The organism is Pseudomonas sp. FSL W5-0299 (assembly GCF_005930655.1).
GTDB lineage: Bacteria > Pseudomonadota > Gammaproteobacteria > Pseudomonadales > Pseudomonadaceae > Aquipseudomonas > Aquipseudomonas mandelii.
The window spans coordinates 1-57,205 of sequence record NZ_RXHX01000030.1 but is presented as its reverse complement, the minus strand read 5'-3'; the positions used below and the strand labels follow the sequence as shown (position 1 = coordinate 57,205).

Below are 57,205 nucleotides of genomic sequence, written 5' to 3'. Positions count from 1 at the left end.
AGATTGCCTACATGCATGCGAGCCATCTCGGCACGGCGGACTTTCAAAAAGACTTCCGCGCAGCTTACGACGGCACCTTGATGGTGTCGGGCGGGTTCACCCTTGAAACCGCGCAGCAGGCCATCGAAGAAGGATTAAGCGACCTGGTGGTGTTTGGCCGGCCGTTTATAGCCAACCCCGATCTGGTCAATCGCTTGCGCCATGGCTGGCCACTGGCCGAAGCGGGAAGGGAGGCTTACTACGGCGGGGGAGCGCATGGCTACATCGATTATCCCGCGTACTCGTCGCCAGTCGCAGAAAGTGCCTAGCGGACCCGTCGTGCAGCGCCGGGGCAGGTTGTTCGGCGGCGGTCATGGTCGGGTCCGTTCGAGGGGGCCGGTCAGGTTATCGGGGTACTGATGAAGGCCTCAAGCTTTTCCGCCTGCGCGGTGAATTCGGCGATGCGCGGGAAGCGTGAGGCGTCGACTTGGTCCGGTGTCACCAGGTTGGTGAAGCTCCAGGCGACGGCGAGGGTGATGCCGTCTTGTTCGATCAAGGCACCGTTTGCCAGAGGCTGTTTTTCCAGCTCGCGTTCAAGCGCTGAATAGGCTGCGGCGAGTTGCCCTTCGACGCGCTCAACCCAAGGCTGGTATTGAATTTCGGCGGGGCGCAGGTTGCGTTCGTAGTAAAGCTGCACGGACTTTTCGCACGCCGCCAACCCGAGCCCGATCAGGCGCCATGCGCGCAGTCGTTGCGTGAGGTCGCCGGGCATCAGGCTTTTGCCAGGGCCGGCGAGGGCTTCGAGGTAGTCAATGATCAGGGTCGAGTCGATCAACACTTCGCCGTCGTCCAGCACCAGGGTCGGCGCCTTGACCACGGGGTTGATCTGCTGGAAGTGCTCGAAGTGGCGGAACACCGAAACCGACTCGTGCTCCAGGTCGACGCCCAGGTGTCTGGCGGAAATGGCCACGCGCCGCACGTAGGGCGAATCCAGCATGCCGATCAGTTTCATTGAGCCGCTCCTTCAGGTGTCCATGTCGGGATGGACTACCTTAGTTGAAGTTCGGCGACCTGCAAACGGCCTTGGTTAATCTTCGAAACCGACTTGCTCGTGTATCTCGTCGACCTTCAATTCCAGTCGATAGGCCACGGCGATGAACAGCGCCTGACACAGGCACAACGTCGCGCTCAACGAGCGGAAGGCGAACGAGCTGCCTTCGTTGACCAGCAGCACGGTGTTGGCGCGCTTGGCCAGGGGCGAGAGGTTGCTGTCGGTGATGATCAGGGTTTTCGCCTGGTTGTGCTGGGCGATGCGCAGGCAGTGCTGGGTTTCCTTGCCGTAGGGCGTGAAGCTGATGGCGATGACCAGGTCATTGGCGCGCACGCTGCGCATCTGCTCGCGATAACTGCCGCCGAGGCCGGAGACCAGATGGATGCGCTTGTTGGTGTGTTGCAGGTTGTAGACCAGGTAATCCGCGACGGCGAACGAGCGGCGCACGCCGACCACGTAGATGTTGTCGGCGTTGACCACCAGGTCCACGGCTTTGTCGAAGGCCTGGTCATCGAGTTCCAGCCCCAGCCGTTCGATGCCGGACAGGGTCGCGTCGATGCACTCGCGGGCGAGGTCGCCGCCGCTGGCTTTCTGCGATTTGTTGGCGATCATGCTGCGAATGCGCTGCTGGTAGTTCTGAACCGGCGTGGTTTTGTGCGTGTACGCCTCGCGGAACAGGGCCTGCATTTCGCTGAAACCGCTGAACCCGAAACGCTGGGAGAACCGCACGATGGCCGACGGGTGGACTTCGCACTCGCGGGCGATGTCGCTGATGCGGTCAACCATGATCCGGTCGCTTTGCTGGCTCATGTAGCTGGCGATGCGTTTGAGCTGGCGCGGCAGGCTTTCGTATTCGTTGGTGATCAGCTGCAACAGACGCTCGGCATTGATCGGGGGGCTGGCGAGATCGCTGTCGGGCGTGCTCTCGGTCGTAGCCGGCTGATCGGTGCGGGACATAGGGAATCCTTCTGGCTTGTTCTTATAGGGCTGACTGGTGTGTCGGCCCCTGACAATAGGTTGGCTGTGCGCAGTCTACAGGGTAGGCCGGAATAAAATCTTGAGCTTGCGGCCGGCGTGCGGTTTGCTGAAACGATGCACTGTGTCTGGAATGCTTTTGTAAAAGTTTATTGGAAAAAATATTCCACGTAAAAATTATTTGGAATAATTATTGATTGTTCGGTCCCGGTCGTTTTAGTCTGCATCCCACCAAGAGCGTTCGGCGCCTCCATCGCCCCGAACGCAGGCTGATAAAAATAACAGGAGCCAGCATGGGCCAGACTCGTTTTGCCAGTGGGCGTCAATTGGATCTGATTTGCCTGGGGCGCCTTGGCGTCGACCTCTATGCGCAGCAAGTCGGGGCGCGGCTGGAAGATGTTTCAAGCTTCGCCAAATACCTTGGGGGATCGTCCGCCAACATCGCGTTCGGCACCGCTCGACTGGGCCTGAAATCGGCGATGTTGAGCCGGGTAGGGGACGACCACATGGGGCGGTTCCTCCTGGAATCCCTGGCGCGTGAAGGCTGTGACGTCAGCGGCGTCAAGGTCGATCCGGAACGCTTGACCGCCATGGTCCTGCTCGGTCTCAAGGACCGCGAAACCTTTCCTTTAGTCTTCTACCGCGAAAACTGCGCCGACATGGCGCTGCGGGCCGAGGACATCAGCGAAGCCTTTATTGCCTCCAGCAAAGCCTTGCTGATCACCGGCACCCATTTCTCCACCGACGGCGTCTATAAAGCGAGCATCCAGGCGCTGGATTACGCCGAGAAGCACAACGTCAAACGGGTGCTCGATATCGATTATCGCCCGGTGCTGTGGGGGCTGGCGGGCAAGGCGGACGGGGAAACCCGGTTTGTTGCCGATCAGAACGTCAGCCAGCATGTGCAGAAAATCCTGCCGCGTTTTGACCTGATTGTCGGCACTGAAGAAGAGTTTTTGATTGCGGGCGGTTCCGAGGATTTGCTCACCGCGTTGCGCAATGTTCGGCGTTTGAGCGACGCAACGCTGGTGGTCAAGCTCGGGCCGCAGGGTTGCACGGTGATTCACGGGGTGATTCCGGTGCGGCTTGAAGACGGGGCGATTTACCCCGGCGTCCGGGTGGAAGTGCTCAACGTGTTGGGGGCCGGCGATGCATTCATGTCGGGTTTCCTCAGCGGTTGGCTGGAAGACGCCAGCGATGAGCGCTGCTGCCAGTTGGCCAATGCTTGCGGCGGGCTGGTGGTGTCGCGCCATGCCTGCGCCCCGGCGATGCCGACCCGTGCCGAACTCGATTACCTGTTCAACAGCCCGGTGCCGATTACCCGGCCGGATCAGGACGAAGTGCTGCAGCGTCTGCATCAGGTCAGCGTGCCGCGCAAACAGTGGAGGCAGTTGTTCATTTTTGCCTTTGATCACCGTGGACAACTGGTGGAACTGGCGCACAAGGGCGGTCGCGACCTCAACGCCATCTGCGAACTCAAGCAACTCTTTATCAAAGCCGTGGAACGGGTCGAAGCGGATTTGCGCGAGCAAGGGATCGAAGCGGATGTCGGCTTGTTGGCCGATCAGCGTTTCGGCCAGGACTCGCTGAACGCCGCCACCGGTCGTGGCTGGTGGGTGGCGCGGCCAGTGGAAGTGCAGGGCTCACGGCCGTTGGCCTTCGAACATGGCCGCTCGATCGGCAGCAACCTGATTGCCTGGCCGCAAGAGCAGATCATCAAGTGCCTGGTGCAATTTCATCCTGATGATGAGCCGTTGCTGCGCCTGGAACAGGAAGCGCAGATCAAGGGGTTGTATCAGGCGTCCCAGGTCAGCGGTCATGAACTGCTGCTGGAAATCATCCCGCCCAAGGATCATCCGTCGACCCATCCGGACGTGCTGTATCGCGCGCTGAAACGCCTCTACAACCTGGGGATTTACCCGGCGTGGTGGAAGATCGAAGCGCAGAGTGCCGAGGAGTGGAAGCAGCTTGATGAGTTGATTCAGGAGCGAGATCCGTATTGCCGGGGCGTGGTGTTGCTGGGGCTGAATGCGCCGGCGGCGGCACTGGCCGAAGGGTTTCAGCAAGCGAGCCAGAGCCAGACCTGTCGCGGGTTCGCGGTGGGGAGGACGATCTTCCAGGAACCGAGCCGCGCGTGGCTGGCCGGTGAAATCGATGATGAGGCGCTGATTGCTCAGGTGCAGGGCACCTTCGTCGAACTCATCGACGCCTGGCGCACGGCCCGCGCCTGACGCGACACCGCGTTATCGTTCTTCGCGGGCAAGCCTCGCTCCTACGGGAAGCCGCGTTGATCTGTAGGAGCGAGGCTTGCCCGCGAAGTCGGCCTCAGACTCAACGGAAATTTAGAAAACAACAAAAAGGTGCAGCCATGCCCGCTATCCGAATTGGCATCAACCCGATCTCCTGGAGCAACGACGACTTGCCGTCCCTCGGTGGCGAGACGCCGTTGAGCACCGCGTTGAGCGAAGGCAAGGAGATCGGTTACGAAGGTTTTGAACTCAACGGCAAATTCCCCAAGGATGCCAAAGGCGTCGGTGACGTGCTGCGGCCTTACGATCTGGCGCTGGTGTCCGGTTGGTATTCCAGCCGTCTGGCGCGCCGTTCCGTGGCCGAAGAAATCGACGCCATTGGCAGTCACGTCGAGTTGCTGGCGAAAAACGGCGCCAAGGTGCTGGTTTACGGTGAAGTGGCTGACTCGATTCAGGGTCAGCGCATCCCCTTGGTTGAACGCCCGCGTTTCCACACCGAACAGGCCTGGCAGGAATACGCCGACAAGCTCACCGAACTGGCGCGTTTCACCCTGTCCCAAGGCGTGCGCCTGGCCTATCACCACCACATGGGCGCTTACGTCGAATCCCCGGCCGACATCGACAAATTGATGGCGTTGACCGGCAGCGAAGTCGGTCTGCTGTTTGATTCGGGCCATTGCTACATGGGTGGCGGCGAGCCGTTGCACGTCTTGCGCAAACACATCGAACGCATCTGCCACGTGCATTTCAAGGACGTGCGCAAGCCGGTGGTGCAACTGGCGCGCAACAACCTGTGGAGCTTCCCGGACTGCATCATCAACGGCACCTTCACCGTGCCCGGCGATGGCGACATCGACTTCGCCGCGCTGCTCGATGTGTTGCTGGCCAACGATTACCACGGCTGGCTGGTGGTCGAGGCTGAGCAAGACCCGGCCGTGGCGCCGAGTTACGTCTACGCGAAAAAAGGCTACGACACCTTGCGTGCGTTGCTCGACGAGAGGATTGCGCTATGAGCCTGCTGGTCAAAAGCAATGCCCGTGGCCGGACCATGGTCGAGTTGGGCAAAGGTGAGCTGGAATACGTCGGCTTCGCTGCCTACCGCCTAAGCCTGGGTGAAACCTTGCCGGTGGCGGCGGGCGATAAAGAGCTGTGCCTGGTGCTGCTCAGCGGCCGGGTCAGCATCAACGGTGAAGCGCCGGGGCAGGGCGCCTTCGACTGGGACAACCTCGGCGATCGCCAGTCGGTGTTCGAAGACAAATCGCCGTTCGCCGCTTATTTGCCGCCGGGCAGTCAGGCGCAAGTGGTCGCGTTGAGCGATGTGCAGATCGCCGTCTGCGCCGCACCGGGCTCCGCCGAAAAGGGCCTCGGTCCACGGCTGATCAAACCCGACACCATGAAACGCAGCGTGCGCGGCAAGGGCGCCAACACCCGTTACGTCTGCGACATCCTGCCGGACACCGAGCCCGCCCATTCGCTGCTGGTGGTGGAAGTGCGCACGCCGTCGGGACACTCGTCGAGCTACCCGCCGCACAAGCACGACACCGACGATTTGCCGCACCAGAGCTTTCTCGAAGAAACCTATTACCACCAGATCAACCCGCCCCAGGGTTTCGTGTTCCAGCGCGTCTACACCGACGACCGCAGCATCGATCAAGCCATGGCCGTGGAAAACAGCGATCTCGTGGTCGTGCCCAAGGGTTATCACCCGGTCAGCGTGCCCTACGGCTACGAGTCGTATTACCTGAACGTGATGGCCGGCCCGAAACGGGTCTGGCAGTTCCACAACGATCCGCAGCACAGTTGGCTGCTTGATCTCTGATCTAAAAAGCCTGAATTCCACTATTCGAACGGAGAACAAGAACAATGAGCGACGCCCCGGTCATCGGCCATTACCTCGACGGTCACGTGCAAGACAGCGGTAGCGAGCGGTTCAGCAATGTCTTCAACCCGGCGACCGGCGAGGTGCAAGCGCGTGTCGGGCTGGCCAGTTCGAAGACCGTGGACGATGCCGTTGCCTCGGCCCTGAAAGCATTCCCGGCCTGGTCCGAGCAATCGTCCTTGCGCCGTTCGCGGGTGATGTTCAAGTTCAAGGAGTTGCTCGACCGTCATCACGACGAACTGGCCGAAATCATCAGCCGCGAACACGGCAAGGTGTTCTCCGACGCCAAGGGCGAAGTCACCCGTGGCATCGAGATCGTCGAATACGCCTGTGGCGCGCCGAGCCTGCTGAAAACCGAATTCAGTGACAACATCGGCGGCGGCATCGACAACTGGAACCTGCGCCAGCCGCTGGGCGTGTGCGCCGGTGTCACGCCGTTCAACTTCCCGGTGATGGTGCCACTGTGGATGATCCCACTGGCGCTGGTTACCGGTAACTGCTTCATTCTCAAACCCTCCGAACGCGACCCATCCGCCAGTTTGCTGATGGCTCGTTTGCTGACCGAAGCCGGTTTGCCGGACGGCGTGTTCAACGTGGTTCAGGGCGACAAGACAGCGGTCGATGCGCTGCTGCAACACCCGGACATCGAGGCGATTTCCTTTGTCGGCTCGACGCCGATTGCCGAGTACATCCACCAGCAAGCCACCTCGCGCGGCAAGCGGGTGCAGGCGCTGGGCGGGGCGAAGAATCACATGATCGTCATGCCCGACGCGGATCTGGATCAGGCCGCAGACGCCTTGATCGGCGCGGCTTACGGCTCGGCTGGTGAGCGCTGCATGGCGATCTCGATTGCCGTGGCGGTGGGCGATGTTGCAGACCAACTGATTGCCAAACTGCTGCCGCGCATCGATCAACTCAAGGTCGGCAACGGCATGCAGGGCGACAGTGACATGGGGCCGTTGGTGACGGCCGAACACAAGGCCAAGGTCGAAGGCTTTATCGACCAGGGCGTGGCGCAGGGCGCGCAGCTGATTGTCGATGGTCGTGGGTTCAAGGTGCCGGGGGCGGAGAACGGCTTCTTCGTCGGCGCGACGTTGTTCGATCACGTCACTACCGAGATGAGCATTTATCAGCAGGAAATCTTCGGGCCGGTCTTGGGCATCGTCCGCGTCCCGGATTTCGCCAGTGCCGTGGCGTTGATCAACGCCCACGAATTCGGCAACGGCGTGTCATGTTTCACCAGCGACGGCGGCATCGCCCGAGCGTTTGCACGCACTATCAAGGTCGGCATGGTCGGCATCAACGTGCCGATTCCGGTGCCCATGGCCTGGCACTCCTTTGGCGGCTGGAAACGCTCGCTGTTCGGCGACCATCACGCCTATGGCGAAGAAGGCATCCGTTTCTACAGCCGCTACAAAAGCGTGATGCAACGCTGGCCGGACAGCATCGCCAAGGGCCCTGAATTCAGCATGCCGACAGCCAAGTGATTCACCTGTGCGGAGAATAACAATAATGAGCAAACCCCTGCGTTTCGCCCTGAACCGTATGGTCGCCCCACGTTTGTCCCTGCCCGCGTTCATCGACCTGGCGGTGGCCCTCAAGGCTGACGCCATCGAGATTCGCAATGACCTCAAGGGTGTCGAGATAGAAGACGGCACCGCGCCCGAGCGCGTCCGTGAGTTGTGCGCGGCCCAAGGCATCAGCGTGCTGTCGATCAACGCGCTGTACCCGTTTGATGTGTGGAATGACGAGCGCCGGACGCTGGCCTTGAAACTGGCGGCTTATGCTCGTGATTGCGGCGCGCAGGGGGTGGTCATGTGCCCGCTGAATGATCGCGCGGATACTCGTAGCGAAGCCGAGCGCGCTTCAGGGTTGCGCACCGCCTTGAGTGAACTGGCGCCGATCCTGCGCGATCACGGCATTCTCGGTTTCATCGAGCCGTTGGGTTTCGAAGAATGCTCGCTGCGGCTTAAACGCACGGCGGTGGAAGCGATCAAGGTTGTCGGTGGGCTGGATGTGTTCCGGCTCGTCCACGACACCTTTCACCATCACCTGGCGTGTGAGCAGGAGTTTTTCCCCGAGCTGACAGGGCTGGTGCATATCTCCGGCGTCGAGGATGCCGAGGCACCGCTGGCGACGATCCGCGACGGCCATCGCGTGCTGGTGGGCGAGGGCGACATTCTTGGCAATGCCGCACAGATCGACACCTTGCTCAGCGGCGGTTACAGCGACTACCTGTCATTCGAGCCGTTTGCCGACAGCGTCCATGGCCTGGCCAACATCGAGCAGGCCATTGGAGCAAGCATGAATCACCTGAACAAATCCCAGGCCTGACACCGTATTCGAATTGATGGAGATCAACTGTGGGAGCGAGCCTGCTCGCGATGACGGCGGCACATGCAAAATTAATGTCGCCTGAAACACCGCCATCGCGAGCAGGCTCGCTCCCACAGTGATCGCATTTCACAGCACACACCGGATTCAGCTTCAAAGGAAGGTGCCGCATGACCACAACAAGACTGACCATGGCCCAGGCCCTGGTGAAATTCCTCGATAACCAGTACATCGAGGTCGACGGGGTCCAGAGCAAATTCGTCGCCGGGATCTTTACCATTTTCGGCCACGGCAACGTGTTGGGCCTGGGGCAAGCCCTGGAGCAGGGCAGCGGCGACCTGATCGTCCATCAAGGCCGCAACGAACAAGGCATGGCCCACGCCGCCATCGGTTTCGCCAAGCAACACCTGCGGCGCAAAATCTACGCCTGTACCTCATCCGTCGGCCCAGGCGCTGCGAACATGCTGACCGCCGCCGCGACGGCCACCGCCAACCGCATTCCCTTGCTGCTGTTGCCCGGCGACGTCTACGCCTGCCGCCAGCCAGACCCGGTGTTGCAGCAAATCGAACAGTTCCACGACCTGAGCATCAGCACCAACGACGCATTCAAGGCCGTGAGCAAATACTGGGACCGCATCAACCGCCCCGAGCAGTTGATGACCGCGGCGATCCACGCCATGCGGGTGCTCACCGACCCTGCCGAAACCGGCGCGGTGACCCTGGCCTTGCCGCAAGACGTGCAAGGCGAGGCCTACGACTATCCCGATTACTTCCTGCAAAAACGCGTGCACCGCATCGAACGTCGTCCGGCCACCGATGCGATGCTGGGTGATGCGCTGGCGCTGTTCAAAGGCAAGCGCAAACCGCTGATCATTTGCGGTGGCGGGGTCAAATACTCCGGGGCCAACGCGGCGTTACAGGCGTTTGCCGAGCGCTTCGACATTCCCTTCGCCGAAACCCAGGCCGGCAAGAGCGCGGTGGTGTCCAGCCATCCGCTGAACGTCGGCGGGATTGGCGAAACCGGGTGCCTGGCGGCGAACCTGTTGGCAAAAGACGCCGATCTGATCATCGGTATCGGCACCCGCTACAGCGATTTCACCACCGCGTCGAAATCCCTGTTCCAGCATCCGGACGTGCAGTTTCTCAACCTCAACATCAGCCCGTGCGATGCCCTGAAACTGGATGGCGTGCAACTGCTGGCGGATGCGAAAACCGGTTTGCTGGCGCTGGCCGAAGCGCTGGGCGATTACCGTTCCAGCTGGGGCGATCAACCGCGTCAGGCCAAGGCTCAGTTGGATGAGGAGGTCGATCGTCTCTATCAGATCGAGTACCAGACTCAAGACTTCTCCCCGGAGATCAACGACCACATGGACCCGGCGGTCCTGCGCGAATTCATCGAGCTGACCGGCTCGTGCCTGACCCAGAGCCGCGTGCTCGGCGTGCTCAACGAAACCCTCGCTGATGACGCCGTGATCGTCGCCGCCGCCGGCAGTCTGCCCGGTGACTTGCAGCGCAGCTGGCGCAGCAAGGGCGTGAACACCTATCACGTCGAATACGGTTATTCGTGCATGGGTTACGAGGTCAACGCCGCACTGGGCGTGAAACTCGCCGAGCCGGAGCGCGAGGTCTATGCGCTGGTCGGCGACGGCTCCTACATGATGCTGCACTCGGAGCTGGCGACCTCGATCCAGGAGCGCCGCAAGATCAACGTGGTGCTGCTCGACAACATGACCTTCGGCTGCATCAACAACTTGCAGATGGGCAACGGCATGGACAGCTTCGGCACCGAGTTCCGTTTCCGCAACCCGGACACCGGCAAGCTCGATGGCGGTTTTGTGCCGGTGGATTTCGCCATGAGCGCTGCGGCCTATGGCTGCAAGACTTACAAAGTGAACACCGCTGACGAGCTGAAAGCCGCGCTGGCGGATGCGCGTTTGCAGACCGTGTCGACGCTGATCGACATCAAGGTCCTGCCCAAGACCATGATTCATGGCTACCTGTCGTGGTGGCGGGTCGGTGTGGCGCAAGTCTCCACCAGCGCCCGCACCAACGCGGTGGCCAAGACCCTCAATGAACGACTGGCCAAGGCCCGTCAGTACTGATTGCCCTGAATCGAATAATAAGGAGTCCTTACATGTCATTAAAGTTAGGCGTCATCGGCACCGGGGCCATCGGCCAGGACCACATCCGTCGTTGCAGCCAGACCTTGCTCAACAGCCAAGTGGTCGCCGTCACCGACATCAATTTGCAGCAAGCGGCCAAAGTCGTGTCGGACCTGAATCTGACCGCCGAGGTCTACCCCGACGGCCTGGCACTGATCAACGCGCCAGAAGTCGAAGCGATCCTCGTCACCTCCTGGGGCCCGAGCCACGAAGCGTTTGTGCTGGCGGCGATTGCGGCGGGTAAACCGGTGTTCTGCGAGAAGCCCCTGGCCGTCACCGCCGAAGGCTGTCGCAACATCGTCGAGGCCGAAGTGGCCCACGGCAAGCGCCTGGTGCAGGTCGGTTTCATGCGGCCGTATGACGAAGGCTATCGTGCACTCAAAGCGGTGATCGACAGCGGTCAGATCGGTGAACCGTTGATGCTCCATTGCGCGCACCGCAACCCGACCGTGGGCGAGAACTACAAGACCGACATGGCCATCACCGATACGCTGATTCACGAACTCGACGTGCTGCGCTGGTTGCTCGATGACGATTACGTGTCCGTGCAAGTGGTGTTCCCACGCAAGAGCAGCAAGGCCCTCGCGCATTTGAAAGACCCGCAAATCGTCCTGCTGGAGACTGCCAAGGGCACACGCATCGACGTCGAAGTGTTCGTGAACTGCCAGTACGGCTACGACATCCAGTGCGAAGTAGTGGGGGAGACCGGCATCGCCAAACTGCCGGAGCCTTCGCAGGTTCAACTGCGCAGTGGCGCGAAGTTGTCGAACGCGATTTTGATGGACTGGAAGGATCGCTTCATTGCGGCGTATGACGTGGAGTTGCAGGCCTTCATTGATGGCGTGCGAGCGGGGCAGGTCGGAGGCCCGTCAGCATGGGATGGCTTCGCTGCCGCCGTCGCTGCCGACGCCTGCATCGAAGCACAAAACAGCGGAGCGATCATCAAAGTCACACTCCCTGACCGCCCCCGTTTCTACGGTTGAGCACCGTCCCCTGTGGGAGCGAGCCTGCTCGCGATAGCGCCAGCACATTCAACATTAATGTCGGCTGACACTCCGCTATCGCGAGCAGGCTCGCTCCCACAGGGGGCGTGTATATCCGGCAGCTATTTATAAGGAGAACATTTTCATGCGCATCGGACTTGTCGGTTACGGTCACGGCGGCCGGTTTTTCCATGCTCCGCTGATCAGCAGCCTGCCGGCGGCGACGTTCGTGGGCGTGGTCACCCGTTCCCCGGAACGCCGACAATTGCTGGCGGCCGAACACCCCGGCGTACCGGCCTTCGACAGCATCGGCCAATTGGTCGAAGCCGGGATCGATGTGCTGGTGGTGTCGACGCCGCTCAAGGGGCGCCCGGCGCTGGTGCTCGACGGCATCGAACACGGCGTGGCGGTGGTTAGCGACAAGCCGTTTGCCGCCGATGCGCAGCAAGCGCAAACCCTGATCACCATGGCCGAGCGCCAGGGCGTGCGGCTCAGCGTCTACCAGAACCGTCGCTGGGACTCGGACTTCCTCACCGTGCGCAAACTCATCGAGTCCGGCGCTCTGGGCCGTGTCACCCGTTTCGAGTCGCGGATCGAGCGTTACTCGCCGCAATCGGTGAACAACGGCAGTGGCGGCGGCTTCCTGCGCGATTTGGGCAGCCACCTGGTGGATCAGGCGTTGCTGCTGTTCGGCCCGGTGACCCGGGTGTACGCCGAGCTGGATTACCTGGAAAAAGACCAGGCCTTCGACAACGGCTTCTTTGTGTCCCTGACCCACGCCAACGGAGTGATCTCGCACCTGGGCGGCAGTTGCCTGCAAAACACCCCCGGCCCGCGTTTTCGCGTGACCGGCACTCAAGGTTGTTACAGCGTCGATGGCCTGGACGGGCAGGAAGCTTCAGCGCTCGCCGGGCTATCGCCGAAATCCGAGGGTGAGCGCTGGGGCGGGGAAGAGCATCGCCGCTGGGGCTGGTTTGAACAGGGCGAAGTGCGTGAGCGGGTGCCGTCGGAACGCGGATGCTGGAATCAGTTCTATTTGCAGCTACAAACCGCGTTACAGAGCGGTGGCCCACTGCCTGTCGAAGCCCGTGATGCACTGGCGACCACCCGCGTTCTAGACGCTGCGCGCTTGAGTTTCGAACGGCGTCAGGTCGTGGAATTGAGCCCGTTTGAGAGCCATGGAACAAAATCAGAATAAAATTCTAAAATGAGTTGATATAGAAATAATATTCCAATAAAGTCATTTCCAGCGAACTGCCTCTCGCTCGTTTTCACAGCTTTTCCCGCTTGCCTGCTTACTGAAAATCGTCACGCCTCATCCATAAAACCAACAAGAATGTGGAGAAAGACTTTTCATGAAGACCAAGATCCGTTTTGCCTCACTGGCCTTGTCCCTGATGTTCGCCAGTGGCGCTGCACTCGCCGACATGAAGATCGGCGTCAGCATGTCCCAGTTCGATGACACCTGGCTGACCTACCTGCGCGAATCCATGGACAAGAAAGCCAAGTCCTACCCCGACGGCGTGCAGCTGCAATTCGAAGATGCGCGCAGCGACGTGGTCAAGCAGTTGAGCCAGGTCGAAAGCTTCATCAGCCAGAAAGTCGATGCCATCGTGGTCAACCCGGTGGACACCGCCGCCACCAAAAAAATCACCGAAGCCGCCGTCAAGGCCGGCATCCCGCTGGTCTACGTCAACCGTCGTCCCGATGACCTGAAACTGCCCAAAGGCGTGGTCACTGTGGCCTCCAACGACCTGGAAGCCGGTGAAATGCAGATGCAATACCTGGCCGACAAAATGGGCGGCAAGGGCGACATCGTGATTTTGCTGGGCGACCTCGCGAACAACTCCACCACCAACCGCACCAAGGGCGTGAAAGAGGTGCTGGCCAAATACCCGAACATCAAGATCGAGCAAGAACAGACCGGCACCTGGCTGCGGGATAAAGGCATGACCCTGGTCAACGACTGGCTGACCCAGGGCCGCAAGTTCGATGCAGTGGTGGCCAACAACGACGAAATGGCCATTGGTGCCGCGATGGCCCTGCAACAGGCCGGCGTCGACAAGGGCAGTGTGCTGATCGCGGGTGTCGACGGTACGCCGGACGGCTTGAACGCAATCAAGAAAGGCAGTCTGGCGGTCTCGGTGTTCCAGGATGCGAAAGGTCAGGCCGACGGCTCCATCGACACGGCAGTGAAAATGGCCAAAAACGAGCCGGTTGAACAGGCCGTGTGGGTGCCATACCGTTTGATCACGCCGCAAAACGTCGACACGTTCAAATAGCCCGTCCGCCCCATAACAACAATAAGCACGCAAGGTTGCCACCGCGACCTTGCTGATGGAGTACCTGATCATGTTCGCTTCAGCGACTGCTTCGAGCACCCCGTTGGTGGGTATCCAGCCAACCGCAACACCTGTCGATGAGCCGTACCTGCTGGAGATCATCAACGTCAGCAAGGGTTTTCCCGGTGTGGTGGCGTTGTCGGATGTGCAACTGCGTGTGCGCCCCGGCTCCGTCCTGGCGCTGATGGGCGAGAACGGTGCGGGCAAATCCACCCTGATGAAAATCATCGCCGGCATCTACCAGCCGGACGCCGGCGAGTTGCGCCTTCACGGCCAGCCGGTGGTGTTCGATACGCCGCTGGCCGCGCTGCAGGCCGGGATCGCAATGATCCACCAGGAACTCAACCTGATGCCGCACATGAGCATCGCCGAGAACATCTGGATCGGCCGCGAGCAGCTCAACAGCCTGCACATGATCGACCACCGCGAAATGCACCGCTGCACTGCGAAACTGCTCGAACGCCTGCGGATCAACCTCGACCCGGAGGAGCAGGTCGGCAACCTGAGCATCGCCGAGCGGCAGATGGTCGAGATCGCCAAAGCGGTGTCCTACGACTCCGACATCCTGATCATGGACGAACCGACCTCGGCCATTACCGACAAGGAAGTCGCGCACCTGTTCTCGATCATTGCCGACCTCAAGAGCCAGGGCAAAGGCATCATCTACATCACCCACAAAATGAACGAAGTGTTCGAGATCGCCGATGAAGTAGCGGTGTTCCGCGACGGCGCCTACATCGGCTTGCAACGGGCTGACAGCATGGACGGCGACAGTCTGATTTCGATGATGGTCGGCCGCGAGCTGAGCCAGTTGTTCCCGGTGCGCGAGAAACCGATTGGCGATCTGCTGCTGTCGGTGCGCGACCTCAAGCTCGACGGCATTTTCAAAGGGGTGTCCTTCGACCTGCATGCGGGCGAGATCCTCGGCATCGCCGGGCTGATGGGCTCAGGCCGCACCAACGTTGCCGAAGCGATTTTTGGCATCACTCCGAGCGACGGTGGCGAGATTCGCCTCGACGGCCAGGTGGTGCGCATCAGCGATCCACACATGGCGATCGAGAAGGGCTTCGCCTTGCTGACCGAGGATCGCAAGCTCAGCGGCCTGTTCCCGTGCCTGTCGGTGCTGGAGAACATGGAAATGGCGGTGCTGCCGCATTACGCCGGCCACGGGTTCATCCAGCAGAAAGCCCTGCGGGTCTTGTGCGAAGACATGTGCAAGAAGCTGCGGGTGAAAACCCCGTCGCTTGAGCAGTGCATCGACACCTTGTCCGGCGGCAACCAACAGAAAGCCTTGCTGGCGCGCTGGCTGATGACCAATCCACGCATCCTGATCCTCGACGAACCGACTCGTGGCATCGATGTCGGCGCCAAGGCCGAGATCTACCGGCTGATCTCCTACCTCGCCAGCGAAGGCATGGCGGTGATCATGATTTCCTCGGAGCTGCCGGAAGTGCTCGGCATGAGCGACCGGGTGATGGTCATGCACGAGGGCGACCTGATGGGCACCCTTGACCGCAGCGAAGCGACCCAGGAACGAGTCATGCAACTGGCCTCGGGCATGTCCGTACGCCATTGAGTCAAGGGCAAACAGAGTCCAAGGGTGAGCAGAGTCCAGGGGTGAGCAGAGTCCAGGGATGAGCAGAGTCCAGGGGTGAGCAGAGTCCAGGGGTGAACCGGGATTCTGTGGCGAGGGAGCTTGCTCCCGCTGGGCTGCGAAGCGGCCCCAATGTCTCGAACATACCGTAGAACTGGCGAGCGCTGCGCACTCGAGCGGGAGCAAGCTCCCTCGCCACAGGTATGTAGTCGATGCCGGAATTCATTAGAAGGGTGAATGGTTATGAACGCGATACTGGAAAACAAGCCAGCAACGGCACCGGTCAAGAGTCGTCGGCGCTTTCCGACCGAGTTGAGTATCTTCCTGGTGCTGATTGGCATCGGCCTGGTCTTCGAAGTCTTTGGCTGGATCGTGCGCGACCAGAGCTTCCTGATGAACTCCCAGCGCCTGGTGCTGATGATCCTGCAAGTGTCGATCATCGGCCTGCTGGCGATTGGCGTGACCCAGGTGATCATCACCACCGGGATCGACCTGTCCTCCGGTTCGGTGCTGGCGCTGTCAGCGATGATCGCTGCGAGTCTGGCCCAGACCTCGGATTTCGCCCGGGCGGTGTTTCCGTCGCTGACCGACTTGCCCGTATGGATTCCAGTGATCGCCGGGCTCGGCGTCGGGCTGCTGGCGGGCGCGATAAACGGCAGCATCATTGCCATCACCGGGATTCCGCCGTTCATTGCCACCCTCGGCATGATGGTCTCGGCGCGTGGCCTGGCGCGTTATTACACCGAAGGCCAGCCGGTGAGCATGCTCTCGGATTCCTACACGGCCATCGGTCATGGCGCCATGCCGGTGATCATTTTCCTGGTGGTGGCGGTGATCTTTCACATCGCCCTGCGCTACACCAAGTACGGCAAGTACACCTACGCCATCGGCGGCAACATGCAGGCGGCGCGCACTTCGGGGATCAACGTCAAGCGTCATCTGGTGATCGTCTACAGTATCGCCGGGTTGCTGGCGGGCCTGGCGGGCGTGGTGGCTTCGGCGCGTGCCGCGACCGGGCAGGCGGGGATGGGCATGTCTTATGAGCTGGACGCGATTGCCGCGGCGGTCATTGGCGGCACCAGCCTGGCCGGTGGCGTCGGGCGCATTACCGGCACCGTGATCGGTGCCTTGATTCTCGGAGTGATGGCCAGTGGGTTTACCTTTGTCGGTGTTGATGCGTATATTCAGGACATCATCAAGGGACTGATTATTGTGGTGGCGGTGGTGATCGACCAATACCGCAACAAGCGTAAACTCAAGCGCTGAGTCGTAGAACCGACAGCCAATGCGCCACGCCTGACCCGCGTGGCGCAACCATTTGTCTTCTCTATACAGCCGCTCGATTGAATTTCTTGCTATAAACGCACTCCGATAACCACCGCAGAGGCTGCCATAGAGCACTTTCCGGGCTTTGTCGGACAAATTCGCTGTCTTTTCAGTTGCTGAGGCCTCAAGTCGGCCTTAGACTGCCGGCCCTCGTAAATTGAGTGCCGGGTGGCGCTTGGAATAAACGGCGCCTTTCCGATGGCCAGACCTGGTCCACCGGAACGCTCCCTAATTCGCCTTAATGCACGTTTTTTTATAGAGATATCAATGACAAAGGACAAGTTGCTGGCCATGCCGGCGGATGACTACATGAATGCCGAGCAACATGCTTTTTTCTATGAGCTGTTGCAGAACATGAAAGTCGAAACCCATGAGCGCATCGAACAGAACCGCATCGCCATCGAGAGCCTGGACACTCCAGCCGATCCGGCCGACGCTGCTTCTGTCGAAGAAGAGCGCACCTGGCTGGTGAACGCGATCGATCGCGACCAGCGCATGCTGCCTCAGTTGGAACAGGCTCTGGAACGCATCAAAGAAGACAGCTTCGGCTGGTGCGATGACAGCGGCGAGGCCATCGGCCTGAAACGCCTGCTGATCAGCCCGACCACCAAGTACTGCATCGAAGCTCAAGAGCGTCACGAACAGATCGACAAGCACCAGCGTCAGGCCTGATTTCGTAGCGCCCCGCATCGCGGGCAAGCCCGCTCCCACGGTTCACGATGAACCTGCAGGAGCGAGGCTTGCCCGCGATGCTTTTTGCCGTCTGCGAAAACCCCAGGCACTTCTATTGATCTGCTGCAACGCCCACTACTAATGGACCATAGATAATGGCCTTGTGGTGGCGTTTAATGCATGCACAACAATTAGAAGAGCCTTGGGGTGACGAAGATGACGAGAGACGGATCTCTGGTTGCGGCAGTGCCTGCACCAGTGTTTTTGCCGAAAAACCTTTGGCTGACGCCAACCCTGCAAAGCATCGCCCTGATGCTCTTGCTGTGCGGCATGGCGTTGGGTGGCTGGTCGCTTTACCTTTGCCTGCCACTGGCGGTGCTGGTGATCTGGCTGCCTCGCCTGCGCTCGCGCGCCACGCCCGAAGCAGCGCCCGCCGACGGCGCCAGCGCCATCGCCGAGTTGACTCGCGATCTTTCCTACACCACCAGTCATAACGCTTTGTCGGCCGCAGGCGTGGCCTTTTCGGTCAAGCAACTGGCGGACAAACTGCAATCGCAACTCGACGCGGCGGCGCAAATCGTCAGCAACGCCGAAGTGATGATCGGGACCGAACAAGCCACGTCGAAACTCAGCCGCGAAGCCCTCAGTGCCGCCAGCGAAGCTCATCAGAGCAGCGCAGCAGGGCGCACGGAACTGATCGAGTCCATCAGCCGTATGCATCAGCTCAGTCAGCGCGCCAATAACAGCCGTGAACTGATCGAAGCCCTGAGCCTGCGCAGCGACGATATTCAACGGGTCACCCTGGTGATTCAGTCCATCGCCAGTCAGACCAACCTGCTGGCCTTGAACGCCGCGATTGAAGCGGCTCGGGCCGGGGAACATGGTCGCGGGTTCGCGGTGGTGGCGGATGAGGTTCGCGGACTGGCGGCGCGCACGGCGACGGCGACTGGCGAAGTCGGGGAGATGGTCGCCGATATCCAGCAACGCACGGCGCAGGTGGTGGAGCAGATCCGCCAACTGTCCAGCGACCTCGACATCGGCGTCAAGCAGGTCGAGCACACCGGCCAGCACCTGGAAAACATCGCGCGCCTGGCTGCCGGCGTCGAGCATCAGGTCGGGGAAATCGCCAAGGGGGCGGACACCAACCGCGAACAACTCGACAGCCTGTTCCATGCCATTGAACAGATGCGCAGCGACCTGGCGATCAGCGACCAACAGACCCAGCGCCTGGCCCAGGCTGCGGTGCAAATGGAAGGCCAGGCCGAAACCATCAGCGAGCGTCTGGCCGAAGTCGGGCTGGATGACTACCACCAACGCATCTATGACCTGGCCCGCGAAGGCGCCAGCCAGATTGCCGCGCGCTTCGAAGCGGATATTGATCAGGGCCGTGTCAGCCTCGATGATCTGTTTGATCGCAATTACCAGGCGATCCCCAACACCAGTCCGGCCAAGTTTCAGACGCGTTTTGATCGTTACACCGATCAGGTCTTGCCCGCCATCCAGGAACCGTTGCTGCCGCGCCATGAAGGCCTGGTGTTTGCCATCGCCTGTACGCAGCAGGGTTACGTGCCCACCCATAACAAAATCTTCAGCCAACCGCTGACCGGCGATGCGCAGGTCGATACGGTCCAAAACCGCACCAAGCGCAAATTTGCCGACCGCACCGGCATCCGCTGTGGCAGCCATCAACAGCCGGTGTTGTTGCAGACTTACACCCGCGACACAGGCGAACTGATGCACGACCTTTCGGTGCCGATCATGCTCAAGGGGCGGCATTGGGGTGGGTTGCGGTTGGGGTACAAACCGCAGAGTCCTCGCTAGATGCTCAACATGATAACCGGTGAGCAAGCCTGAAACTCAACTGTGGCGAGGGAGCTTGCTCCCGCTGGGCTGCATAGCGGCCCCAAGATGGGCCTGCTGCGCAGTCCAACGGGAGCAAGCTCCCTCGCCACAGGTTTATCGCTGACGGAAGACAGGCGGGCTAGTGAATCTGATGCATGCGCAAGTTCAGGTCGTCGACCACCCGCGCCCAATCGGCGTCTTCACGCAATCGTTCTTTGAGGAAGCCGGCTTGTTGCGGCGTCCAGAACTCCGCATCGATGAGTTTCTTGTCGTCGGCCAAAGGTGAATGGCTGGCGATGAATTCATCGATGGCTTTCTGACTGGAGTCCAGACCGAGCTGGTCGAACAAACCTTTCAAGTCGTGTATAGGTGAATCCATCTTCATCTCCTTGCGGGTCGCGATCTGAGGTGCGGCTTCATGGCATCTGAGCGGGCCGCGCTTCAGGAGTTCGATTGCGATGTGGGGAAGCAGGAGAGAGCATAGACGGCAAATCCGACGATCAGGCTTTCAATGCACCTTCATCGACAGCCGTTTTCAGAGCCTGGGCAGCTTCTTTGGCGGCTATGGCAGCGACGTCCGAGGTCTTGAACCAGCGATCCTTCTCGACTTGGTGATACGTCACCGTGGTCAGCGGTGGTTTGGCACGCATGACAATGACTGCCTGGAATTCGCCTTCGACCTCTCTGGCTTCGCCCCGGATAAAAAATTCACCGATATCAAATTCCGTCACGTAGCTGCCTTCCCTTGGAAATATATTGTTGTGTTGAATGCCGTCCGTCCTGGGGACGAATTTCATTGGTCGGGCAGTATGGCAGTAGTTGCCTGCCGGCGGCTGAGTTAAGTCGCCGGCATGACGAAACGTCTATAGGCATGAAGGCAGGCGAACGCGTCAGATGCGAGACTCAAGTGAGCGGGCAAGTGCGCAGGCTTCGTTATGGCAGCCACGGAAACCTCTTACACGACCCGTAGAAATTTCCTTGATATGGAAGAAGGCATTACCGGCCAGCACCACCTGAAAGCGTGGCAGCAGCAGGCTTTCAGGCTGCAATTCATGCGGCTGGAACACCGCCGGGTGCAACGGGGCGTAATTGTTTGCGCGCGTTGTCTGGGGGGAAGCGAAGTGAGTCATGGTGCACATGTGAAGTCCTTTTCATTGTTTTACCGACGTGTGTACATCGTTTTGGGTAGTCTCGGTGAGCATCGCTGCTCTAGAATCACCCGCACTGGTTAGCGAACGGTGTTCATCTAAAGCAATTTTTTATTTGCGATATGTCGGAAAAGTGCTTTTTTTAAAGAGTTTTTTCCCTAAAGTTGGTAATCCGGTTTCCTCTGGCTGTGAGAAGGGCTTTTTCCTTCAACATCTGACGACTTTCACAGAGGACGGCGCGAGTGATATTCCAGTAATCTCACTGACCTCGCGAGGCATGAGCGCTCTGCTCGGCTCAGGATTTCAACCCGGGTCTTACGGCAACACTTCGGCATGGCCGCTTTTTTCTGCTGTGCGCTTTTTCTGCGTGCGGCATCATTTTCAGATGTGGGGATGTTTCCTTGGCAGTAAGTAATCTCGATATGCATGCTTTGTTCGTGCTGGGTGATTTGCGCGCAAAGCTGGTTAAACAGTTTCAGTCACGTTTCGTTTACATCACCGAACAGAACGCTGAAGGCATTTACATTGCCGAGATCGACACCGAAGAGGCGCTGGTGGTCGACGACAAGCCAGGGCTGAAGCTCAAGGTCGGCGATCATTTCAGCGCTTCGGTTCTGCCCAGTCGTGAAGGCGGTAAGCTCGACATCAAGTTCCGTGAAATCAAACTGACGGTTTACGGGCTGGGCGATTACGCCTTTGTCACCACCGCGGAGGGTCACGCGATCGTGTTCAAGGAAGGCCATAGCGTGGTGATGGTCTTCGCCGCGCACCAGCAGCTGCAGGAAGGCCTGACCAAAACCCTGAAAGCCGTGACCGCCAAAGCCGCGAAGTGGCGCAAAGGCGAACTGATCACGTTCAAGGCCAGCGAGTAATGACCCTGACCCGCGCCGACTTCCACGAACAGAACCAGGCCAGTGCGCACCTCGAAGCCCGACGGCTGTTCGAGCACAAGGCTGTTCTGCAGGGAGCCTGGCTGACGTGGGTGGCGTCACAGATTTACACGCTGCGCCCGGCGGCTTACGCCAGCATGGTCAGAAGAGAGCTGGCAGGCTTGCAGGAAACTTCCGAAAATTAAATCGCCCCTCTCGAAAGCAGGAACCTCTACTACAGTCAGTTGACTGAGTATTCAGAGGCTTGCGGTCTTCTGTCAGGCCATCCTGCTATTTGCTGTGAACAGCACGAGGTGCAAAAGCATGAAAGGATTTCGACGGTTGTTGGTTGGTGCACTGGCCGCATTGGGTGTATTGAGTTCACCCATTCCGGTATCCGCTGCCCAGGCGCCGATCCATTTTGCCGACCTGAACTGGGAAAGTGGCAGCCTGATCACCGACATCCTGCGGATCATCGTCGAGAAGGGCTACGGCCTGCCGACCGACACCTTGCCCGGGACCACCATTACCCTGGAAACCGCCTTGGCCAACAATGACATTCAGGTCATTGGCGAAGAGTGGGCCGGTCGCAGCCCGGTCTGGGTCAAGGCTGAAGCCGAGGGCAAGGTCGTGAGCCTGGGCGACACGGTCAAGGGTGCCACTGAAGGCTGGTGGGTGCCGGAATACGTGATCAAGGGCGACCCGGCCAAGGGCATCAAGCCACTGGCGCCAGATCTGCGCAGTGTCAGCGACCTGCCCAAGTACAAGGATGTGTTCAGCGATCCGGAAAGCCCGGGCAAGGGACGCTTCCTCAACAGTCCGATTGGCTGGACATCGGAAGTGGTGAACAAGCAGAAACTCACGGCTTATGGCCTGAACGACAGCTATGTGAATTTCCGCAGCGGTTCCGGGGCGGCGCTGGATGCAGAGATCAGTTCGTCGATCCGTCGTGGCAAGCCTGTGCTGTTTTATTACTGGTCACCGACGCCGTTGCTTGGGCGCTTCAAGCTGATTCAGCTGGAGGAACCGCCCTTTGATGCCGAAGCCTGGAAAACCCTGACGGACGCTGATAATCCTAATCCGAAACCGACTCGCTCGCTGGCCTCGAAGCTGTCGATTGGCGTGTCCACACCTTTTCAAAAGCAGTATCCGCAGATTGCCGATTTCTTCAGCAAGGTCGATTTTCCGATCGCCCCCTTGAACAAGGCACTGGCCCAAATGAGCGAAAAACATACCCCGCCACGGCAAGCGGCGGAGGCGTTCATGAAGGCGCACCCAGAGGTATGGCAGGCGTGGGTGCCGAAGGATGTGGCGGATAAAGTCTCCGCCAGTCTCCAGTGACTATTGTGGTGAGGGAGCAAGCTCCCTCGCCACAAGACATGTGCAGGGTTAAAAACGCGTTTGCACCGCAAGCTCAAACGTACGCGGTGTTCCGAGGTAATACGCCGGCGATACATGCGCAAACTCGGCATACACCTCATTGGTCAGATTTCGCACTCGGCCGGTGACGGTGGTATGGCGGTCGACCTCGTAACGGAGAAACGTGCCGTAGAGCGTGTACGACGGCACCGTCATGGTGTTGGCGCTGTCGGCAAACACTGAGGCCACATAGCGCGCATCGACACCCCCTTGCCACTGCGGTGCGAAGTCATAGGTCAGCCACACATTGCCGACCCGGTCCGGCACATTGGTCGGCGTGTTGCCCTTGCGTGATACCACCACGCCCGCCGCATTTTTCTCGGTGAACGCGTCGTACTGTGCGTCAACCCACGCGAAGTTGCCCTCGGCCAACAGCTTGTCGGTGATTTGCAACGAACTGGCCAATTCAATCCCCTTCGACGTCTGCTGACCCACTGGAATGCTGAGGGTCGGGTCCAGCGGATCGGTCACTGCGAAATCCTTGCGCTCAATCGTGTACGCCGCCACCGTTGCCGAACCGCGCCCGTCCAGATAATCGAACTTGCTGCCGACTTCCCATTGCTTGCCGGTGGACACGTCGAAATCCTGCGTGCCGTTGGGTTGTTCGGCAGCGGTGCTGTATTGCACGTAGACGTTGGCGGAGGGAATGAACTGGTAGGTCAGGCCGAGCCTTCCCGTCACCGGCTCCCAGCTGCGTTTCAAATGGCGGGGATTGCTGGCGGTCACTTGCCGGTGATTGGTCACGTTCAGGTCGATATCGTCGTAACGCAGGCCGGTCAGCAACGCCAGTTTGTCGGTCAACGCCAGGCGGTTTTCGGCGAACAGGGCTTTGGTGGTGACCTCGTTGGTCTTGTCGCTGACAAATCCCGGTCGGGTGCCGGGAATGTCGTAGAAGTGCCCCGGCTGGAAGTTATTCGGGTCAACGGTGCTTGCGCCTTTGACGTTCAACGGCGAGTTGGTGGTCTGGTTGACCTTGTACTCGAAACCGCCAGACCAGGTGGTCTCCAGACCCAATAGCGTGTTGTCGTGGCGCAGTTCGAACTGGTTGCCGTTCTGTTCGCCCTGATGCCGGACCTGATACGCCGTGGAGCGATTCACCGCGCTGTTGTCGGCGTTGTACTGATAGGTTTCCAGGTTGCGGTAATCGCGCTGGCTGTCGAGGTGGTAAAGCGTGTTGCGCAGGGTGGTGCTGTCGGTGATCCGGTAGTCGATGATCGAGCGAGCCCAGATCGTGCGCTGCTCGTAACGCCCGTCTTCAACGTTGTAATTGTTGAAACGATTGTGTTTGTCGATTTTCAGCTCGCCCGCCTTGGGATTGAGCACGGGTGTGCCCCAGTAAGGACTGTCTTCGTGTTCGTCCTGGTATTCCAGCGCGAGGGTGTGGGACAGGTTGGGCGTCAGGTCGCTGAGCAGCGAAAACGCGACACTCCAGGCATCGCGCTCCTGGCGGTCGATGTAGCCATTGCCGGTGTTGTGGCTGACGTCGAGGCGCGCGTAGTGCTGCACATCATCCCCGGCCTCGCTGAGTGCGTGGTTAAGACCGAACGCGGTCTCGGTCGTGTCATAAGTCCCGTAACCGGCACGACCTTCGACCGCTTGCTCTTCTCGGGTCGCAAGTTTGGTCACGTAGTTCAATGAGCCACCCACGGAGCCGGCGCCATTGATCAGCGACGACGGGCCACCCACCAGTTCGACCCGATCGTATATCCATGCATCCACTGGCCGGGCGAGGCCGCCAGAGATGTTGATGCCATTGAACATCTGTGTGATCTGACCGCTGGTGAAACCGCGGTAGGAAATGAACCCGCCGAAACCCGGCGGTGCGCTGGCGTTGACACCCGGCAAGGTGTTGGCGGCGTCCTGGAAGTTTTGCGCGCCGTGGCGCTCGATGTCGTGGCGGTTGGCGATGGCGACTGATGCCGGGGTTTCCCGCACGCTCAGGCCCAGACGCGAGGCCATGCCGCTGGACTGATCGAGGCTCAGCCCTGGCTCGGTCGTCGCTTCGCCATCAATGGTAATCGGTGCGAGGTCGACGGTGGATTGCGCCCATGCGTTAACAGACAGGCAGCCGCACAGGCTGGCCAGCAAAGGGCTTACTAACAAAGCAGCATGTTTCATCGATGAATCCTGAATTCCTGGCTAAGAAACAGCGCACGGGCGAACGCCACGCGTTGGCGCAGTGGGCTGATCGGGAAAGGCGAAGAAATTCAGGCGACAGGCGGAGCGCGAGGATTGGCCGAGGGCCAGGTGAAACGGGCGGGGAGGTCAGCGTTGGCGATGACAGCCAGAGGCGGGCTGTGCTGCTCCGGGAGTATCGCCAGGGTCAGGCTGGAGTTGAGCGCCGGGCCCATGCCGCCGGTGGAACACAGCGGGCAACCAAAGGCTTTGGACAGGGTCGGCAGGTTGTCGTCCGAGGAGTTCGAGGAAACTGGCGCCTGAGTCGCCGGATCAACCGAACAGAACGGGCCGCCGATGCCGTTGAGCTGCATCCCGACCATTTGCCCGTGTCCGATACTGCAGGCGAACACATTGAACAGGACGCAGCAATAAAGCATCCATGCCATCAATGTGCGATCAGTTCGGGCGAGTTTCATGGAGCGGCACTTTATCATCGTCGATGACGAATACCCTTACAAAATCGTTCAATGAAGTTCATCCTGCTGCGACATTTCACGCTGGATGTCTGAACATGAGCCTATTGATCGCGCAATGGATGGCTGCCATCTTCCTGTTGATCAGCCTGATCCACCTGTACTGGGCGGCAGGCGGCAAGTTAGGTAGCGAGGCGGCGGTCCCGCGAATATCGCCAGAAGGGGGCGGGGAATCCAGGCCGGCGTTCAAGCCGTCGGGGTTTGCCACGTTGCTGGTCGCGGTGGGATTGCTGTTGATCGCGATGCTGGTATGCCTGCGGGTCGGCCTGTATTTGCCGACGGTGCATCACTGGTCGCTGCAATGGGTAATCAGCGCCATTGCGATGCTGATGTTTGCCCGGGCAATCGGCGATTCGAATCTGGTCGGGTTTTTCAAGCAGGTCAAGGATTCGAAGTTTGCCCGACTCGACACCTGGGCTTATTCGCCGCTGTGTGTGGTGTTGGGGGCCGGGTTGTTGGCTGTTGCCTGGATCTGAAAAGCTTCGCGGGCAAGCCTCGCTCCTACAGGTTTTGGGTCGATCACACGTTGGTGATTTCCCACGATCCTGTAGGAGCGAGGCTTGCCCGCGAAGAGGCCCTGACATCCAACACAAATCTTCCGAACTAACTCCCGCTTTCTGTGCGCCGACTACTCACCTCAGCCGGCACATCATCCCCCGCCATGCGCTTGCGAAACAGCGCCGCCCGCGCCAGCAGCAATGTGGTCACCGGCACCGTAATCGACAACAGGATCGGAATCAGCCAGGCATGCAGCACCGGCCCGGACTTTAGCGCCGAAAAATATATGATCGAGGCCAGCGCCACACACCACGCCCCCAAGGTCGAGGCCAGTGCCGGCGGGTGCATACGCTGGAAGTAATCCTTCATCCGCACCAGGCCAATGGCGCCGATCAGCGCAAACAGACTGCCGAGCACCAGCAGGATCGCCACGGGTATTTCAACCCACAGAGACAGTTCCGCGTTCATTCGATCACCTCGCCACGCAGCAGGAATTTGGCCAGGGCAAACGAGCCGACGAAGCCGAACAGGGCGATCAGCAGCGCCGCCTCGAAGTAAGTGTCACTGGCATACCGAATGCCAAGCGCCAGCATCATCAGCATCGCGATGATGTACAGGTAGTCCAGTGCCAGAACCCGGTCCTGGGCCGACGGGCCTTTGAACAGGCGAATCAGGGTCAGGATCATCGCCAGCGAAAAGATGAACAGGCTCAGCAGGATCGCGTTCGACAGCAATTCGCTCATTCGAAGATCTCCATCAAGGGGCGCTCGTAGGTCGCCTTGAAGTGTTCGATAAACAGCGTTTCATCCTCCAGATCGAACACGTGCAGCAACAGAATGCTGCGGTCCAGCGCCAGTTCCGACCAGACCGTCCCGGGGACCACCGTGCAGATCATCGACAGTGCCGCGAGGCCGTTGGCATCGCGCAAGTCCAGCGGGACCTTGATGAAGCGCGAGCGCGGTGGACGGCGACCGGCATTGAGCACGCCCCAGGCCACGACGAGGTTGGACACCAGCACGTCACGACCGACCAGGAAGAACAAACGCAGGATCACCCCCGGTCGACGAATGCGGATCGGCAGCGGCCGCAGCTTGCGCATCATCAGCGGCGCGCAGAACCCCAGCACCGCGCCCAGCAACAGGTTGCCGGGGCTTATCGACAGGTTCAGCACCAGCCACAACAGCCACAATGCCAGGGACAACCAGGGTGCCGGAAACAGACGCTTCATGGCTGCACCTCCAGCATCGCCGCCCTGGCTTCCGGGCTCGGCACCACACGCGTGCCCAGTACCGCCATCACGTATTGCTGCGGATTGTTCAAGGCATCAGCGGCCGCCTGGGTGTAGCGCATCAGGGGTTCGGCCTTGAAGGTCAGCGCAACACTCAGCCCCAGCAGGACGATGATCGGCACGCACTCGAAGCGTCGCAGCAACGGTGATGGCCGTTCTTCGGGTGTCCAGAAACGCTGGATGCCCAGCCGCGAGAAGGCAATCAACGACGCCAGCCCGGACAGGATCAGCAACGCCAGCAAGCCCCACGCCGCGTTCGATATCGGCACATCGGTGCTATTGCCCAACCCCGACGGGTTGAGCAGGGCACTCAACAGGCTGAGTTTGCCGATAAACCCGGACAACGGCGGCATGCCGATAATCAGCAGCGAGCAGGCAATGAAGCTCAAGCCGAGGAAGGCCATGGTCCAGGGAATCACCTGGCCGACCACGGCTTTCTGTTCGTCATCGAGGTTGATGCCTTTGGGCGGTTGCAGGGATTCCATCGGCCGTGGAAGCAGGTCGCCGTCGTCGAACAGCGGCATTTCATTGGCCGAACGGGAGCGCTCGATCAGCTCGGCCAACAGGAACAACGCGCTCAATGCCAGGGTCGAGCTGACCAGATAGAACAGCGCCGCGCCGATCAGGTTCGGCTGGGCAAAGCCGATGGCCGACAGCAGAATCCCCGCCGACACCAGAATGCTCAGACTGGCCATGCGTTCCAGTCGTTGTGCGGCGAGGATTGCCACGCCGGCACAGACGATGGTCGCCATGCCGCCGTAAATCAGCCAGTCGCCACCAAAGTACGCCGACGCCCCGGCCTGGCCGGAGAACAACAAGGTCCACAAGCGCAGCAAGGTGTAGACGCCGACCTTGGTCATGATCGCGAACATCGCCGCCACCGGTGCGCTGGCGGCGGAATAGGCCGGCACCAGCCAGAAGTTCAGCGGCCACATCCCTGCCTTGGCCAGGAACGCCACCGCGAGAATCCCCGCGCCGGCGTGCAGCAGGCCGCGATCGGCTTCCGGCACCAGCGGGATTTTCAGCGCCAGGTCGGCCATGTTCAGCGTGCCGGTGACGCCATAAATCAGCGCCGCGCCAATCAGGAACAGCGACGACGCCAGCAGGTTGATCGAGATGTAATGCAAGCCCGAGGACACCCGCGCCCGGCCCGAACCGTGGAGCATCAGGCCGTAGGAGGCCGCCAGCAGCACTTCGAAAAACACGAACAGGTTGAACAGATCCGCCGTCAGGAACGCGCCGTAAAGGCCCATCATCTGAATCTGGAACAGTGCGTGGAAACTCGAACCGGCGCCGTCCCAACGGGCCATGGCGAACAGCAAGGCACTGACGCCGATGATCCCGGTCAGCACCAGCATCAACGCCGACAGGCGATCGACCACCAGCACGATTCCGAACGGCACCTGCCAGTTGCCCGGCAGGTAGACGCCGATCGAACCGGGCACACCAGTGGTTTGCGTCCATTGCAGCAACAGCACGGAAATCCCCAGGCCCAGCAGGCTGGAGAACAGGTTGATCTTGGCTTTCAACGGGCGGTGTTTCTCGCCGAGCATCAGCATGAGGGCGGCGGTCAGCAGCGGCAGCAGAATCGGTGCGGCGATCAGGTGCGTCATCGCATTCATTCTTTAGGCTCCCGGCCATCGACGTGGTCGGTTCCGGTCAAGCCACGCGAGGCCAGCAACACCACCAGAAACAGCGCGGTCATGGCGAAGCTGATCACGATGGCGGTCAGCACCAGCGCTTGCGGCAAGGGGTCGGTGTAATGCAGCAAGTCCTGGGGCACGCCGTCCTTGATGATCGGCTCCTTGCCGATGAACAAGCTGCCCATGCTGAAGATGAACAGGTTGACGCCGTAGGACAGCAGGCACAGGCCCATCACCACCTGAAACGTCCGTGGCCGCAGGATCAGCCAGACGCCGGACGCGGCGAGCACGCCGATGGCGATTGCGATGACTTCTTCCATCAGACGGCTCCTTTGGTGGCGACGGATCTGGGCAGGGCAGCGGTCTTGTGACCCCGGACCGATTGGTGAGCGATGGCGGTGAGGATCAACAGCGTCGACCCGACCACCACCGCGTACACGCCGATATCAAAGAACAGCGCACTGGCGATGTGAATGTCGCCCAGCACCGGCAGTTCAAAATGCCAGGTGTGGGTGGTCAGGAACGGATACCCGACTGCCATCGCGCCGAGCCCGGTGATCGTGGCGAACAACAGGCCGGTGCCCATCCAGCGCAGCGGTCGCAGGCTCATTTGTGCTTCGACCCACTGGGTGCCGGCAACCATGTATTGCAGGATGAAGGCGACCGACATCACCAGCCCGGCGACAAAGCCGCCACCCGGTTGATTGTGTCCGCGCATGAACAGGTAGAAGGACACCACCACGGCAATCGGCAGCAGCAGGCGCACCAGCACCGCCGGGACCATCATGAAACCGAGCGCGGTGTCGCTGGCATGGCGCGGGTTGACCAGATCGGTGACGACGTCGGGCGCCAGCAGGCGTTGCTGAGCCGGCAATTGCAGGCTTTCTTTCGGCGGGCGGAAGCGGCGCAGCAGGGCGAAGACGGTCAGGGCCACGGCGGCCAGCACAGTTATTTCACCGAGGGTATCGAAACCACGGAAGTCCACCAGCATCACGTTGACCACGTTGCTGCCGCCGCCTTCGGGTAGAGCGCGACTGAGGTAGAACGAGGAAATATGGTTGGGCGTCTGGCGCGTCAGCATCGCGTAGGCCAGCAACGCCATGCCGCCACCGACGACACTCGACAGCAGCAAGTCGCGGATCCGGCGGATGCGCGCCTTGCGCAGGGTGCTCGGCAGGGGCGACACCTCTTCGATCCGCCGTGGCAACCAGCGCAGACCGAGGAGGATCAGCACCGTAGTCACCACTTCCACGACCAGTTGCGTCAATGCCAGGTCCGGGGCCGAGAACCAGACAAAGGTGACGCAGGTCATCAAGCCGCAGACGCTGACCATGGTCAGGGCCGCGAGCCGGTGATACTTGGCCTGCCACGCCGCGCCGAGGGCACAGGCAATCGCCAGCAGCCACAAGGTCACGAACACGATCGAGCCCGGAATCTTCGGCCGGTCACCCCAGCTCAGGCTGCTGTGCAGCATCGGAATCAATCCGGCGAACACCGCCGCGAGGACCACCAGGAACAATTGCGTTTGCAGACGCTTGGTGCTGATTCGCCGCTCCAGCCGACGGGCCAGGCGCATCATGACCACCAGGCTGCGTTCGAACAGGCGCTTGCCGTTGAAACGCCCAATGATCGGCGGGTATTTGAAACGCCCGCGCTTGAGCTGATTGCGCAGCAGCAGGTAGAGCACGATGCCGCAGGACATGGCGATCAGGCTCATGATCATCGGCGCGTTCCAGCCGTGCCAGATCGCCAGGCTGTACTCCGGCAAGGTGCCGCCCACCACCGGCAGGGCCGCAGCGGACAGCAACGGGCCGACCACTTGCGCCGGGAAAATCCCCACGACCAGACAGGCGAACACCAGCAACTCCACCGGCGCGCGCATCCAGCGTGGCGGTTCGTGCGGGGTGTGGGGCAGGTCGGTGGCGGTCGGGCCGAAGAACACGTCAACGGTGAAGCGCAGCGAGTAGGCGACGCTGAAAGTACCGGCGATGGTCGCTACGATTGGCAAGGTCATCTCGACCCAGGCCGTGGCGTTGATGAACACGGTTTCGGCGAAGAACATCTCTTTGGACAGGAAGCCGTTGAGCAGCGGTACACCGGCCATCGAGGCACTGGCGACCATGGCCAGGGTAGCGGTGAACGGGATCAGCTTGATCAGGCCGCTGAGCTTGCGGATGTCACGGGTGCCGCTTTCATGGTCAATGATCCCGGCGGCCATGAACAGCGAGGCCTTGAACGTGGCGTGGTTGAGGATGTGAAACACGGCGGCCACGGCGGCCAGCGGACTGTTAAGTCCCAACAACAAGGTGATCAGGCCGAGGTGGCTGATGGTCGAGTAGGCCAGCAAACCCTTGAGGTCGTTCTGGAACATCGCGCAGTACGCGCCAAGCAACAGGGTGCAAGCCCCTGCGCCGCTGACGATGTAGAACCATTCTTCACTGCCGGACAACGACGGCCAGAGCCGAGCGAGCAGAAACACCCCGGCCTTGACCATGGTCGCCGAGTGCAGATAAGCCGAAACCGGTGTCGGCGCCGCCATCGCGTGGGGCAGCCAGAAGTGGAAGGGGAATTGCGCACTTTTGCTCAGGGCGCCGATCAGGATCAGGGGCAGCAGGATAGGGTAGAGGTGATGCGCGCGAATCAGGTCGCCGGCGGCCAGGACCTTGTCCAGGTCATAGCTGCCGACCACATGGCCGAGCAGCATCACCCCCGCCAGCAAGCACAAACCGCCCGCGCCGGTGACCATCAGCGCCATATAGGCGCCGCGTCGCGCATCGGCGCGGTGGTGCCAATAGCCGATCAACAGGAATGAAAAGAGGCTGGTCAGCTCCCAGAAAAACACGATCTGGATAAGGTTGCCGGAGATCACCAACCCGAGCATCGCCCCCATGAACGCCAGGAAAAACGCAAAGAAACGCGGCACCGGATCGTCCGGCGACATGTAATAGCGGGCGTATAAAGAAACCAGCGTGCCGATGCCCAGCACCAGCATCGAGAACAGCCAGGCGAAGCCGTCCATGCGCAGGACGAAGTTCAGGCCCAGGCTGGGCAGCCAGAAAAATTCTTCACGAATGACGCCGCCATCGGCGATTTGCGGGTACAAGAGGGCAACCTGGACGGTGCCAATCAAAGCCACCAGGCCAGCCAGTAAAGATTCGGTATTACGCGCGTTGTGTGGCAGCAAAGCCGCCAGACAGCTGCCGATAAAAGGCAGAAGCAGTAGAACTATCAGGGACATAGGCTTCTAATCTGCGGAAGTTTGTGAAGCATCATACGTGCCAGCTCTCGGATCACCAAACGCCAAGCTGTCGCAGAATCCTTCAAGGTAGACGGGAAAAGCCGGGTTTACAGTGTTGCGAAGGACTGTTTTAGCAGGTCCGGCCCCTTCGCGGGCAAGCCTCGCTCCTACGGGGTTTGTGTCGTTCGCAAGTTCGGGTATCGACACAAAACCCGTAGGAGCGAGGCTTGCCCGCGAAGGCAATCCGCCAGGCACTGAAAATCTTAAAGCTTAACCTTGGGTTTCCCGTTCCAACTCTTCTTCGGTCGCAGCTGCCTTACCCTTGGTCTTCAACTCACTCACTATCACCGCCGCCACAATTAACCCCGCACCCACCAGAGCAATCGCCGGCAACCGCTCCCCGGCGATCCGCCCGACAATCCCGGCCCACACCGGCTCGCCCGCATAGATCAACGTCGCCCGAGTCGGCGATACGCTCTTCTGCGCCCAGTTCATCGCCACCTGGATTGCCGCGCTCGCGGCGCCCAGGCCCAGTGCACTGCACAGCAACAACCACGAGAAATCCGGAATCACTTCCTGGGTCGGCACCACCATCAGGAACGCCAGCACCGACGTGGTCGCCAGTTGCACCACCGTCACCCGGCGCACATCGACCTGACCGGCATAGGTGCTGATCAGAATGATCTCTGCCGCAATCGCGACCGCGCTGATGAGCGTGGCGATTTCACCGGGGCTGAAATTAAAGGAAGTGCCCGCAGGCCCGGACAGCAACATCAACCCGGTAAACGCCAGCATGATCCCGATGCTCGGCATCAGCCCCGGACGCCGCCCCAGCACCAGCCATTGCAGCAACGGCACGAAGGGCACGTACAACGCGGTAATAAACGCCGACTGACTGCTGGGAATACTTTGCAAACCCACGGTCTGCAAGCCGTAACCGAGCATGATCGCCACGCCGATAAAGGCACCTGCCTTGAGTTCGAACAGGGTCAGGTCCCGTAGGTGACGCCAGGAGAACAACGCAACAATGATCGCCGCCGCAGCAAAGCGCAGGCCGACAAAAAACATCGGCCCGCTGACGGTCATAGCATGCTGCACCAGCAGGAATGTCCCGCCCCAGACCATGGTGATCAGCACCAGCACGCACTCGGCCTTGCTGAGCCGAGAGAAACGGGGAGAAGTGTGAGAGGGGTTCACAGACGTCATGACCTTGCGCGCTACCTGAGGGCGACGCACAATGCGTCGAATGTTGCGCAGTATACTGCCCAACCCCACCGAGTGAGCAATATAGTGCACAAAGATTCTACCCCGCGGGCTTCGGTCCTCCAGCACGTCAGCCAGAACGTCCGACGCCTGCGCCATGCCGCCGACATGAGCCAGACCGCGCTGGCCGAAAAGTCCGGAGTTAGCCGCCGCATGCTGGTGGCCATCGAGGCTGGCGAGAAAAACGTCAGCCTGACCACCCTCGACCGCGTGGCCGAAGCGCTGGACGTGGCGTTCAGTGATTTGATCCAGGCGCCGGATGCCCGAGATCCGAGCCGTATCAACGAAGTGGCCTGGGCCGGTACGATCCCCGGGAGCAAAGCCGTTCTGCTGTCCAAAGCCACCGCTACCCGCGAAGTGGAGCAATGGGAGTGGTGCCTGCAACCAGGAGAAATCTACCCCTCGCAACCGGATGCCGAGGGCTGGAGTGAGCAGATCTTTGTATTTGAAGGTTGCCTGACCTTGATGCTGGGCGACACGCCGCATGAGATCGCCGCCGGCGAGTTCTACATGTTCCCCAGCAACCAGCCGCACGCCTACCGCAATGATGGGGTTGTGGCGACGCGGTTTGTGCGAAACGTGGTGATTTGACTGCGGACTATCGCTCAGCGGAAACGATGAGCTACCTGATCGCCATCGGCCGGGCGCTGATGACACGTCCTACTTTGGTACTGCTTGATGAACCCTCCATGGGTTTGGCGCCTATTATCGTCCCGGAGATTGTCGAGATCGTCGCGCAACTCAATCGTGCCGAGCAGGTGAGCTTCCTGATTGCCGAGCAAAACATTAACGTGGCACTCGACTACGCATCGACGGCCTACACCCTCGATACAGGCCGAGTCGTTGCTGGCGCGGGGCGACCTGCCCGGTTTCCATTCAGGTAAACATTGACCAGTGAGAACGCCATGACTCAAACCCAGCGCGCACAGGCGACCGACGCCATCCGCCACGCGGACATCCTGATCGTCGGCGGCGGCCTCAGCGGCGCGATGCTGGCGGCGCAGCTGTTGCGATTGCCTGGCAAGCGTTCGGTGCTGGTGATCGAGCCGCGCGCGGAACTCGGGCGGGGCGAGGCGTACAGCGCGGTCGAGCTGGGCCATACGCTCAACGGCAACGCTGCGCGCATGAGCGTTGACCCGGACAACGCTGACGACCTGACCCAATGGCTTACCGAACACATCGCGGCCGGTGGCTGGCCGGAGTCCGATGAGCAGCATGTGCCGATCAGTGAGTTGTTCCCGCCCCGGGGCCTGTTCGGGGTGTACGTGCAGCAGCGCTTGGCGCAAGCGCAGGCGGTGGGGGCGGTGGACGGTTCGACGGTCGAGCACGTGCGGGCCGAGGTGGTCGATCTGCAAATCGGGGATGATTCGGTATGGCTGACCTTGAGTGACGGGCAACGCTTGCAAGGCGCTTACGCGGTGCTGGCCACGGGGATGTTTCCCGCTGCGCGCACCCCGCAGACCGAATCCAGCGGTTTGAACGCTGCGGCGCTGGATCCTTGGGATGTCGCGGCCATGCGCCGGCTGGACCCGCAGTCGACGGTGTTGATCATCGGTTCGGGCCTGACCATGGTCGATGCCGTGGTGTCGTTGGAGCAGGCCGGGCATCGTGGCCCGATTGAAGTGTTTTCCCGGCACGGCTTGCTGCCGCACGTGCGTCGGCAGCCGCCGGCCTGGGTGGATTTTCTCGCTGAGGATCAGAGCATTCGCACCCCTCGACAGCTGGTGCGCGAACTGCGTCGGCATTGCCGGGACGCCCTCGCTCAAGGCATCGACTGGCAGGCGCCGCTCGATACCGTGCGGGCGCACATCGGCCGGTTGTGGAATCAGGCGACGGACGTGCAGCGCCGACAGTTTGTGCGGCATGTGCGGCCCTGGTGGGAAAGTCATCACCACCGCTCGCCACCGTTGAGTGCCGAGTTGGTGGCGCGGCTGCACAAGGAAGGGCGGTTGCGGATCCAGGCGGCGTCGTTCAAAGGGCTGGAATCGACGGTCGAGGGGCAAGTGAGCATTCGCATCCGTCGACGCGGTGAGGTGGAAACCACCGTGGTCAGCGGCGCAGCGTTGATCAATTCCAGCGGCATCGAATACGACTGGCGTCGGGTGGCCCGACCGCTGCCGCAACAACTGCTGGCGCGCGGATTGATTCGCCCGGGGCCATTGGCGTTGGGGATTGCGGCGGCGGTTGACGGTGCCGTGCTGGATGCCGACGGACAGGTCGCCCAACGCCTGTTCGCCATGGGCCCGCCGTTGCGCGGCATGTGGTGGGAAAGCACGGCCGTCACCGACGTCGCCAGTCAGGCCAAAGCCCTCGCCGACCGGCTGGCCCGGTCGCTGTAGCCGCCGTCGAGCTTGCGTTCGGCTGCACAGTCAGTGCAACTTCAGGTGCTTTGCACTATCCCATTCTGCTGCGGTCGTAAACTTCACAGAGCGGCGCATCACTGCGCCGCTGCACCCGTGGAGATCCAATGAGCCAGGACGTCCTGACCACCGAAGCCAATCGCCGTCAGTTGCAGCAAATCATCGCCGGTTTGTCCGATGGGGTGATTTTGCTGGAACTCGACCAGACCATTGTGTGGGCAAATGAAGCCGCGCTGGCCATGCATGGCGTCAGTCAGATCGGCGAGTTGGGCGCCAATGCCAAGGAGTACGCCAAGCGCTTCGCCTTGCGCTATCGCAATAATCACCCGGTGCCGCCAGAGAACTACCCGATCAGCCGCGTCGCCAAGGGCGAGACCTTCGCCGATGTGCTGGTTGAGGTGACGCCGGTCGACGATGAGGAACGCATGTGGGTTCATAACGTGCGCAGCATGGTCCTCGCCGACAGCGCCGGCGAGGCGGAGTCGCTGGTGTTGATCATGGACGATGTCACGGAATGGGCGAGTGCCGAGCAGCGTTTCGAAAAGACGTTCAATGCGAACCCGGCACCAGCGGTGATCTGTCGTCTCAGCGATTTGCGTTACATCAAAGTCAATTCGGGCTTCCTGGAAATGACCGGCTATGCCCGCGATCAGGTGATCGGGACTTCGACCTATGAGCTGGACATTCTGGACGGCGCCGAAAACAGGGACCTGGCCATCGAGCGTCTGCGCGAGCACGCCACGATCCCGCAGATGCAGGCTGAGCTGAAACTGCCTGAAGGCGGCAGCAAGCAGGTGATCGTCGCCGGTCAACCGCTGGAGTTCAACGAGGAAGACTGCATGCTGTTTTCCTTCGTCGACATGGAGCCGCGGCACAAGGCCGAGGTTGCCTTGCGCCAGAGCGAGGAGCGGTTCGCCAAGGCCTTTCGCCTGACGCCGGTGCCGACGCTGGTCTGTGGTGCACAGGATCAGGTGGTGATCGACGTCAACGAAGCCTTCCTGGATACCCTCGCGTACCCCAGTGAAGAGGTGCTCGGAAAAACCGTTGCCGAACTCGACTTTATCGATGACAAGGGCGCGCGCACACGGCTGTTCGCGGCGCTGGAGAAGGCGGGAAGCCTGGATCGGGTCGATGTCAGAATCCGCAGGAAAGACTCGAGCGTGATTGACTGCACGGTGTCGGCCGACACCGTGAACATTCAGGACAACCCGTGCTACCTGCTGGTGTTGATGAACATCACTGAACGCAAACGTACCGAGCTGGAACTGGTGGCGGCGATCGAAGAAGTGATGAAAGACGCTTCCTGGTTCACCCGTACGTTGATCGAAAAACTCGCCAACGTGAAGAACATTAACTCGCCGCAGTTACCCAGTGTGTCCTTCACCGACCTGACCGCCCGCGAGCGCGATGTGCTCGGCCTGATCTGCGAAGGCCTGGCGGACAAGGAAATCGCGGCACGCCTGAAACTGGCGCCCAACACTGTGCGCAACCACGTGTCGACGGTGTATTCCAAGCTGGATGTGCACAGTCGCAGCGAAGCAATTGTGTGGGCGCGGGAGCGAGGTTTGTTCTCCAGTGAGTGGCGGCCCAAAGGCCAGCGTTAAGGTGCAAATGCACTAGACGAGGCAGTGCAAATGGAGGTTCTGGCGGGGTGCAGCAGTTCCTAACCTGTCAGGGTGCGAAACGGGCCTTTGGTCGGTATCGCGTCCTCTACGAAACAGCTTAAGGAACAGTCGTATGCTCGGCCAATTCAACCAGTTTTCAGTCGACGGAGTCAGCCGGCCCATGGGTGAATCGCAATGATTTATCTGGCGCAATTGCGTGCGCAACTGGAACAGCACTTTTCCCCGCTGGCTTGCGATTGCAGCGTGTCGGGGGACAACTCGGTGACGGTAAAGCTGTATCACCCGGCGTCGGGGCAGGTGGATCTGGTGGTCAGTGGGCTGAGTGTCGCTCACCTCAGAACGCCGGAAGCGGTCGCTTCGTTGATTGAGGAGCTGCGTTACGAGCTCGAAAGCAACAATTTGCATCAGAGACAGGACTCGGTTTCGTAGCTGTCGTTTTTCAGTGTTGAAAACGAGTTAAGTGCCTTATTGACTGGCATTGGCGGCGGGCTAGGCTATAAGAAATGCGAGGGTATTATTTTCTGTGACCAATCTGCGGCTACGCGGTAGGGGTGTCGGGTCGCGGAAAGTGTCGATGACTTATCGCGGGACAGCCTATGAACAGTCTTGGGAAACGTGCTTTTTCGCCCCTGTCGCTCGCCTTTTGCGTAGCGATGCTCAGCGGTTGCGCCAGTCCGCCACCTCCACCGCCCGCCGCACCACCGCCTGTTCCGCAGCGCACCTGCGAAACCACTGAACAAACGGATGTGATGGGCGATGCAAGAGTGACCGAGGAAGTGACCCGGCAAACGAAAGTGACCCGTTGTGTCACTCAGTAGGTCTGAGTGACTGCTTCGTTGCTTTCTTCGTTGCTTTCTTCATGTGTTGAATGCGCAATGATCCGGCACCCTCACGGGTGCCGACACCTGGGGGCCTAAACCTCAGACATCCTCGATCCTGACCCAGCGTGACTCGCTTGCCGCCAACCGGATCGCCGTCGCCAGACGTTCAACTTCCCATGCTTGCTCAAAGTCAGTCCCGCCCTGGGAAAGGCCAGCCAGGGCCATCACCAGGTCATGTACCTCTAGCGTCTTGAGTTCGTTGTATCCCAGCTGATGACCCGCCGCCGGGCTGAACGCCGCGTAACCCGGCAGGTTCGGTCCGGCGAGCAAGCGCTGGAAACCGTCCTGGCCGGCGCGATACAGCCGCAGCTCGTTCAAGCGCTCCTGGTCGAACGCCAGCGTGCCTTCAGTGCCGCTGATCTCGAAGCTCAGGTGGTTCTTGTAGCCATGCTTGAGCCAACTGCTGCTGAACGTACCGCGTGCGCCGTTGGCAAACCGCAGCAGCGCGTGGACCTGATCGTCGACTGCAATGGGCCGTTGCTCCTGGCTGCCTGACGTTGCAGGACGCTGCCGGTGCACGGTTTGAGCGTCGGCGCACACTGATTCGACATCGCCCATCAGATAGCGCGCCATCGCCAGTAAATGACTGCCCAGATCCGCCAGCGCGCCGCCCGCGTGATCGGCATCGCAGCGCCACGACCACGGCGAAGCTGGATCGGCCATGAAGTCTTCGCTGAATTCGCCCTGAAAACTGATGGGCTGCCCCAGTTTGCCGCTGTCGATCAGCTCCCTGGCCAGCCCGATCATCGGGTTGTGCTGATAGTTGTAACCCACCCGCGTCACGATGCCCGCGGCGTTGGCGGCCTGACGCATCGCGTTGGCTTGCTGCAGATTCACCGCCAGAGGCTTCTCGCAATACACCGCTTTACCCGCCGCGAGGGCGGCCATGGCCATGGGGTAGTGGAGGTGATTGGGCGTAGTGATGGCGACCAGATTGACCTTGGGATCATCGATCAGCTGTTGCCAGTCGGTGTGAGCGGTTTCGAAACTCCAGGCGTCGGCACAGTGCCGTGCACGATGTGGATCGACGTCGGCGAGGGCCGCCAGCCTGAGCTTCAGCGGGAGCTCGAACACCGCGCTGACGTTGCGAAAGGCCAGGGCGTGGGCGCGACCCATGAAACCTGTGCCGATGAGTCCGATACCGAGTTCGCGCATAGCTGGGGACCTTTTGGGATTTTTGTTGTTGGGACGCTATTTATGGAATATAAATTCCTAAAATGCAATCGGTGGAATAATAATTCGTTATGTGTATGGGATCAGCGAAATGGCAACAACGCTATGCGCTCAGTAAGCGGTGCTGGAAGGTGAGGGGGCGAGTCATTGGTGGAGTATTCGGTGGACCGCTCTTGCTGATCTCTTTTACCGCTCTGTCAGATTCTGAAATAACTCGTCTCGTATGAGGTGCTCCGAAACATTGTAGGATTTCATCCCCCATTTCTTTCAGGTCTATATGAACACCCTCCTGGAGCCTCCCAGTCGCTTGTTTCAATCCACACCCTGTATCCATTTGGCCTTCGCTATTCGGCGCAGGTCTCGCTTTCTAATATCGCTTAACCTCGAAATCCCGGCTGCAGGTTGCTCAGTGATGTCCTTCTCCAGGACTGACCGTGCCATCTCGAAGGGCTCACCTCCTTGCCTGCGCTCGGTGAAACCTTTCTTTCTTGCGCCTTGTGCCCTGAACATCGCATCCGCTCCGTCGAGCAGGCGTTCGTGTGTTTCTGCCATTCACTCATTCGCCCCCACTCTACGAGAGACTGAATAATTCCTATGGAATGGATTGCTGATCCCACGGCCTGGCTTGGCCTGCTGACCCTGATCGTGCTGGAGCTGGTGCTCGGCATCGACAACCTTGTGTTCATTGCCATCCTGGCTGACAAGCTACCGCCAGAGCAGCGGGATCGCGCGCGTGTCATCGGGCTGTCCCTTGCATTGCTGATGCGTCTTGGCTTGCTCGCGAGCATCTCCTGGATGGTCACCCTGACCGAACCTTTGTTCGAGGTCTTCGACAAGACGTTCTCGGGCCGGGATTTGATCATGCTGTTCGGTGGTGTGTTCTTGTTGTTCAAGGCAACCATGGAATTGCATGAGCGACTTGAAGGGCATGTGACACAACGCTCAGGCAATGCGGCCTATGCGATGTTCTGGCCTATCGTTGCGCAAATTGTGGTACTGGATGCCGTCTTCTCGCTGGACGCTGTGATCACTGCCGTGGGCATGGTGGAGCACTTGTCGGTCATGATGATCGCTGTGATTTTCTCCATTGGCTTGATGATCATCGCAAGCAAGCCATTGACCAATTTCGTCAACGGGCACCCCACCGTCATCATGCTCTGCCTGGGTTTCTTGATGATGATCGGCTTCAGCCTCACCGCTGAGGGCCTTGGCTTCCACATTCCGAAAGGCTATCTCTACGCAGCGATCGGCTTCTCGATCCTGATCGAGTTGTTCAATCAGGTGGCTCGCTCACGCCGCAAGAAGAGTGTGCAAGGTCATCGCCCTATGCGTGAGCGTACCGCGCATGCCGTTTTGCGTTTGCTGGGTGGGCACAAGCTGGGGGCCGATGAAGTCGGCGAGGAAATCGCTGACATGCTGTCAGGTGCAGAGGCCGAGCAGGTTTTCCATCGACGGGAGCGCGTCATGATCAGTGGCGTGCTGCAGTTGGCGGAACGCCCGATACGCGGCGTCATGACTCCGCGTGCGGAAATCGACCATATTGACCTGGCCGATTCTGCGGAAAAAATCCGCACCCAGCTGATGCACTCGCCGTACTCCCGATTGCCGTTGATCCGCAGTGGGCGCGTTGATGAGCCTTTGGGGTTCGTCCACAAGAAGGAGCTGCTCAAAGAGCTGTTGGCCGGGCACCAGCCCAACCTGGAAACCATTGCCCGCCAGGCCATCAACTTGCTGGACAACTTCTCGATTCTCAACGCACTGGAACAGATGCGCAAAGAGTCGACTCACATCGCGTTCGTGGTGAACGAATTCGGTGACTTCATGGGTATTTTGACCATGACCGACATTCTCGAATCCATCGCGGGTGAGTTGCCGGATGCCAGTGAAATTGAAGGCCCGAATATCGTTGTCGAGGAGGGAGGCTTCCTCGTCAGTGGTGCGCTGAATCTCAGCCAGATTCGCGAACACATTGGCTTCCAGGCTAAAGCGACTGATGACTATCAGACGCTCGCAGGGTTGGTCATGAGCTTGCTGGATCGTCTGCCGGTCATTGGCGACAAGCTCGATTGGCAGGAGTGGAGCATGACCGTTGTGGAGGTCGAAGAACGACGAGTGACGAGGGTGCGATTGCGTAAAAAGTAAGCCGGAGTCCGCTCGGCAAAAGGCAGCCCTGAGGCTGCCTTTTGTTCATCCTGAGCAGTGAATCAGGACAAGAATCCGCCATCCACATTCAACGAAACCCCGGTCGTGTAGCTCGACGCATCGCTGGCGAGGTACAGCACCGCGCCGGCCATCTCGCTCGGATCCGCTACGCGCTTGAGCGGGATCTGCTGCAACGCGGTCTTCAGGATCGCGTCGTTCTTCACCAATGCCGACGCAAACTTGGTGTCGGTCAGGCCCGGCAGCAGGGCGTTGCAGCGGATGCCGAACTGCGCGCATTCCTTGGCGAACACCTTGGTCATGTTGATCACGGCGGCCTTGGTCACCGAGTAGATGCCCTGGAAGATGCCCGGCGAGATGCCATTGATCGACGCGACGTTGATGATGCTGCCGCCGCCGTTTTCGCGCATCAGTTTGCCGGCTTCGACCGACATGAAGAAGTAGCCACGGATGTTGACGTCGACGGTTTTCTGGAAAGCGCCTAGGTCGGTGTCCAGTACGTTGCAGAACTGTGGGTTGGTCGCGGCGTTGTTGACCAGGATGTCCAGGCGCCCGAACTGTTCCTTGATGCCGGCGAAGACCTGGCTGATCTGTTCCATTTCACCGATGTGGCACGCGACGGCGGTGGCTTTGCCGCCGGCGGCGATGATGGCGTCGGCCACGTGCTGGCAGCCGTCGAGCTTGCGGCTCGAGACGATGACGTGGGCGCCTTGCTGGGCCAACAGTTTGGCGATGGCCTCACCGATACCGCGGCTGGCGCCGGAGACGAAGGCGATTTTGCCGTCGAGGTCGAACAAGTGAGTCTTGGACATGAGGTTTCCTTGTTATTAGGGCCCGGAATGTAGTTAAAGCCGCGATCAGAGCGTAGATTTCTGGATGACTTGCAGGCTCATCTGCTCCAGCAGTTTGTTCATGTGAATGAACTGCGCGAAGCGTTTGTCCTGGGTCTGACCGTGGAAGAAACGGTAGTAGATCTGCTGCACGATGCCGGCCAGGCGGAACAGGCCGTAGGTGTAATAGAAGTCGAAATTGTCGATCTGGATGCCAGAGCGCTGGGCGTAGTAATCGACGAATTCGCGACGGGTCAGCATGCCCGGGGCGTGGCTCGGCTGGCGACGCATCAGTTGCACCGGCGCCGGGTCTGTGGCTTCGATCCAGTAGGCGAGGGTGTTGCCGAGGTCCATCAGCGGGTCGCCGAGGGTGGTGAGTTCCCAGTCGAGCACGCCTATGATTTGCATCGGGTTGTTCGGGTCGAGGATCACGTTGTCGAAGCGGTAGTCGTTGTGGACGATGCTGGAGGTCGGGTGGTCGGCCGGCATCTTGTCGTTGAGCCAGGCCTTGACCGCCTCCCACTTCGGCGCGTCCGGCGTCAGGGCTTTTTCGTAGCGATCGCTCCAGCCCTTGATCTGCCGTGCCACATAACCTTCGGGCTTGCCCAGATCGCCCAGGCCAAAGGCCTTGTAGTCGACACGATGCAGTTCAACGAACTTGTCGATGAAGCTTTTGCACAAGGCTTCGGTTTTCGCCGAATCCAGGCCCAGTTCCGGTGGCAGTTCCGAGCGCAGGATGATCCCGTTGACCCGTTCCATTACGTAGAACTCGGCGCCGATCACCGATTCGTCGGTGCAGTGCACATAGGCCTTGGGGCAATACGGAAAACCGTCGCGCAGTTGATTGAGGATGCGAAATTCGCGGCCCATGTCGTGTGCGGACTTGGCTTTGTGGCCAAACGGCGGCCGACGCAGGACGAACTCCTGCTCCGGGTATTCCAGCAGGTAGGTCAGGTTCGACGCACCGCCTGGAAACTGGCTGATCTGAGGCAAGCCACTCAAGCCCGGAATGTGGGCCTTGAGGTACGGATCGATCAGGCTGGCATCGAGTTCTTCGCCGGTGCGGATACGGGTGGACTGGTCAGTAAGCGCCATGCTTATCCCTTCTGCTTATTCTGGAGGCCTGCGATTATTGGCTAATCTAATGCGCGCACCCGGCACCCACAACCACGAACGGCCCTTATAGGTGAGCGTGTTGCCGGGCAATCATTGCTTTTGATACACCTGTTTGAATGACCCTCAAGGCGCAACCTTGCTCAGTGAGGCCGGCAGGGCGATGGGCGTCAACACGGGACTGCCGGAGAAGAATGCCACCAGATTGCGACCCACCAACTCCACGGTGCCTTGCGTAGCCTCCGGAGACAACCCAGCGACATGCGGCGTCAGGATCACGTTGGTCAGCGCCTTGAGCGCCTCCGGCACGTGAGGCTCGGCATCGAACACATCCAGGGCGGCACCGGCAATGCGTCGTTGCTCAAGCGCAGTGACCAGGTCTGCCGTGGCGATCACCGAGGCTCGGGCGATGTTCACGACGAACCCTTTGGGGCCCAAGGCATCAAGGACGTGTTTATTGATCAGGTGTTTGGTGCCCAGGCCGCCAGGGGTGGCAACGATCAAAAAGTCCGAGGCACGAGCCAGTTCGGTCGGTGTCGAGCAGAAGGTATAGGGGACGTCGCTGCGATGCTGGCGGTTGTGGTAACTCACGGTCATGTCGAAGCCGGCGGCGGCGCGTTTGGCGATGGCCATGCCGACCGCGCCGAGGCCGAGGATCCCCAGGCGCTTGCCGGCCAGGGAGGGGCGCATGATCTTCGGCCACTCGCCGCGGCGTACCGCTGCGTCGCAACGGGGAATGTCGCGAACCAGCGCCAGCAACATCGCCATGGCATGGTCGGCGACTGAAGAGGCGTTGACGCCGGCGCCATTGGTGACGGTGATGTCCCGGTTGGCGGCGGCTTGCAGGTCGACGTGCTCGTAACCGGCACCGATCACGCAGATGATTTTGAGGTTGGGCAGGGCGGCAATTTCATCGGCGTACAAGCCCAATGGACCGCGAGTCAGTACCGCATCAATCTGCGGGCCATGCCGTGAGATGGCGGCGGCGCGCTCGGCCGGCGTCGGGGCCAGAATCAGGTGAAAGCCCTGATGTTCGAGAATCGGCAAGTAATCGTTGATGGTTTCAACCAGTACCAGAACGGTTGCAGGCATGCTGAGCTCCTGTGGGGATTGAATGTCGGATCTCGAATGTTGCTTCAGATTGCTGATTCCAGAGGAGTTTAGCAACGACCGGGGATTGCACACGCCGTTGATCAGACTGATTCACCTTGGGAGGTCAGAAAATGGCGGGCGGCGTCGAGAATCTCATCAGACAGTTCATCCCCCCGCGTGGCGCGAGCCAGGGTCAGCGCGCCGACCATCAAGGAATAATCCACCAAGGCTTGCTGGCGATTGGCTTGGGGCTGATCCGAACCCATCAAAGGGGTGAGCATCTGCAACAAGGCTTCCAGCCCCTGGGTATAGGTCTGGTGCAAACCGCTTTCCGCGGTTTCATGGCACATGTCGCCGGCAAACGCCGTGACCGGGCAGCTTTCGCCCGGGTTATCGCGGTTGGCCGCCGACAGGTAGGGCGCGATGATGCTCGTGCGGGCCGAGACGCGGTTATCGTTGGCGTCGATTTTCTGCTTCCAGCGTTCCATCGACTGGGTGAACGCCCGGGTACAGGCCTCTTTCGCCAGCGCTTCCTTAGAGTCGAAATGACCGTAGAACCCGCCATGGGTCAAGCCGGCCGCGCCCATTACATCAACGACGCTGATCCCGTGCAGGCCGCGCTCGCGAAACAGTCGCGTGGCGGCTTCGACGATGATCTCGCGGTTGAGTTCGGCTTGTTTGCGAGAGACTCGAGGCATGGCGGCTCACAGGCAGGGAAGGTGTTTAGATGACTGGCATCATAAGGAACTGTCGGGCGCGTGTCAGTGAATGACTTTCGCGGCAACAGTCGGCCCGGTCGAAGGATGTTTCTATCCCGATTGAGAGATGTCCTCCGAGACCTTGTAAAACGCCAGGCGTGGCGGCAATCAGTTGGCGTATTGAGCGATGCCATTGCCGAATGACCAGTTCTCGGGTTTGCCTTCCACCAGATTGATGAAGACATCTTCCAGGCGAACACCCAGTTCAGCGTTGAGGCTTTCGGCGATGGTCTTGTAGAGCAGTTTTTTCTGCTCGAGGGTGCGGCCTTCCCGCAAGGTGATCTGGATGATCACCAGGTTGTCCGTGCGATTGATGCCCATGTAAACGGGGTCAAAGATGAAGTGGTTCTCGTCGTGTTCGGCGAGGATCTGGAAGTTATCGTTCTCGGGGACGCCAATGGTGGCATGCATGGCAGCGTAGATCAGTTTGCCGATGCGCTTGGCGAAGGTCGGGTCCTGGTTCTTTTTGATATCGACGCGAACGAGTGGCATGGGAGGTCTCCGTAAAAGAGGGCTGCCGGTCAGCAGGTGATTCGAAAATACATGACGCTAATCCTTCACCGAATAGATTTATCAAGACATCTATTTAATTTGATGCAAGAGCGCCACGGGAGCAAGTGTAGGAGAGCGCCACAAAGGCACGCGCCCACGGGGTCTGGATCTGATCCGCACAACCACTCCTCAGCTAAGTCTTTGCTTCTGTTCATTAATCCCGGACAATCGCGCCCTTGTTTCGGCCAGGGCGCTGCCCGTCGGATTTTTCCGACTCGTCCTGACCGGGTAGCAAATGACCGGAATGCGGAGATCCCACCGGATGAATGATCAGGCCAATAGCGTCGACGAACGCTATGTAGCGGCGACACCAGCGACTCTCACTAGCTGGAATCGCCATGACACCACCTGGATGCTCGGCCTGTTTGGCACGGCCATCGGAGCCGGTACCCTGTTTTTGCCGATCAACGCAGGCCTGGGAGGTTTCTGGCCGTTGCTGATCCTGGCGGTGCTGGCATTCCCGATGACCTTTTATGCGCACCGTGGCCTGACCCGCTTCGTGTTGTCCGGCCGCGAAGGCGCGGACATCACCGAAGTGGTGGAAGAACACTTCGGCATCAAGGCCGGTGCGTTGATCACCTTGCTGTACTTCTTCGCGATCTTCCCGATCCTGCTGATCTACAGCGTGGCCCTGACCAACACCGTAGGCAGTTTCCTTGAACATCAACTGCACATCATGCCGCCCCCGCGCGCCGTGCTGTCGCTGGTGCTGATCCTCGGCCTGCTGGCGGTGGTGCGTTGTGGCGAGCAGGCGATCGTCAAGGCCATGAGCCTGATGGTGTACCCGTTCATCGTGGCGCTGCTGTTTCTCGCGGTGTTCCTGATTCCGCACTGGAACGGTGGCATCCTGGCCACGGCGTCGACCCTGCCTGAACCGTCGGCGCTGCTGCACACGCTGTGGCTGGCCATTCCGGTCATGGTGTTCTCGTTCAACCACTCGCCGATCATTTCGGCGTTCGCGGTGGACCAGAAGCGTCGTTACGGCGAACACGCTGAAGAGCGCAGCTCGCAGATCCTCTCCCGCGCCCACCTCTTGATGGTGGCGATGGTGCTGTTCTTCGTCTTCAGCTGCGTGCTGACCCTGTCGCCGGGGCAACTGGCGGAAGCCAAGGCGCAGAACCTGTCGATCCTGTCGTACCTGGCCAACCACTTCAGCAACCCGACCATTGCCTTTGCGGCGCCGTTGATTGCGTTCGTGGCCATTTCCAAGTCATTCCTGGGCCACTACATCGGCGCCAGCGAAGGCCTCAAAGGCTTGATCGTAAAAAGCGGCAAACGCCCGGCGCCCAAGACCCTGGACCGCATGACCGCCGCGTTCATGCTGGTGGTGTGCTGGATTGTCGCGACCCTGAACCCGAGCATCCTCGGCATGATCGAAACCCTCGGTGGCCCGATCATCGCCGCGATCCTGTTCCTGATGCCGATGTACGCGATCCGCAAAGTGCCGGCGATGGCGCGCTTCCGTGGTCAGGCGTCCAACGTCTTCGTGACGGCGGTGGGGCTGGTGGCGATTTCGGCGTTGATCTATTCGCTGACGGCCTGAGCACTGCTTTGATCATTCCCACGCGGGGCGGGGGAACGATCAGGCATAAATAAACGCTGCTCATCTTTCGATGGGCGGCGTTTTTTATTGCGTAGAAGAACGCACACCCCTGATCCAGCGCACCCGTCCCCCGGGATTAGCGGCTAAGCTTGCGGCTGCATCAGCGCGTCGTAGACCGTTTGCCGCAGATTGACCCTTTCTCTGGAGACGCTTTATGGCAGGTGCCCCCGGCGCATCGGTGCAACCCCGTGCCGATACGCCCAACCGCTGGCTCGACGTTATGGCCGGTGTGTCGATTGCCGGTTTGTTGTTGCCCGAGGCCGTTGCCTATTCCAGCATTGCGGCGTTACCGCCCCAGGCCGGGGTGATTGCGCTGTTTGCCGGGTTGCTGTGCTACGGACTGTTCGGCACCAGCCGTTTTGCCATTGTTTCCGCGACTTCATCTTCGGCAGCGGTGCTGGCCGCCGCCACCGCCACGCTGGCCAACGGTGATTCAGGGCTGCGCATGACGCTGGCGATCGGCCTGGTGCTGGTGACGGGTGGTTTCTTCCTGTTGGCCGGACTGTTCAAGCTTGGCCGCGTGACGTCATTTATCGCCAAACCGGTACTGCGCGGCTTTGCATTGGGCCTGGCCGTGACCATCATCCTCAAGCAACTGGCGAGCATCGTTGACGTGCACTTGAGCAACGGCAACCTGATCCGTTTCCTGCCGCAACTGCTGGAGCAGTGGGCGCAGTGGAATCGGGTTGGCTTGCTGGTCGCCGCGGTGGCGCTGCTGGTGTTGTGGGTGTGTGCACGTTTTCGGCGATTACCGGGAGGCTTGCTGGTGGTGGCGCTCGGCATTGCCGCCGGCCAATGGCTGAACCTGCCGGCCTACGGAGTGAAACTGATCGGTGTGATCGACCTGAGCCTTGAAGTGCCCCGGCTGCCGGTGCTGCCGTTTGCCGACTGGCTGCACCTGGGGGAATTGGCGTTTGCCATGGTGATGATTCTGTATGCCGAATCCTATGGATCGATTACCTCGTTTGCACTCAAGCATGGCGACCGGGTTTCCTCGAACCGCGACCTGCTGGCCCTCGGGGCGGCCAATCTGCTGTCAGGCCTGTTCCACGGCATGCCGAGCGGCGCCGGTTACTCCGCGACGTCGGCCAATGAGGCGGCCGGTGCCGGTTCACGCCTGGCCGGTGTGGTTGCGGCGGGGGTGGTGTTGCTGATTGTCTTGACCGTGTTGCCCTGGATTGCCTTGACGCCCGAACCGGTGCTGGCGGCCATCGTCATTCATGCACTGGCGCGCGGCTTGAGCCTGCAGCCATTGGGTCGGTATTTCATCTGGCGTCGCGACCGCTTGCTGGTGATCTGCGCGGTGGCCGCCGTGTTGGTGCTCGGCGTGCTGGACGGCTTGCTGGTGGCGGTGGTGATCAGCGTGGTGCTGATGCTCAAACAGATGTCTTCGGCGGATATTCAAGTGCTGGGGCAAATGGGTAACGGCCATGATTATGTCGACCTGCAGCGCCATCCCGATGCCCGGGCGATCCCTGGCGTGCTGATCGTGAGGCCCAGCGAGGCGCTGTTTTTCGCGAACGTGGAGCGCATTCTGAGTGGCGCGCTGCACCTGGCCCGGCACGCGGAGCCGCCGGTGCATACGATCATTCTCAGCCTGGAAGAATCCCCCGATCTGGACGGCACCAGTATCGAAGCGCTGGAAGCGTTCTTTATGCAGGTGCGGGCGCTGGACATGCTGTTGATCCTGGCGCGGCTCAAGCACGAAGCCAAAGCGGTGCTCGCACGGTTACCGACGCAGGAAATGGAGCAGGTAATTCTGAGTGGCCTGAGCGTCGACGGCGCGGTGCAACAAGCCCTCAAGCCATCCACATAACCCCTGTGGTAGAGGGCTTGCGGGCATAAAAAAACGCCGCTCATCTCACGATGGGCGGCGTTTTTTATTGCGTTGCAGCGTTAGGCTTGAACGACCGGGATGTTGGCGTTCGCAGCAGCTTCACGGAACTCGGCGATCTGGTCGAAGGACAGGTAGCGGTAAACGTCGGCCGCCATGCTGTCGATCTTGCCAGCGTATTCCATGTACTCCTCGACGGTCGGCAGGCGACCCAGGATGGAAGCAACGGACGCCAGCTCGGCCGAGGCCAGGTAGACGTTCGCGCCGTCACCCAGACGGTTCGGGAAGTTACGGGTCGATGTCGACACCACGGTGGAGTTCGGCTCTACACGTGCCTGGTTACCCATGCACAGCGAGCAGCCTGGCATTTCCATGCGAGCGCCGGCCTTGCCGTAGATGCCGTAGTAGCCTTCTTCGGTCAGCTGGTGAGCGTCCATTTTGGTCGGCGGCGACAGCCACAGACGGGTTGGAAGCTGACCTTTGACCTGATCCAGCAGTTTACCGGCAGCGCGGAAGTGACCGATGTTGGTCATGCACGAACCGATGAACACTTCGTCGATCTTCTCGCCAGCAACGCTGGACAGCAGACGGGCGTCGTCCGGATCGTTTGGCGCGCAGAGCACAGGCTCTTTGATGTCGGCCAGGTCGATTTCGATGATTTCAGCGTATTCGGCGTCAGCATCGGCAACCATCAGCTCAGGGTTGGCAACCCAGGCTTCCATCGCTTGAGCACGACGTTCCAGGGTACGCGCATCGCCGTAGCCTTCACCGATCATCCAGCGCAGCAGGGTGATGTTGGAGTTCAGGTACTCGGTGATGGATTCTTTCGACAGCTTGATGGTGCAACCGGCAGCCGAACGTTCAGCCGAGGCGTCGGACAGCTCGAAAGCTTGTTCGATGCTCAGGTTGTCCAGGCCTTCGATTTCCAGGATGCGACCGGAGAATGCGTTCTTCTTGCCTTTCTTCTCGACGGTCAACAGGCCAGCCTGAATCGCGAAGTAAGGAATGGCGTGAACCAGGTCACGCAGGGTGACGCCCGGTTGCATTTTGCCTTTGAAGCGCACCAGGATCGATTCCGGCATGTCCAGCGGCATGACGCCAGTGGCGGCGGCGAACGCTACCAGGCCAGAACCGGCCGGGAACGAAATGCCCATCGGGAAACGGGTGTGCGAGTCACCACCGGTACCGACGGTGTCCGGCAGCAGCATGCGGTTCAGCCAGCTGTGGATGATGCCGTCGCCCGGACGCAGGGAAACGCCGCCGCGGGTCATGATGAAGTCTGGCAGGGTGTGGTGGGTGGTCACGTCGATCGGCTTTGGATAGGCCGCGGTGTGGCAGAAGGACTGCATCACCAGATCGGTCGAGAAGCCCAGGCACGCCAGGTCTTTCAGTTCGTCACGGGTCATAGGACCGGTGGTGTCCTGAGAACCGACGGTGGTCATCTTCGGTTCGCAGTAGGTGCCAGGACGAACGCCTTTGCCTTCTGGCAGACCGCACGCCTTGCCGACCATTTTCTGTGCCAGGGTGAAGCCTTTGCCAGTATCGACAGGCGCTTCAGGCAGCTTGAACAGGTCGGTAGGGCCCAGGCCCAGTTCGGCACGCGCCTTGTCGGTCAGGCCGCGACCGATGATCAGCGGAATACGGCCGCCAGCACGAACTTCGTCCAACAGTACCGGGGTCTTCATTTCGAAGGTGGTCAGGACTTCGTCAGTGCCGTGTTTGCAGACTTTGCCAGCATGCGGGTACAGGTCGATCACGTCGCCCATGTGCATGTTGGTCACGTCGAATTCGATTGGCAGTGCGCCGGCATCTTCCATGGTGTTGTAGAAGATCGGAGCGATTTTGCTGCCGAAGCAGAAACCGCCGGCACGCTTGTTCGGCACGAAAGGCACGTCGTCGCCGAAGAACCACAGCACCGAGTTGGTGGCGGACTTACGCGAAGAACCGGTACCGACCACGTCACCGACGTAGGCGATCGGGAAGCCTTGACCGCGCATTTCTTCGATCTGCTTCATCGGACCGGTGACGCCCTGGGCGTCAGGCACGATGCCTTCACGGGCCATTTTCAGCATGGCGAGGGCGTGCAGCGGGATGTCCGGGCGGGACCAGGCGTCCGGAGCAGGGGACAGGTCGTCGGTGTTGGTTTCGCCGGTGACCTTGAACACGCGCAGGCTGATCTTGTCGGCCAGCACAGGGCGGTTCTTGAACCACTCGCCGTCAGCCCAGGATTGCAGCACGCCTTTAGCGTGTACGTTGCCGTTCTTGGCTTTTTCAGCGACGTCGTGGAACGCGTCGAACATCAGCAGGGTGTGCTTGAGTTCTTTGGCAGCGACTGGCGCCAGTTCGGCGTCGTCCAGCAGATTGACCAGAGTCACGATGTTGTAGCCGCCCTGCATGGTGCCGAGCAGTTCAACAGCGCGTTTCTTGTCGATCAGAGGGGAGGTTGCTTCGCCTTTGGCGAGGGCAGACAGGAAACCGGCCTTTACATAGGCTGCTTCGTCCACGCCTGGCGGAATGCGATTGGTGATCAGGTCAACGAGGAAAGCTTCTTCGCCAGCCGGGGGATTCTTCAGCAGCTCGACCAGGCCTGCAGTTTGTTCGGCGTTTAGCGGCTGGGGAACGATACCCAGTGCTGCACGCTCTTCGATATGTTTGCGGTAGGCTTCAAGCACAGTTATTACCCTCATCAGTGGTCCCAAATGGGTGTCCGGGACGCTCATCCCGAAATTGCCGTACTCATGCGCTGCGTGGCGTTGTGGGCCACTTAGCCAGAATTACCGACAATTCCTTACAGAAGCTGCTTTCAAAGTTTTACGCCTGCAGAACGGGGAGCTGATGAGGGTTGGCGTAGAGCTTTTCCCCGCTGGAAAAACCCTTCGCCAACTCCGCTCTGAAGGAACGACTGTGCTCGTGACGCTTTGAAAACAGCTTCTAACGGACATTGGCGCCTTAAAAGGCTGGCTGATTCTACGGCAAAAAAAAATTAAAGGTAAGTTGGCCCCTCAAGATTGAGGGGTGATCAATGTTAGACAAAGGGCTAACATGCCGGCCTGTTCTGCTTTCCCGTGTCCTCCTGACCTATGCCCAATCAGACCATCAAGACCCCCTGCGTCGGCCTCTGTTCCACTGTTTACGGTGATCTGGTGTGCCGTGGCTGCAAGCGTTTCCACCATGAAGTGATCAACTGGAATGGTTACAACGAGGAGGAAAAGCGCGCGGTGTGGCTGCGTCTTGAGCAGTTGTTGTCCCAGGTGATGGCCAGCAAGCTGGAAATTTTCGACCCGCAGCGCCTGCGCTTGCAACTGGAGCAGCGCAAGATCCGCTTTGTGCCGCATCAATCCGAGTATTGCTGGGCTTATCAGCTGATCGCCCGTGGTGCGCGGGTCATCAATAACCTGGAAGCCTACGGGATGGTGCTGATGCCGGAGTTTCGCGACTGGAACCTGCCGGAATTGCGTGACGCCATTGATCGGGAATTCTTTTTGCTCTCTGAGGCGCATTATCAGCGCTACATTGCGCCGGGGTTTCTGAAAGACGCTTTTGGCGGCTGAACATTAAGTGCTTCGCGGGCAAGCCTCGCTCCTACAGGTTTTGTGTCGTACACAACGGGTGTGATCAACACAAACCCTGTAGGAGCGAGGCTTGCCCGCGAAGGCGTACTACCCGACGCCGCAAATCTCAATGCTGCGTCACAATCTCCTCCAGATGGTCCATGATCGTATCCGGCTTCAGCACCAGCACATCGCTCTCCACCGCATCCAGCACCACCTCCGCCGTATTCCCGATCAGCGCTCCGGACAACCCGGACCGCGCAACAGTGCCAATCACCGTCACCGCCGCCTGCAGCTTGTGCACCATGAACGGAATCAACACATCCGCCGGACCTTCCTCGATGTGCAGGTGATCATCATCGATATCGAACTCGGCCTGAAAGGCCTTGCACTGCTCGCGATAGCGCGCCTCGATGGTTTCGCTGAGCTGCAGCGTAGGGTCCGCCGCCGACAGCATCGGTGACGGATGGGCACTGACCACGTGCAGTTTGGCCTTGGCCAGGCTGGCGATGTCGTAACCGTGATCGACGATGGTGGCGTGCAACGTGCGGTGTTCGCCATCGGCATTGCCGACGTCAATGGCCGCGAGAATGACCCCGCCGGTCCACGGTTTAGAGGTTTTCACCAGCAGCACCGGCGTCGGGCAATAACGCAGCAGTTTCCAGTCCGCCGGGGTCAGCAGGGCTTTTTTCAACGGGCTGTCGGGGTAATGCTGTTTGATCACCAGCCCGCAGCCTTCCGCCTGCTGCACATCGACGATGGTTTCATGCAGGCTTTCATTCCAGGCCTGCTCGGTGGTGACACTGTAGCCGTCCTGTAACAGTGCCGCCTTGAGCACGCCCAACATGCCGCTGTGATCATGCTTGCGATCGCACACCAGCAGATGCAGATGCGCCTGGGTCACGCCTGCAATCAGTTTGGCCCGTTTGAGCGCCAGGCTTTCCGAGTGTTCGGGTTCGATGACCACCAGGATGCTGCGAATGGCTTGCATGATCGGGATCTCCAGGAAGGTAAAAAATACTGCGTTGGACAACTATAGTTGGTCGCCGCCAACCCGGTACTTGATGCATATCAACGGCGGCGACTGGTGGTCTGGCGGCAGGCCGGTATAATCGGCGCCCTTCGATTCAGACCTTTTATTCCGTGAGCCCCATGATCCTTCCCGAAATTCACGAGTTCCTCGGCTGCCGAACCCCCGATGGCTGGGTCCAGGCCGCGCTTGCCGATCAGGACACCTTGCTGATCGACCACAAGAACTGTGAGTTCAAGGCGGCCAGCACGGCGTTGAGCCTGATCGCCAAGTATCACTCCCATGTCGACCTGATCAACCTGATGTCGCGCCTGGCCCGGGAAGAGCTGGTGCATCACGAGCAGGTCATGCGCCTGATGAAAAAGCGCAAGATCGAGCTGCGTCAGCTGTCCGCCGGGCGTTATGCCTCGGGCCTGCGCAAAGTGGTGCGCAGCCACGAGCCGGTCAAGCTGGTGGACACGCTGGTGGTCGGCGCATTTATCGAAGCCCGCAGCTGCGAGCGTTTCGAGGCGCTGGTACCGCATCTGGACGAAGAACTGGGCAAGTTCTATTTCGGCTTGCTGAAAAGCGAAGCGCGGCATTTCCAGGGTTACCTGAAACTGGCTTACCAGTACGGTGATGCCAAGGATGTTGCGCAAGTCATTGACCGGGTCCGTGCCGCCGAGCAGGAACTGATCGAGTCGCCGGACGTGGAGTTCCGTTTTCACAGCGGTGTCCCGGCATCGGCGTGATTCGCCCTCCGCACGTTGCAATCTTTTGCGACTGAATTGTTAAAAACTCTTAAGAGTATGAAAGATCACTGAAAACCGGCCCTCGAGGCCGGTTTTTGCTGCCCGTCATCACCGTCCCGTCACTGATTGGCGCCATAATGCCGCCCACTTTTCACAAGGGTTGGCAGACGGTCGTTATGGATAACCTGGGTTTTGGCAAAGTATTGCTGGTGGAAGACGACGAGAAGCTCGCCGGGCTGATCGCGCATTTCCTGTCCCAACATGGCTTTGAGGTCCGCCAGGTTCACCGCGGCGACCTCGCGTTGGCCGCGTTCCTCGAATTCAAACCGAAAATCGTCGTGCTCGACCTGATGCTGCCGGGGCAGAGCGGCCTGCATGTGTGCCGCGAGATCCGCAGCGTGTCCGACACGCCGATCGTCATCCTGACGGCCAAGGAAGATGACCTCGATCACATCCTCGGCCTGGAGTCCGGTGCCGACGACTACGTGATCAAACCAATCAAACCGCCTGTATTGCTGGCCCGCCTGCGTGCGTTGCAACGGCGTCAGGCGCCGGACAGCGGCGTGTGCAGTGCCCTGGAGTTCGGCAACCTGAGCATCGACCGCAGCTGTCGCGAAGTGCGGTTGGCGGGGGAGGTCATCGAAATGACCACCATGGAATTCGAACTGCTGTGGTTGCTGGCCAGCGCTGCCGGCAAGGTTCTGTCCCGCGACGACATCCTCAACCGCATGCGCGGTATTGCGTTTGACGGCCTCAACCGCAGTGTCGACGTCTACATCAGCAAGTTGCGCGGCAAGCTCAAGGACAACCCGCGCGAACCGGTGTGCATCAAGACCATCTGGGGCAAGGGTTACCTGTTCAATCCGTTTGCGTGGGAGCTGTAAATGCTGCGGTTATTTCTTGGGCTGTTTCTGGTGATGACGGTCGGCCTGGTACTGGGGTTGCAAACGGTCGAGCGCACGTTCGATGCGCTTCTCGATGATCAGATGCAGAGCTACAACCGCGAGGCGGTGCGTGGCCAGGCCTGGTCGCTGGCCGAGCAATTACGCGATCTGGACGGGTCGGACCGGGAGCGCGAACTGGAAGCGGTGCGCCCGCATTATGGCTTGGGCCTGACGCTGGTCGAGAGCCGTCAACTGTCCCTGACCGATCAGGAGAAAGCCGAGTTGGCCCAAGGGCTTCTGGTGATCCGTGACAAGTACACGCAGTTCATCTCGCGCATTGACGAGGGTTCGCAGTTGCTCAGCATCAAGCTGCCGGCCGAGCCCAGTCTGATGCCGTTCTACATTGCCGCGGCGTATCTGATGATCGCGGTGATGATCGGTTTTGTGTTGATGTTCTGGGTACGCCCGCATTGGCGAGATCTGGAGAAACTGCGCCTGGCGGCCGAACGTTTTGGCGATAACGACCTGTCGTCGCGGATCCAGCTGTCCAAACGCTCGAATATTCGTGACCTGGCCGAGCACTTCAACCTGATGGCGGCGCGCATCGAAGGCTTGATCGCCAATCAGCGCGAACTGACAAACGCGGTGTCCCACGAGTTGCGCACGCCGATTGCCCGGCTGTCATTCGAACTCGATCAGCTCAAGCAACAACCCGATCCGACCCAGAACCGCGAACTGATTGCCGACATGTACGCCGACCTGGGCGAGCTGGAAGAAATGGTTTCCGAGTTGCTGACCTACGCCAGCCTTGAGCGCGGCGCTACGGTCATCAGCCGGGAAAACATCCAGGCCAACAGTTGGCTGGACAGCGTGGTCGGCAGCGTGGCCCTGGAGGCCGAGGCTGCCGGGGTGCAGTTGTTGATTGTCGAGTGTCAGGTCGATGAGGTTCGCATTGAGCCACGCTTTATGGCCCGGGCGGTGATCAACCTGCTGCGCAATGCCATTCGTTATGCCGATGAGCGGGTGGAAGTGTCGTTGGTCCGTACCGGTGATCACTACGAAGTGCGGGTCAACGATGATGGGCCGGGTGTGCCGGTGGACGGGCGCGAGAAAATTTTCGAACCGTTCTCGCGCCTGGACGCCAGCCGTGATCGCCGCACAGGTGGGTTTGGTTTGGGGTTGGCGTTGGTGCGGCGGGTGTCGCAATCCCATGGCGGGCAGGTGGAAGTGGGGGATTCGCCTTGGGGTGGGGCGTCGTTTCGCATGACGTGGGCGCATCTGGATTGATTGCGTTGATCTCACCGGCCCCATCGCGAGCAGGCTCACTCCCACAGGGGAATGCATTCCAAGTGTAGGAGCGAGCCTGCTCGCGATGAGGCCATCCGCACCACCGAAGCGCTAAAGGTGTACACCACCTGCCCATCCACCGAAGTCTCCCACAGGAGAATGCATTCCAAGTGTGGGAGCGAGCCTGCTCGCGATAAGGCCATCCGCAACACCGAAGAGCTAAAAGGCGTACACCACCTGCCCACCCACCGAATTCTCCCACAGGAGAATGCATTCCAAGTGTGGGAGCGAGCCTGCTCGCGATGGGGCCATCCGCACCACCGAAGAGCTAAAAGG

General features: G+C 60.2%; 52 protein-coding genes and 1 pseudogene (1 of these 53 cut by a window edge). 31 read left to right on the top strand and 22 right to left on the bottom strand.

Annotated elements, in window-relative coordinates; all coding sequences use genetic code 11:
- Window positions 1-308: the final stretch of an alkene reductase gene (locus tag FHL16_RS26385; RefSeq protein WP_077749731.1), read on the top strand. Its footprint begins 784 nt before the window's first position; the window shows 308 of its 1,092 coding nt (coding positions 785-1,092); its start codon lies off the left edge, out of view; it ends in the stop codon at window positions 306-308.
- A 71-nt stretch (window positions 309-379) separates the two neighbouring features.
- Here FHL16_RS26385 and FHL16_RS26380 read toward each other — a convergent pair whose 3' ends face one another.
- A complete protein-coding gene (locus FHL16_RS26380; protein WP_077749730.1) occupies window positions 380-991 on the bottom strand; it encodes a glutathione S-transferase in 612 nt (203 codons plus the stop codon).
- Window positions 992-1,066: 75 nt separating this feature from the next.
- Window positions 1,067-1,987: a MurR/RpiR family transcriptional regulator gene (locus tag FHL16_RS26375; protein WP_077749729.1), complete on the bottom strand. Its 921-nt coding sequence runs from the start codon at window positions 1,985-1,987 to the stop codon at window positions 1,067-1,069.
- Window positions 1,988-2,298: 311 nt separating this feature from the next.
- On the opposite strand from FHL16_RS26375, the gene FHL16_RS26370 reads away from it, so the two are divergent.
- The 13 genes from FHL16_RS26370 to FHL16_RS26305 all read left to right on the top strand — a co-directional run bounded on the left by FHL16_RS26370 (window position 2,299) and on the right by FHL16_RS26305 (window position 19,367).
- A complete protein-coding gene (locus tag FHL16_RS26370; protein WP_077749728.1) occupies window positions 2,299-4,236 on the top strand; it encodes a bifunctional 5-dehydro-2-deoxygluconokinase/5-dehydro-2-deoxyphosphogluconate aldolase in 1,938 nt (645 codons plus the stop codon).
- Between the two features lie 137 nt (window positions 4,237-4,373).
- On the top strand, window positions 4,374-5,267 hold the full coding sequence (gene iolE / locus FHL16_RS26365; RefSeq protein WP_077749727.1) for a myo-inosose-2 dehydratase: 894 nt from the start codon (window positions 4,374-4,376) through the stop codon (window positions 5,265-5,267).
- Window positions 5,264-6,073 carry a 5-deoxy-glucuronate isomerase gene (gene iolB, locus FHL16_RS26360; protein ID WP_077749726.1) on the top strand — a complete coding sequence of 270 codons (810 nt, stop codon included), beginning with the start codon at window positions 5,264-5,266 and terminating at the stop codon, window positions 6,071-6,073. The genes iolE and iolB overlap by 4 nt, the downstream gene beginning before the upstream one ends.
- A 44-nt stretch (window positions 6,074-6,117) precedes the next feature.
- Entirely contained in the window at window positions 6,118-7,620 is a 1,503-nt protein-coding gene (locus FHL16_RS26355; protein WP_077749725.1) for a CoA-acylating methylmalonate-semialdehyde dehydrogenase, read from the top strand.
- A gap of 25 nt (window positions 7,621-7,645) precedes the next feature.
- A complete protein-coding gene (locus tag FHL16_RS26350) occupies window positions 7,646-8,467 on the top strand; it encodes a TIM barrel protein (RefSeq protein WP_077749724.1) in 822 nt (273 codons plus the stop codon).
- Window positions 8,468-8,637: 170 nt separating this feature from the next.
- Window positions 8,638-10,569, top strand: coding sequence for a 3D-(3,5/4)-trihydroxycyclohexane-1,2-dione acylhydrolase (decyclizing) (iolD, locus tag FHL16_RS26340; RefSeq protein WP_077749723.1), 1,932 nt, complete (start codon window positions 8,638-8,640; stop codon window positions 10,567-10,569).
- Window positions 10,570-10,601: 32 nt separating this feature from the next.
- On the top strand, window positions 10,602-11,612 hold the full coding sequence (locus tag FHL16_RS26335; protein ID WP_077749722.1) for a Gfo/Idh/MocA family protein: 1,011 nt from the start codon (window positions 10,602-10,604) through the stop codon (window positions 11,610-11,612).
- A 145-nt stretch (window positions 11,613-11,757) separates the two neighbouring features.
- A complete protein-coding gene (locus FHL16_RS26330) occupies window positions 11,758-12,810 on the top strand; it encodes a Gfo/Idh/MocA family protein (RefSeq protein ID WP_077749721.1) in 1,053 nt (350 codons plus the stop codon).
- Between the two features lie 157 nt (window positions 12,811-12,967).
- Window positions 12,968-13,894, top strand: a complete 927-nt coding sequence (locus FHL16_RS26325; protein WP_010459630.1) for a sugar ABC transporter substrate-binding protein — start codon at window positions 12,968-12,970, stop codon at window positions 13,892-13,894.
- A 70-nt stretch (window positions 13,895-13,964) separates the two neighbouring features.
- On the top strand, window positions 13,965-15,530 hold the full coding sequence (locus tag FHL16_RS26320; protein WP_077749720.1) for a sugar ABC transporter ATP-binding protein: 1,566 nt from the start codon (window positions 13,965-13,967) through the stop codon (window positions 15,528-15,530).
- 261 nt (window positions 15,531-15,791) lie between these two features.
- A complete protein-coding gene (locus FHL16_RS26315) occupies window positions 15,792-16,814 on the top strand; it encodes an ABC transporter permease (protein WP_008153855.1) in 1,023 nt (340 codons plus the stop codon).
- Between the two features lie 327 nt (window positions 16,815-17,141).
- Window positions 17,142-17,546: a TraR/DksA family transcriptional regulator gene (locus tag FHL16_RS26310; RefSeq protein ID WP_010459637.1), complete on the top strand. Its 405-nt coding sequence runs from the start codon at window positions 17,142-17,144 to the stop codon at window positions 17,544-17,546.
- A gap of 216 nt (window positions 17,547-17,762) precedes the next feature.
- Entirely contained in the window at window positions 17,763-19,367 is a 1,605-nt protein-coding gene (locus FHL16_RS26305; protein WP_077749719.1) for a methyl-accepting chemotaxis protein, read from the top strand.
- Window positions 19,368-19,527: 160 nt separating this feature from the next.
- Here FHL16_RS26305 and FHL16_RS26300 read toward each other — a convergent pair whose 3' ends face one another.
- From FHL16_RS26300 to FHL16_RS26290, 3 genes are all read right to left on the bottom strand, one after another.
- Complete coding sequence (locus FHL16_RS26300; RefSeq protein ID WP_077749718.1) at window positions 19,528-19,767, bottom strand: DUF2789 domain-containing protein; 240 nt, start codon at window positions 19,765-19,767, stop codon at window positions 19,528-19,530.
- A gap of 121 nt (window positions 19,768-19,888) precedes the next feature.
- A complete protein-coding gene (locus tag FHL16_RS26295) occupies window positions 19,889-20,119 on the bottom strand; it encodes a hypothetical protein (protein WP_010459643.1) in 231 nt (76 codons plus the stop codon).
- A 159-nt stretch (window positions 20,120-20,278) separates the two neighbouring features.
- Window positions 20,279-20,527, bottom strand: a complete 249-nt coding sequence (locus tag FHL16_RS26290) for a hypothetical protein (RefSeq protein WP_010459645.1) — start codon at window positions 20,525-20,527, stop codon at window positions 20,279-20,281.
- A gap of 55 nt (window positions 20,528-20,582) precedes the next feature.
- Here FHL16_RS26290 and FHL16_RS34135 point away from each other — a divergent pair, with 55 nt between their 5' ends.
- The 4 genes from FHL16_RS34135 to FHL16_RS26275 all read left to right on the top strand — a co-directional run bounded on the left by FHL16_RS34135 (window position 20,583) and on the right by FHL16_RS26275 (window position 22,746).
- Window positions 20,583-20,951 (top strand): hypothetical protein, encoded by a 369-nt coding sequence (locus FHL16_RS34135; protein ID WP_146012942.1) that lies wholly within the window; start codon window positions 20,583-20,585, stop codon window positions 20,949-20,951.
- Entirely contained in the window at window positions 20,938-21,408 is a 471-nt protein-coding gene (locus FHL16_RS26285; RefSeq protein ID WP_042932119.1) for a hypothetical protein, read from the top strand. Before FHL16_RS34135 ends, FHL16_RS26285 begins: the two co-directional genes overlap by 14 nt.
- Entirely contained in the window at window positions 21,408-21,611 is a 204-nt protein-coding gene (locus tag FHL16_RS26280) for a hypothetical protein (protein WP_077749717.1), read from the top strand. Before FHL16_RS26285 ends, FHL16_RS26280 begins: the two co-directional genes overlap by 1 nt.
- 118 nt (window positions 21,612-21,729) lie before the next feature.
- Window positions 21,730-22,746 carry an ABC transporter substrate-binding protein gene (locus tag FHL16_RS26275; RefSeq protein ID WP_077749716.1) on the top strand — a complete coding sequence of 339 codons (1,017 nt, stop codon included), beginning with the start codon at window positions 21,730-21,732 and terminating at the stop codon, window positions 22,744-22,746.
- A 48-nt stretch (window positions 22,747-22,794) separates the two neighbouring features.
- On the opposite strand, the gene FHL16_RS26270 is transcribed toward FHL16_RS26275, so the two are convergent.
- Together FHL16_RS26270 and FHL16_RS26265 are read right to left on the bottom strand one after the other, a co-directional pair.
- Window positions 22,795-24,942, bottom strand: a complete 2,148-nt coding sequence (locus FHL16_RS26270) for a TonB-dependent receptor (protein ID WP_077749715.1) — start codon at window positions 24,940-24,942, stop codon at window positions 22,795-22,797.
- Between the two features lie 89 nt (window positions 24,943-25,031).
- Window positions 25,032-25,418 (bottom strand): DUF2946 domain-containing protein, encoded by a 387-nt coding sequence (locus tag FHL16_RS26265; RefSeq protein ID WP_077749714.1) that lies wholly within the window; start codon window positions 25,416-25,418, stop codon window positions 25,032-25,034.
- A gap of 95 nt (window positions 25,419-25,513) precedes the next feature.
- Between FHL16_RS26265 and FHL16_RS26260 the strand changes: the two genes are divergently transcribed.
- Entirely contained in the window at window positions 25,514-25,951 is a 438-nt protein-coding gene (locus tag FHL16_RS26260; protein ID WP_077749713.1) for a DUF3995 domain-containing protein, read from the top strand.
- A 127-nt stretch (window positions 25,952-26,078) separates the two neighbouring features.
- Here the strand turns inward: FHL16_RS26260 and FHL16_RS26255 are convergent, their stop codons facing one another.
- The 7 genes from FHL16_RS26255 to FHL16_RS26225 form a co-directional block, all read right to left on the bottom strand.
- The gene (locus FHL16_RS26255; protein ID WP_010459660.1) at window positions 26,079-26,441 is read right to left on the bottom strand and encodes a Na+/H+ antiporter subunit G; all 363 of its coding nucleotides are present in this window, start codon (window positions 26,439-26,441) and stop codon (window positions 26,079-26,081) included.
- The gene (locus FHL16_RS26250; protein ID WP_007935991.1) at window positions 26,438-26,716 is read right to left on the bottom strand and encodes a K+/H+ antiporter subunit F; all 279 of its coding nucleotides are present in this window, start codon (window positions 26,714-26,716) and stop codon (window positions 26,438-26,440) included. The genes FHL16_RS26255 and FHL16_RS26250 overlap by 4 nt, the downstream gene beginning before the upstream one ends.
- Window positions 26,713-27,201 (bottom strand): Na+/H+ antiporter subunit E, encoded by a 489-nt coding sequence (locus tag FHL16_RS26245; RefSeq protein ID WP_010459665.1) that lies wholly within the window; start codon window positions 27,199-27,201, stop codon window positions 26,713-26,715. The genes FHL16_RS26250 and FHL16_RS26245 overlap by 4 nt, the downstream gene beginning before the upstream one ends.
- Complete coding sequence (locus tag FHL16_RS26240; RefSeq protein ID WP_077749712.1) at window positions 27,198-28,883, bottom strand: monovalent cation/H+ antiporter subunit D; 1,686 nt, start codon at window positions 28,881-28,883, stop codon at window positions 27,198-27,200. Before FHL16_RS26240 ends, FHL16_RS26245 begins: the two co-directional genes overlap by 4 nt.
- Window positions 28,880-29,224 (bottom strand): Na+/H+ antiporter subunit C, encoded by a 345-nt coding sequence (locus tag FHL16_RS26235; protein WP_007986256.1) that lies wholly within the window; start codon window positions 29,222-29,224, stop codon window positions 28,880-28,882. The genes FHL16_RS26240 and FHL16_RS26235 overlap by 4 nt, the downstream gene beginning before the upstream one ends.
- Entirely contained in the window at window positions 29,224-32,142 is a 2,919-nt protein-coding gene (locus FHL16_RS26230; protein ID WP_077749711.1) for a monovalent cation/H+ antiporter subunit A, read from the bottom strand. The genes FHL16_RS26235 and FHL16_RS26230 overlap by 1 nt, the downstream gene beginning before the upstream one ends.
- 270 nt (window positions 32,143-32,412) lie before the next feature.
- Window positions 32,413-33,438, bottom strand: a complete 1,026-nt coding sequence (locus FHL16_RS26225; RefSeq protein WP_077749710.1) for a DMT family transporter — start codon at window positions 33,436-33,438, stop codon at window positions 32,413-32,415.
- Between FHL16_RS26225 and FHL16_RS26220 the strand changes: the two genes are divergently transcribed.
- The 5 genes and pseudogenes from FHL16_RS26220 (at window position 33,433) to FHL16_RS26200 (ending at window position 37,819) form a co-directional block, all read left to right on the top strand.
- The gene (locus FHL16_RS26220) at window positions 33,433-33,996 is read left to right on the top strand and encodes a helix-turn-helix domain-containing protein (protein WP_077749709.1); all 564 of its coding nucleotides are present in this window, start codon (window positions 33,433-33,435) and stop codon (window positions 33,994-33,996) included. The genes FHL16_RS26225 and FHL16_RS26220 overlap by 6 nt on opposite strands.
- A 35-nt stretch (window positions 33,997-34,031) precedes the next feature.
- A pseudogene (locus FHL16_RS26215) lies at window positions 34,032-34,296 on the top strand (ABC transporter ATP-binding protein); the annotation flags it as partial.
- 14 nt (window positions 34,297-34,310) lie between these two features.
- Window positions 34,311-35,744, top strand: a complete 1,434-nt coding sequence (locus tag FHL16_RS26210) for an FAD/NAD(P)-binding protein (RefSeq protein WP_077749708.1) — start codon at window positions 34,311-34,313, stop codon at window positions 35,742-35,744.
- Between the two features lie 128 nt (window positions 35,745-35,872).
- A complete protein-coding gene (locus FHL16_RS26205; protein ID WP_077749707.1) occupies window positions 35,873-37,369 on the top strand; it encodes a helix-turn-helix transcriptional regulator in 1,497 nt (498 codons plus the stop codon).
- Window positions 37,370-37,564: 195 nt separating this feature from the next.
- On the top strand, window positions 37,565-37,819 hold the full coding sequence (locus FHL16_RS26200) for a DUF1652 domain-containing protein (protein ID WP_010459680.1): 255 nt from the start codon (window positions 37,565-37,567) through the stop codon (window positions 37,817-37,819).
- Window positions 37,820-38,310: 491 nt separating this feature from the next.
- On the opposite strand, the gene FHL16_RS26195 is transcribed toward FHL16_RS26200, so the two are convergent.
- Window positions 38,311-39,426 carry a Gfo/Idh/MocA family protein gene (locus FHL16_RS26195; RefSeq protein ID WP_077749706.1) on the bottom strand — a complete coding sequence of 372 codons (1,116 nt, stop codon included), beginning with the start codon at window positions 39,424-39,426 and terminating at the stop codon, window positions 38,311-38,313.
- Window positions 39,427-40,038: 612 nt separating this feature from the next.
- Here FHL16_RS26195 and FHL16_RS26190 point away from each other — a divergent pair.
- Window positions 40,039-41,586 carry a TerC family protein gene (locus FHL16_RS26190; RefSeq protein WP_077749704.1) on the top strand — a complete coding sequence of 516 codons (1,548 nt, stop codon included), beginning with the start codon at window positions 40,039-40,041 and terminating at the stop codon, window positions 41,584-41,586.
- Window positions 41,587-41,648: 62 nt separating this feature from the next.
- Here FHL16_RS26190 and FHL16_RS26185 read toward each other — a convergent pair whose 3' ends face one another.
- From FHL16_RS26185 to FHL16_RS26165, 5 genes are all read right to left on the bottom strand, one after another.
- Window positions 41,649-42,416 (bottom strand): SDR family oxidoreductase, encoded by a 768-nt coding sequence (locus tag FHL16_RS26185; RefSeq protein WP_010459689.1) that lies wholly within the window; start codon window positions 42,414-42,416, stop codon window positions 41,649-41,651.
- A gap of 45 nt (window positions 42,417-42,461) precedes the next feature.
- Window positions 42,462-43,529: a phosphotransferase family protein gene (locus tag FHL16_RS26180; RefSeq protein WP_010459691.1), complete on the bottom strand. Its 1,068-nt coding sequence runs from the start codon at window positions 43,527-43,529 to the stop codon at window positions 42,462-42,464.
- 144 nt (window positions 43,530-43,673) lie between these two features.
- Window positions 43,674-44,639, bottom strand: a complete 966-nt coding sequence (locus FHL16_RS26175; protein WP_010459693.1) for a 2-hydroxyacid dehydrogenase — start codon at window positions 44,637-44,639, stop codon at window positions 43,674-43,676.
- Between the two features lie 101 nt (window positions 44,640-44,740).
- Entirely contained in the window at window positions 44,741-45,337 is a 597-nt protein-coding gene (locus FHL16_RS26170; RefSeq protein ID WP_077749703.1) for a TetR/AcrR family transcriptional regulator, read from the bottom strand.
- 168 nt (window positions 45,338-45,505) lie between these two features.
- Entirely contained in the window at window positions 45,506-45,889 is a 384-nt protein-coding gene (locus FHL16_RS26165; RefSeq protein WP_010459697.1) for a tautomerase family protein, read from the bottom strand.
- Between the two features lie 322 nt (window positions 45,890-46,211).
- Between FHL16_RS26165 and FHL16_RS26160 the strand changes: the two genes are divergently transcribed.
- Together FHL16_RS26160 and FHL16_RS26155 are read left to right on the top strand one after the other, a co-directional pair.
- Window positions 46,212-47,492, top strand: a complete 1,281-nt coding sequence (locus FHL16_RS26160) for a serine/threonine transporter (protein WP_010459699.1) — start codon at window positions 46,212-46,214, stop codon at window positions 47,490-47,492.
- A gap of 214 nt (window positions 47,493-47,706) precedes the next feature.
- Window positions 47,707-49,368: a SulP family inorganic anion transporter gene (locus tag FHL16_RS26155; protein WP_010459701.1), complete on the top strand. Its 1,662-nt coding sequence runs from the start codon at window positions 47,707-47,709 to the stop codon at window positions 49,366-49,368.
- 80 nt (window positions 49,369-49,448) lie between these two features.
- On the opposite strand, the gene acnB is transcribed toward FHL16_RS26155, so the two are convergent.
- Window positions 49,449-52,058 carry a bifunctional aconitate hydratase 2/2-methylisocitrate dehydratase gene (gene acnB / locus FHL16_RS26150; RefSeq protein ID WP_010459703.1) on the bottom strand — a complete coding sequence of 870 codons (2,610 nt, stop codon included), beginning with the start codon at window positions 52,056-52,058 and terminating at the stop codon, window positions 49,449-49,451.
- Between the two features lie 408 nt (window positions 52,059-52,466).
- On the opposite strand from acnB, the gene FHL16_RS26145 reads away from it, so the two are divergent.
- Entirely contained in the window at window positions 52,467-52,937 is a 471-nt protein-coding gene (locus FHL16_RS26145) for a DUF1289 domain-containing protein (protein WP_010459705.1), read from the top strand.
- A gap of 127 nt (window positions 52,938-53,064) precedes the next feature.
- On the opposite strand, the gene FHL16_RS26140 is transcribed toward FHL16_RS26145, so the two are convergent.
- Window positions 53,065-53,928: a universal stress protein gene (locus tag FHL16_RS26140; RefSeq protein ID WP_077749702.1), complete on the bottom strand. Its 864-nt coding sequence runs from the start codon at window positions 53,926-53,928 to the stop codon at window positions 53,065-53,067.
- Between the two features lie 161 nt (window positions 53,929-54,089).
- Here FHL16_RS26140 and miaE point away from each other — a divergent pair, with 161 nt between their 5' ends.
- The 3 genes from miaE (at window position 54,090) to FHL16_RS26125 (ending at window position 56,869) form a co-directional block, all read left to right on the top strand.
- Window positions 54,090-54,698 carry a tRNA-(ms[2]io[6]A)-hydroxylase gene (miaE, locus tag FHL16_RS26135; RefSeq protein WP_010459709.1) on the top strand — a complete coding sequence of 203 codons (609 nt, stop codon included), beginning with the start codon at window positions 54,090-54,092 and terminating at the stop codon, window positions 54,696-54,698.
- Between the two features lie 176 nt (window positions 54,699-54,874).
- Window positions 54,875-55,582 carry a winged helix-turn-helix domain-containing protein gene (locus FHL16_RS26130; RefSeq protein ID WP_010459711.1) on the top strand — a complete coding sequence of 236 codons (708 nt, stop codon included), beginning with the start codon at window positions 54,875-54,877 and terminating at the stop codon, window positions 55,580-55,582.
- A complete protein-coding gene (locus FHL16_RS26125) occupies window positions 55,583-56,869 on the top strand; it encodes an ATP-binding protein (protein WP_010459713.1) in 1,287 nt (428 codons plus the stop codon).
- The last annotated feature ends 336 nt before the right edge of the window (window positions 56,870-57,205 follow it).

Bases quoted from the DNA above. Each gene is read 5' to 3' on its own strand.
- FHL16_RS26380 (WP_077749730.1), bottom strand. From the start codon at position 991: ATGAAACTGATCGGCATGCTGGATTCGCCCTACGTGCGGCGCGTGGCC.
- FHL16_RS26375 (WP_077749729.1), bottom strand. From the start codon at position 1,987: ATGTCCCGCACCGATCAGCCGGCTACGACCGAGAGCACGCCCGACAGC.
- FHL16_RS26370 (WP_077749728.1), top strand. From the start codon at position 2,299: ATGGGCCAGACTCGTTTTGCCAGTGGGCGTCAATTGGATCTGATTTGC.
- iolE (WP_077749727.1), top strand. From the start codon at position 4,374: ATGCCCGCTATCCGAATTGGCATCAACCCGATCTCCTGGAGCAACGAC.
- iolB (WP_077749726.1), top strand. From the start codon at position 5,264: ATGAGCCTGCTGGTCAAAAGCAATGCCCGTGGCCGGACCATGGTCGAG.
- FHL16_RS26355 (WP_077749725.1), top strand. From the start codon at position 6,118: ATGAGCGACGCCCCGGTCATCGGCCATTACCTCGACGGTCACGTGCAA.
- FHL16_RS26350 (WP_077749724.1), top strand. From the start codon at position 7,646: ATGAGCAAACCCCTGCGTTTCGCCCTGAACCGTATGGTCGCCCCACGT.
- iolD (WP_077749723.1), top strand. From the start codon at position 8,638: ATGACCACAACAAGACTGACCATGGCCCAGGCCCTGGTGAAATTCCTC.
- FHL16_RS26335 (WP_077749722.1), top strand. From the start codon at position 10,602: ATGTCATTAAAGTTAGGCGTCATCGGCACCGGGGCCATCGGCCAGGAC.
- FHL16_RS26330 (WP_077749721.1), top strand. From the start codon at position 11,758: ATGCGCATCGGACTTGTCGGTTACGGTCACGGCGGCCGGTTTTTCCAT.
- FHL16_RS26325 (WP_010459630.1), top strand. From the start codon at position 12,968: ATGAAGACCAAGATCCGTTTTGCCTCACTGGCCTTGTCCCTGATGTTC.
- FHL16_RS26320 (WP_077749720.1), top strand. From the start codon at position 13,965: ATGTTCGCTTCAGCGACTGCTTCGAGCACCCCGTTGGTGGGTATCCAG.
- FHL16_RS26315 (WP_008153855.1), top strand. From the start codon at position 15,792: ATGAACGCGATACTGGAAAACAAGCCAGCAACGGCACCGGTCAAGAGT.
- FHL16_RS26310 (WP_010459637.1), top strand. From the start codon at position 17,142: ATGACAAAGGACAAGTTGCTGGCCATGCCGGCGGATGACTACATGAAT.
- FHL16_RS26305 (WP_077749719.1), top strand. From the start codon at position 17,763: ATGACGAGAGACGGATCTCTGGTTGCGGCAGTGCCTGCACCAGTGTTT.
- FHL16_RS26300 (WP_077749718.1), bottom strand. From the start codon at position 19,767: ATGGATTCACCTATACACGACTTGAAAGGTTTGTTCGACCAGCTCGGT.
- FHL16_RS26290 (WP_010459645.1), bottom strand. From the start codon at position 20,527: ATGTGCACCATGACTCACTTCGCTTCCCCCCAGACAACGCGCGCAAAC.
- FHL16_RS26280 (WP_077749717.1), top strand. From the start codon at position 21,408: ATGACCCTGACCCGCGCCGACTTCCACGAACAGAACCAGGCCAGTGCG.
- FHL16_RS26275 (WP_077749716.1), top strand. From the start codon at position 21,730: ATGAAAGGATTTCGACGGTTGTTGGTTGGTGCACTGGCCGCATTGGGT.
- FHL16_RS26270 (WP_077749715.1), bottom strand. From the start codon at position 24,942: ATGAAACATGCTGCTTTGTTAGTAAGCCCTTTGCTGGCCAGCCTGTGC.
- FHL16_RS26265 (WP_077749714.1), bottom strand. From the start codon at position 25,418: ATGAAACTCGCCCGAACTGATCGCACATTGATGGCATGGATGCTTTAT.
- FHL16_RS26260 (WP_077749713.1), top strand. From the start codon at position 25,514: ATGAGCCTATTGATCGCGCAATGGATGGCTGCCATCTTCCTGTTGATC.
- FHL16_RS26255 (WP_010459660.1), bottom strand. From the start codon at position 26,441: ATGAACGCGGAACTGTCTCTGTGGGTTGAAATACCCGTGGCGATCCTG.
- FHL16_RS26250 (WP_007935991.1), bottom strand. From the start codon at position 26,716: ATGAGCGAATTGCTGTCGAACGCGATCCTGCTGAGCCTGTTCATCTTT.
- FHL16_RS26245 (WP_010459665.1), bottom strand. From the start codon at position 27,201: ATGAAGCGTCTGTTTCCGGCACCCTGGTTGTCCCTGGCATTGTGGCTG.
- FHL16_RS26240 (WP_077749712.1), bottom strand. From the start codon at position 28,883: ATGAATGCGATGACGCACCTGATCGCCGCACCGATTCTGCTGCCGCTG.
- FHL16_RS26235 (WP_007986256.1), bottom strand. From the start codon at position 29,224: ATGGAAGAAGTCATCGCAATCGCCATCGGCGTGCTCGCCGCGTCCGGC.
- FHL16_RS26230 (WP_077749711.1), bottom strand. From the start codon at position 32,142: ATGTCCCTGATAGTTCTACTGCTTCTGCCTTTTATCGGCAGCTGTCTG.
- FHL16_RS26210 (WP_077749708.1), top strand. From the start codon at position 34,311: ATGACTCAAACCCAGCGCGCACAGGCGACCGACGCCATCCGCCACGCG.
- FHL16_RS26205 (WP_077749707.1), top strand. From the start codon at position 35,873: ATGAGCCAGGACGTCCTGACCACCGAAGCCAATCGCCGTCAGTTGCAG.
- FHL16_RS26200 (WP_010459680.1), top strand. From the start codon at position 37,565: ATGATTTATCTGGCGCAATTGCGTGCGCAACTGGAACAGCACTTTTCC.
- FHL16_RS26195 (WP_077749706.1), bottom strand. From the start codon at position 39,426: ATGCGCGAACTCGGTATCGGACTCATCGGCACAGGTTTCATGGGTCGC.
- FHL16_RS26190 (WP_077749704.1), top strand. From the start codon at position 40,039: ATGGAATGGATTGCTGATCCCACGGCCTGGCTTGGCCTGCTGACCCTG.
- FHL16_RS26185 (WP_010459689.1), bottom strand. From the start codon at position 42,416: ATGTCCAAGACTCACTTGTTCGACCTCGACGGCAAAATCGCCTTCGTC.
- FHL16_RS26180 (WP_010459691.1), bottom strand. From the start codon at position 43,529: ATGGCGCTTACTGACCAGTCCACCCGTATCCGCACCGGCGAAGAACTC.
- FHL16_RS26175 (WP_010459693.1), bottom strand. From the start codon at position 44,639: ATGCCTGCAACCGTTCTGGTACTGGTTGAAACCATCAACGATTACTTG.
- FHL16_RS26170 (WP_077749703.1), bottom strand. From the start codon at position 45,337: ATGCCTCGAGTCTCTCGCAAACAAGCCGAACTCAACCGCGAGATCATC.
- FHL16_RS26165 (WP_010459697.1), bottom strand. From the start codon at position 45,889: ATGCCACTCGTTCGCGTCGATATCAAAAAGAACCAGGACCCGACCTTC.
- FHL16_RS26160 (WP_010459699.1), top strand. From the start codon at position 46,212: ATGAATGATCAGGCCAATAGCGTCGACGAACGCTATGTAGCGGCGACA.
- FHL16_RS26155 (WP_010459701.1), top strand. From the start codon at position 47,707: ATGGCAGGTGCCCCCGGCGCATCGGTGCAACCCCGTGCCGATACGCCC.
- FHL16_RS26145 (WP_010459705.1), top strand. From the start codon at position 52,467: ATGCCCAATCAGACCATCAAGACCCCCTGCGTCGGCCTCTGTTCCACT.
- FHL16_RS26140 (WP_077749702.1), bottom strand. From the start codon at position 53,928: ATGCAAGCCATTCGCAGCATCCTGGTGGTCATCGAACCCGAACACTCG.
- miaE (WP_010459709.1), top strand. From the start codon at position 54,090: ATGATCCTTCCCGAAATTCACGAGTTCCTCGGCTGCCGAACCCCCGAT.
- FHL16_RS26130 (WP_010459711.1), top strand. From the start codon at position 54,875: ATGGATAACCTGGGTTTTGGCAAAGTATTGCTGGTGGAAGACGACGAG.
- FHL16_RS26125 (WP_010459713.1), top strand. From the start codon at position 55,583: ATGCTGCGGTTATTTCTTGGGCTGTTTCTGGTGATGACGGTCGGCCTG.